Origin of the sequence: Zhengella sp. (assembly GCF_041397485.1) — a bacterium.
Classification (GTDB): Bacteria; Pseudomonadota; Alphaproteobacteria; order Rhizobiales; family Rhizobiaceae; genus Zhengella.
The window spans coordinates 394891-452561 of sequence record NZ_JAWKWO010000005.1 but is presented as its reverse complement, the minus strand read 5'-3'; the positions used below and the strand labels follow the sequence as shown (position 1 = coordinate 452561).

Genomic DNA, 57671 nt, shown 5'->3' with positions numbered 1-57671 from the left:
CCTTTTCGTGCTCGATGGCAACACGCTGAAACTCGCGCCCGGCGCTGTGATCGACTACGAGGCGGCGACCAGCCACACGGTGCGCATCGCCGCCACCGATGCCACCGGCCCAGCCTACGAGGAAGACTTCGTCATTCAGGTGACGAACATGCCGGTTTCGGATATCGAAATGGTCGCTGGCGGGTCGGTGCGTGAGGATGCCGCCGCTGGCTCGGTGGTCGCCACCTTTGAGGCATTGGAAAACGTGGTCGAGCCCAATGTCAGCTTCGCGATCGTCTCCGGCGCCGATGGCAATTTCATCATCGACGGCAACCAGTTGAAGGTGAGCGCGAATGCCGACATCGAATACAACACGCAGAGCAACTACCTGGTCACCATCCAGGCCAGTGATGCCACCGGCCCGGCCTATCAGGAGACGTTCAACATCGATGTGGTCAGTGTCGGCCCGATCATGGGCACGCCCGAACCGGACAATCTCATCGGTACACCCAATGATGACGAAATGTTCGCGCTGGAAGAAGATGACCGGCTCAACTGGAGCGCGGGCAACGACACGCTCGACGGAGGGCCCGGCACCGATAGGGCAGTCTACACCCTGAACAGGTCCGAAATCACGCAGGACCTTTTGGTTGACGGAACCGTTACCGTGAACAAGCCGGACGGCTCCACTGACACGCTGATCTCCATCGAGCGCATCGACCTGCTGGACGGCGACTATGTCTATGACATCGGCTCGGACAACCTGGGCTTCGGCTACCGCATCTACCAGGCGTCTTTCGGCCGCACGCCGGACGAGGGCGGGGTGCGGTTCTGGATCGGTGTTCTCGACGCGCTCGACAACCAGGGCTTCACAGAGCTTGGCAAGCAGCAATATGTGGCCTCGGAGTTCATCGGTTCGGACGAGTTCCAGGGCCTTTACGGCGCCAATCCGACCAATTTCGAATATATCGACGCGATGTATCAGAATGTGCTGTTTCGCCTTCCGGACCAGGAAGGCTATGACTTCTGGGTCGGCGGCATGGAGGCCGGTCTGAGCCGCGAAGACATCCTGATCGCCTTCACCCAGAGCCAGGAGAACATCTCCAACAACATCGCCAATCTCGACGACGGTGTCTGGGTGGTGTGACTGATTCTTAGGGTCTGTGCTGAATTCGACCGGAGATGATAGCCAAATGTGGTGATATCTTTGATTTCTGCCGCAATGGCCGGATCATGGAAATGGATTGCTGCAAGTCACTAAATGGTTGCGCGGAATGCAATCGTGCCTGCCAGACAAGCAGATTTCTAGTGCGAACCCGAATGTGTACCAACGGCGGAGCAAAAGTCGGCCACTGGGCGGCGCAAAAACTAGGCCGTTTCCCGGTTGCGGGGTCGGCTTTTCTCATGAGGGGTTTCAGCCTCCCTTTCGGGCGCGGCTTTGAGCGAGGTGGCGGCCGGTAGCCCGCCCGCCATCAGTTGCGCTGCGGCGGTCCGAAACTCTGCGCCATGTAGGCGACCACCGCGTCGAATTCCTGCTTGCGGGCGGGCGGATAGCTGATCTCGAAGACATGCAGCAGGCCGTCCGGCTCTTCCTCGACGCGCCGGTAATAGATGTCGCCGCCGGTGATGCCCGAGATCACGTACCAGCCGTCGCCCGATGCGCGATAGCTCGCCTCGCCGTGGGCGGCGATGTCGCGGGCCATGCGCTGCGCCTGGCTCAACCCTTCGGCTTCATATTGGGCAAAGACATAGAACCGCGCCCAGCCATCCACCGCGGTGAAGTTCCGGCCATCGCCGCTGTCCGGTGGCGGATCGGGCAGGAAATAGGTGGCGGGGTAGGAAATATGCGTCCCGTAACGCCCGTTCCGGTAAAGCGCATAACCCCCTTCCTCGGGCAGGAACAGGTCGGGGTCTTCGGCAGTCCCCTCAGGGGCCGGCGGCGACAACGGGGCAGGGCGGGGCACAGGCTGAACCTGCATTGTGCGGGCGGGGGCGGATTGCGCGGGGGCCGCCTGGCCCGGTGCGGTTTGCGGAGGCGCGGATTGCGATTGTGCCGCCGCGTGCTTCTCTTGCGGCGCGGGCCCGGGTTCCGGTGCGGACTGCGCAGGGCGGCTGCCCTGCGCCTTCTCGACCAGGGCATTGAGATACCCGTCGGGGCAGGGGATTACGCCGTCAGGCATGGCCAGATCGATCATGCGGCGCAGGTCGGACCCGGCACGGTCGTCCCAGATCCCCTTGGGCAGAGAAAAACCAATGCCGAAGGGCGTCCCGTCGGCGAAGCAATGCTGGTAGAGATGGACCCGTGCCTCGAGCGTTCCCATGTCCACGATCCACCGCAGGACGGGCCAGCCCAGAACAAGATCCGGCTTCATGGGCGTGTCCGCGGGCACGGTCCCGACAAGTCCGCCCGGCCCGGCAATTGCTTTTTCGCCGCGCGCCATGACGATCCGCTCTCCCTCCGGCCCACTGAACGCCATGAGGTCGGCACTGTCGCCAGGTAGCTCGGTCCAGCCCGGCGCCATATCGTATTCAAACAAGCCGTCCAGCGCGGTCCCTTGCAGGCGCGGCAGGACTGCGCTCTTTTCCGGCACGTCGAAAGGCGGCAGCACGGCGGGGCGCGGCTGTCCCGCGGGCACGATCTGCGCGCCCTCCGGCAGGGTTTCGGGCGGGCAGGGGCGGGACCCCTCCGGCAACACCAGGGCCCTCCGCGAAAGCGCGGATCAGCGATCCTGCGTGAAAGAAGGCGGGCATGCCCGAGAATTGCAGCGATATCGCGCGTCCGTCGGGTAGACAGGTCTCCAGCAGCACGATGCGCGCCTGGCCTTTCTGCCCCTCGCCATCTTTCACGGTGGCAGAGCCGTCCTCGAAGGCGAAAAGCTGCGCCGGCTGCCCCATGAAGGTCACGGCCTGGCCGCGCGTTGCCCGTGGCATGGGCCCGGTGTCATACTCGCCCCGCGTGATGCCGAGGCGGCCGGGCGTGTCCTTCATCGACATGTGGATACGGTCGGGATGACTGCCACGCAGCCCCGACCAGGTGACATCGAAAGGCAACCGCAGGACGCCCTCCAGCAGGTCGAGTGCCATCGGCTTACCCGGCGCGGGTATCGAAATGCCGCTGAGGAAAATGTCGAATTTGGCGCGGTGCGCCTCGAACGGGGTGTTCATTGCCATCAACATCAGGACAAGCTTGTCCTTGCCGCGCACGGGCCGCTCCGAGATCAGTATCTCGGCCTTGCCTGGCACGTCCGCATTCTCCGGCAGGGGTGCGCGCCAGCGGTGAAAGATGTGACCGTCGGGAAAGACCACGAGGCCCGCGTCCTCGGGCGGGATCTTTCCCCGGCGCAGGTCGCGTTCGGGATTGTCGTCATAACGTATACTGAAAGCGATCCCGGTCCGGGAGTCCATGTCGGCCAGCGCCCAGAGCTTTTCGTCGCGGCTTTCGTGCACGGTCATCGCACCGGGCGGCAGGCGCAGGGTGAGCCCCTCGATTCGCTGGCTGTCCCAGTCCGCGGGCACCTCGACGGGCTCGAAGGGAATGGGCACGAATAAATCCTGTGCCAGGGCAGGCAAGGGGCCGAGACCGAGGGTCCGGGCCAAGGCCAGAGCCAGGGCCAGGGTCAGGCACAGCGCGGCCAGCGGCGAGCGGAACCGGGTGTGTGTCATGTGGGCATCTCCTCGCTGACGGGCGGTTGCCAAAACTGCAGAACCGCTACGCGCCGTAGGTCAACCTGTTTCGCATGCAAACTGCCGCATCCTTTTCGCACCGCCCTTGACCCGGATCAAACCGCTTGGGCGCGGATCGCCCTTAAGCTGACCGGGTCGGAAGATCGACTGGGAACCAGCGAAAGGTGCGACGATGACGCATGCGTTTGCAGCATGTCCGGGCCGTGTCCGGTTCTGGCTTTCCAGCGTCCTGATCGCTCTGGCGTTGCTGGCGGGATCCGTGACGCGGGCGTACTCCTCAGGCCCGTATGATCTGCGCGGGGCGGCATTCACACTGCCCGAAGGATGGGCCGTCACCTGGACGAAGCGAGACCAGGAATACGATTTCGCCAGTCCCGACGGGCGTTTCCAGCTTTGGGCGCGGTGGTGGTTCCCGGACGAGCCGCTACTGGGGTTCGGTGACATCGAGCGGCACGAGACGCGCGCACTGGCCGGGCAGGAGGCGCTGGTGATCCAGACAGAGACTGCCCAGGAGCGCAAGCTGACTGCCGCCTTTCCCCGCCGCGACGCCCAGGGCGAACAGTTCCTGTGGCAACTGATCGCCGCGCCCTCGGTCCCGCTGGCCGAACAGAAAGCGCTGTTCGAGACGCTTCTGGCGGGGCTGACGCTCGACGGGCAACCGGCGCTTGGCGCGCCCGCCGCGCCGGCCGGGCAGGCGCCGGTGCCGCCGCCTGCGATGGTGCCCGTTCCGCCCCCGCCGGGCACGCACGGGCAGGGCGCGGCCGCGCCGCCCGGCGCTTTCGTTCCCGTGCCGCCCCCTCCCACCGCGCAAGGCGGCGCGCGCCCGGCCAGCCCGGTGCAGCCGGGCTTTGGCATGTTGCCCTTGCCGCAACCCGCTGAAAATGCCGCGGCGAGCGGATCGGAACCCGCGCCAGGGAGCGAACCGGTGGCGCCCACTCTCGTGCTGTTCGACGGACAGAGCCTGAACGGGCTCGAGTCCTTCGGCTTCGAGGGAGGAGATTTCGAGACCCATGCCACGTTGACCGGTGAGGGCCTGCAATTCTCGGTTCCCAGGGGAGCGGCCTGGGCACGGCTGGGCGTGGCGGCGACGGCCAGCCCGGTTACGCTTCCGGCCGGAGACAGCGCGCGCCGCGTGCGCGTCGCGTTCGACGGTACGCAGAGCAATGGGTTCGTCCTCGCCTTCAGTCCGGCCGAGGCCGCAACCGACGATCCCGACCGTTACCATGTCCTGCGCCTCCAGCTCTTCACCGAGAAGGACGGGCTTGCCCGCGCGAAACTCTCGGTCCCCGGGGAGCGGGAAATTGTCTCGCGCCAGTTTCCCTGGCCTGAGAGCCGGACCGTGTTCGACATCGTGATCCGCGGCGACGGCGTGCTGACGCTACATGATGAAAACCGTACCGAATTGCTGCACTTGCGTCATGACGCGATCTTTCCCGACACGCCGGTGGTGACCCAGATCTATGGCCGTCCCTCCTATCGGAACGGGCCGGTGGAGCTGGTGTTGTATCGCGCCGTCACGGAAGAACACCGCTTTGCCCTGCCCGAGAGCGTTGATGCCCCGGTCACGGCGCCGGTCGAGGACGAAACGCTGTTCACCGGCTGGGCGCTGGGCGGTCTCTGGCGGCCGAACGAGCGGCGCGAGGGACATTTCGCGGCATTCGCCCGGCTGCAGGACGGCGCGCTGCGCATCGCCTGGGACAAGGCGCAGCGCGGCGATTACACGGGGATCGTCTCGACGGGCGCGCTGTTCTGGCTGGATGATTTTCGCGGTCTCGCCGAGGCGCGGCTGACAGTTGAGATCGATGCCGCCGCCACCGGGGATTTCGAGATCAGCCTCGGCAACCGCCATGCCAAGGAAGGCAACCTGAGCCCACCGGAAAGCTACGTCGTGCGGTTCCGGCGCGAGGCAGACGGCCGCTTTTCCGCGCTCAGCCAGTTGCGCAACAAGGACAAGCCCTTGGTACTGACAGAAGGTCTGGACCGCCTGCCGGATCGGGTGGTGCTGGTCCTGCGGCCGGGCCGCATCTTCGTCGAGGCCGAGGGCATCTCGACCGAACCGCTGGACTGGCCTGCACTGATGGATGGCGCGGCACTGACGGTGTCGGTCCATGCGATGCCGGATCGGGATGGGGCGGGCGCGCTGTCGCTGTGGCGGATCGCGCGCGATGTCCATCCCGCCCAGCCCGAACCGCAGCCGCAACCCGCGCCGGGTGTCGCGCTCCTGCCCGAACGGGTGTTCTTCGAGCCGCCGATGGGCCCCGGATGGCAGGGACATTCCTGGGGCAAGGCGGAATTCGACACTTTGGCGATGGCGACAGCAGACGGGCTTCGCTTGACCCGGCGCGAACCTTTGCCGGACTACCGGCGAATCTCGGCGTCCGGTCCGGCGCCGATCGTCGCGCTGGACGAACGCATCGACCGCGCCGCCTATGGCCTGACCCTGCGCGTCGATCCAGCGGGCGACCTGGGGATGACCCTGCTGCTGGCCGAAAGCGCCCCCTTTGCGCCCAAGGACGCGCCCGTTGCACTGAGCCTGCGGACGGTCGAGACCGGGCCGGATGCCGGCGGACTGGAGGTCCTGCTGACAGCCGATGGGACGGCAGGCAACGCCTTTGCCCGTGTGCTGCCCGCCGACTGGTGGCACCCTCGGTGGGACGGCACGGCTCGGCTGGAATTCGGCGCGGGATGGATTGCGGTTCGCCTCGCGGGGCAAGTCGTCATGCGCCTGCCCAGCGGAGCCAGCGGACGGCGCACCCAATTCCTGCCCACGGTTCTGCCCGGTGGCTTCGACGAGCATTCGCGCGGCGCGGTCAACCTGCGCCGGATCGCCGGAGGCTGGATCGGTCCCGACGGCATGACCGAGTCCGATCGCTGGAGCCTCGTGGACATCGAAGAGTTCGACGCGGATGCCTTTATCGACATGCTGGCCCGAGACCTTGCGGAGGGTGCAAGATGACCCGTTTCCCCAATCCTGGAATCCGTGCCGCGCGCGTGGCACTGGCGCTGGCTTTTGGCCTCATGCTGTCGCCCGCCCAGGCGCAGGAGACCAAAACGGAGTCGCCGCTTCGCAACGAACACGACGCCCACGCGCTGGACCGCTGGGTGGGCCTCGCGCATGACCGGCAATTGCTGATCCTGCAAAGCCTCGGCGTGTCGGTGCCGCAGGATTTCTTCACCTGCGTCTGCGTGGCGGGGGGCTATGGCCAGGCCGGCACGCGGCAATACTACCACCCCGGCGTGATCGGCGTTCCTGACGACCGCTATGCCTGCCAGCGCGCCGGCCCGCCCTGCGTCGTCCAGGGTAACGGCTGCACCCGCCACGACCTTCCCGCCGACCGCGCGGATTTCGAGACTTGTGCCGCCTCCCTCGCCAGGCAGGAAGGGCAGGGAAACATGATGGACAACATCCTGTCGGCACTGGCCGACCGGGCCAACCGCGTCGTGCTGACCGGAAACCCGGTCATCATGAACGAGGACCCGTTCGGCCGCCCGCCCGCCGATTGCGACAAGGCCCGCACGGAGGCGGGACTTGCGCCGCTGGAGACCGTACCCAGGGCGGTCCCGCTCGACAGGGTGATCTGGACTCTTTCGCCCGATACCCGTCTGAAACTGTCCGAGTTGATGCGCACCGATCGGGCACAGATCGTCGCCGTCGAAAGCAAGCTGATGGAAGCGATCGCACTTGCGATCGAAAACTCTCCCGAAATTGCGAAAGCCTTCACGGAATCGGCCAGGTCGAGTGCCGACGAAATCGATTTCCGCTTCGACGCCGGACAATTCGAGCTGGCCTTCAGCGTGGATCGGCACAATCGGATCCATCTCTCGGAAATCGTTGTGAAGCCCGGCACGCAGGACGGGAAACCCGGTTTCGAGATGGCCGTGAAACTGGCCTTGCCGGATGAGGAACCCGAAGGGCCGACGCAGCGGCCTGCGAACGCCCCGTTTACCCTCGCCGAGGCACAGGGCGTTCCCGGCGGCGCTCCGCGGGTCGTAGGCCGGAAGGTCGGAGTCGTGATCGAGACGCCTGCCGGGGAGCTCAAATACGGCATCGAAACAGAGGACGCTCGGGATGCGGACGACCTGTATGACGGCAAATACCAGACCCGCGCCGAACAGGGATTTCTGGACGCCCTGACTCAGATTTGGGACTATCCGGACTACCGAATCTTCGACGTGGACCACGGGCGTTTCGGCGAACTCGACGACTTGCTGGCAAAGTTGGATTTCTACGTTGGCGGAGCGGTGAACATCCCCTTCTCCGACAGGCTTCTGGGGGGCGACGTCGACGCGGGGTTTGAAGCCTCGTGGAAACTCAAGGACCGCTACACGAGATGGATTTTCTCCGACATGCACGCCGCACTGGACAACCTGCTGGAAAACCAGAAGCAGTGGGAGGATCAGCGCCACGACTACATCGGCCGCGAGGCGGAACGATTTGGCATCGATCCACGCTGCTTCAGCGTGAACGAGCAGTTGAAGCTGACGAAGGCCGCCTATGCCCGTCGCAAGGAGACCGATCCCTCTCTTCCGCCGCCCTTCCGGTCCATCACAGAGCACGCGGCAGAGCTTAGGGCCAAGGCAGCCGCGCGGGTGTCGAACTCGGCCCCACCAAAGCCCCGGCCCGCACCACCGCCGCCGCCGCCCGCATTCGAGACGCCCAAGCCCATGCGCGTCTATCAGCGGTAACAACCGCGAAAGCCTCGCCTCGCTTCAGGCATGATGCTATGCGACAGCCTCATCCGGCACAGTCTGGACTTCGTGTACTGGAAACACCGCAAGCCGGTCCTTTCCGCGTTGCGCCAGATTTTCCGCGCGAGCGATGCCGAGGCGGGCTTGCGTGCGCTTCTGGCCTTCGAGGCCGGGCGGTGCAAAAATATACGGCCATCGCTCAGTAGCGTGCCACGGGTAATTTCCTCCATTTGGTATTAGAGTCCGTCAGGTCGATTGGGTTTCTGGTCGTGATTGCGTTCAGACTTATCGGGTTCCAGAGACCCGACACGAAAGAAGCTTCTGCATCAAATGCGGGTCTGCTCTTCCGACCGTTCAGTCTGAGGGTGCTTTGGTAGTTATTCCGGCCAGTATTGATAGCGCGATCCAAGTCCGCCCAATTGCGAATATCTGCTTTGCAAACCGGGCCGAATGGGATGTGTTCTTGGAAGACATTCGGAAAGTTGATGGTCTTCCAGATTAGATTTGAGATCGTCAATTTACGGGAGATCGGATCGGTAATTTCGTTGGCGGTGCGATGTTGATATGGTCTGTCTGTCTGAACCACAGATCAACCGAACCGTTGCATTCGACAGATCGCTTTAGCTGCCCGCCGTCCCATGGTTCCCGACCGCATGGGGACAACAGGTTCCCGCCGTGGGTGGAAATTCTTCCCACCTATCAAATACCGACCGTGCTTCCGTCTTCCTCGCACCGCGCCAGAACATTGCGGACATTGGACACCTGCCACCGGCCGCCGCGGGCGGTACGGATGCCGCGATCGTTCAGGGCGGTCGCGATGCCGCGTAGGCTGGTGATGCCTGAGCGCCGGATGGAGGCGATGATTGGCTGAATGCCCGCTGCGAAACGGTCGGCCTCCTCGACACATGAGTGCCGGCCGATGGCGGCTGCCTTCGCCGGATTGGTCCGGTTGCCCAGCGTGGTACCTGTTGCCTTGCGCGAGGCGAGGGCGGCTTTCGTACGTTCCGAGATCAGACGGCGTTCCTTCTCGGCCAAGGCCGCATAGAGATGCAGCATGAAGGGATCGGCGTCGGCACCGAGTTCGGCCACGATGAACGGGATGCGCCGGGCCATCAGGCCGGAGATGAACGCGACGTCGCGGGACAACCGATCCAGCTTGGCAACGATGACCGGACAGCCCATCTTGCGGGCCATGTCGAGGGCTTCTGACAGGCGAGGGCGCCTGTCGAGCGCATCGCAGCCCTTGCCGGTTTCGACTTCCACGAATTCGGCTGTGATGACCAAGCCTTCCGCCTCAGCGAAACGGTGGACCGTTGCTCTCTGCGCATCGATACCGAGACCGCTTCGACCCTGGCGCTGGGTGGAGACGCGAAGATAGGCGATTGCGCTCTGCACCATGATCGGCTCCCGGGTGTTCAAACTGCAAACCACCGTTTGCAGTGTGCTCACAAGCAGCGAGAAGCCAAGGAATATTATTAAGTTGTGTCAGATAATTCGATCAAGATGTGAGCTGTGACCGATATCCAGGTTTCTATCAACGCCACTACGCTCCTGGGCAAGGCCGTTGACCGTCCCAGCCGGCCTCACTGCTTCGAAGGACCATCCTGTGCAAACCGCTGGATGGTCACGATCACCGGTTCACCGGACTGGTCGCCACTGCGGGTTTCTTCCTTCCAACGGGCACGGGTCTTCAGCCAGAAGATGGCAGCCGTGACGGCACCGCGTCCGTCGCCAAGCGCCATGCGGTAGAGGCTTTCGGCCACCCGGGCGTTGGCCTTGGCCTGACCGCCTGCCAGTTCCCGGGCATAGATCGAGTTGATGGTTTCCGGCGCGATGTCGAAGACACGACCGATATCTTCCGCCGAGAGCCCGAAGCCAGCCAGTGCCTCGACCCGCCTGGCATCGGGCAGTGTGGTGTCGATCTCGCCGGTATCAGCCATGCCCGGTTCTCCCTCGTTCCCTCTGGTCATGTTCGATGATCCCCGGCTCGTCGTCTTCATCGTCGAGCGCCGCGTCATCTGTCCCATGGGGCATGGACGCCGGCCCGTGGATCATCTGCCGGATGCGCTCGACAGGATCGCTGTCATGGTCGCTGCGATGGACCGGGTGATGCGGACAGGGCTCGATCCAGTCGGCGCGGGTCTTCAGCCAGAAGATCGCGGCGGTGACGGCCTCGTAACCGTCCCCCGTGGCAATCCGGAACAGGTTCTCGGCAACCTTCGCATTGGCCCTCGTATGACCGTGGTCGAGTTCCGACCGGTAATGCTTGCGCAGCGTCTTCGGATCGATGCCGATCAGCCCGGCGATCTGGACCTCGCGCACGCCGGAGCCGGCAAGCATCTCGACCTGACGGCGGTCGGCGAGCGTCGGGCGATGGGCGGGCCGGCCCATGTCAGGTCTCCATCTCGAATGGCAGGCGAACAGCAATCCGTTTCAGGTCTGCGATGTCCACCGCTGTCTTCGCCGAGTTGCTCATTGTCGCATCATTCCCATGGCTTGGGACCCAGATGCCTGACGGTCTCGACCCGGCTGCGCGCTACCGGTGACAGGCCCAGTTCGCTCATGTAGCGGTGCATGAGCTCCAGGTTCTTGTTGGCAATGGCGAGCCAGGGCGAGGGCTGGACATAGCCGGCCGGGGTGCGCAGCAGGGGCGGGGACTTCTTCAGGGCCCGTTCCGCTTCCACCCAGCGTCCGTAGGCCTGGCAGTATGCGGCGAGCGCCGCGCGGTCGAGTTCGGTGACGATGCCGAGAGCATGCATGGAATGCACCAGCCGTTTCCACTCCGTCCGGGCCGGTGCGGACAGATGCGACGGGCAGGTCGGCATGGCGACAACTGGCTTCGGCTCGTTACGGTTCAACGGCCGCTTGCCGGGATTGCCATTGACCAGCCTGAGAGCAGTCGGGACAGGCTTGCGTCCACGCATGGTGTCATCCCTCGTTTCGCGGGTTCGCGCTGGCCAACCCTGCAGTTTGTCGTCTGATCCGCACCATTTCCAGAAGGGCGAAGGAGCCTCGACCTCCACCGTTTGCGGGCTTTATCCGCATCATTGCGTGTCTGACACCCCCTTGGGAATTTCGCGGTTGTGCAAGATCGACGAAGCGGCCGGTCTGGTGCGTTCAGGTCCTCAGACATTCATGCCCCCCCGGTCATCAAGGAAGCTGCATCGTCTGTTTTCCGAACGCCGTGCCTGGCCAACCGATCCTCGAAGGTCTCGTCGGTGCTCTCGAGGACAGCCGGCTTGCCGGTGAAGTCCTGCCAGCGCTTGATGGCAACATCCACGTAAGCAGGGTTCAGTTCGATGGCATGGCAGGTCCGGCCTGTCATCTCGGCCGCGATGATCGTGGTGCCTGAGCCGCAGAAGGGTTCGTAGATCGCCTGTCCTGGCGAGGAGTTGTTCTCGATCGGGCGCTTCATGCATTCCACGGGCTTCTGCGTGCCATGGCCGGACTCCGACCGCCTGTGCTCGATGGCCCAGATGGTCGACTGTTTCCGGTCGCCCGACCAGTGACCGGTCTTGCCCTTGCGCACGGCGTACCAGGCCGGTTCGTGGCCCCAGTGATAATCACCACGACCGATCACGAGGCGGGTCTTGTCCCAAATGATCTGCGAGCGGATGGCGAAGCCCGAGGCCTCGAGGCTGGTGGCAACGAGGCTTGCATGCAGGGCGCCATGCCAGACATAGGCGACGTCGCCCGGAAACAGCGCCCAGGCCTCCCGCCAGTCGGCCCGGTCGTCGTTCAGCACCCTGCCGCGGGCAAGCTTCGATCCGTCGGCCAGCATTCCCCGCCAGCCGGGATCGTAGTCGACACCATAGGGCGGGTCGGTGACCATGAGGTGAGGCGTCACGTCATCGAGAACCCGGGCCACATCGTCAGCCACGGTCGCGTCACCGCAGAGTAGCCGATGCTTGCCGAGCAGCCAGACATCGCCCGGACTGGTGACCGGGTCGTCGGGAACCACGGGTACGTCATCGGGATCGGTCAGGCCGTCATGGCTAGGGCTTGTCAGCGCCAGCACTTCCATGTCGCCAAAGCCGGTCAGGGCAAGGTCGAAGCCGAGGTCACGCAGCTCGCCGAGTTCGAGCCCAAGCAGGTCCTCGTCCCAGCCGGCATTGAGCGCCAGCTTGTTGTCGGCGATGACGAGGGCCCGCTTCTGGGCCTCGGTGAGCCCCTTCAGTTCGATCACCGGAACGTCGGCCATTCCGAGCTTGCGTGCGGCCATGAGCCTGCCGTGGCCGGCGATGATGCCATTCTCGCCATCGACAAGAACCGGGTTGGTCCAGCCGAATTCCCGGATGGAAGCCGCGATCTCGTCGACCTGCCGGTCGGAATGGGTGCGGGCATTCTTCGCGTAAGGCACCAGGGCATCGACCGGCCGGTAGTCGACCGCAAGTACCGTGCCATCGGAGCGAGATGAAAGTCCGGACATGCGCAATTTCCCGTGCTTCAAGACTGAACGGGATTATACGACAGATGCCAAGCCATTGATAGAATGACAGAAAATGACAATTTCCGACATTCTGCGACAAGCCGCGACGGCTGCTGAGAGCTTTCTAGCAGCATGACACATCGTGACGGATCAGAACGTAATCTTCTCACGCGCGCGCGAAGAGCAATTACGTTTTCAAGCGTCATGATCCGTCATGGTCCGGAGCTGCACCTGACCATGACGGCAAAACCACGCCGGGTCTGAGACGCGCCACGGTTGACAACAGTCGATGTCGGGCTTCAACTTTCCGAGACATTCACCGGATGGGAGAAGACCGGTGGGACACATTCATCTCGGCGTCCTGCCCAATACACGCAAGTGGCAACATGTTGTGGCCTTGCTGGAAGATGGTGCTCGTGAGGCTGCGGTCTTCTCGGCGGCCGCGGATGCCGCCGAGCGAGATCTGAAGAATGCGCCCAACGATCCGGTGTTCGTGGAAGCGGTCCGGCTGTTGGCCATGATCCCGCAGGCTGCACGACAGCCGGAATTCGGCGCGGAGCTTCGTGCTCTGGGTCTCAACGTCGGCGACGATCCGTCATTGATCGACATCGTCAATGCAGCGGGCAACTGCCTGGACCAGGTCGCCAGCGCCTCTGGGCGGCGGTCGGATTTCGGGGAACTGGCGCGTCGCAGCCTGCTCGGTACGCTTTCACTGCAGCTTGGCGACAGGCTTCCGGGACTTATTTCGGCAAGCGCAGCCGATGTTCAGCAGTCTGCAGCTAGTTTTGCCAATTCGGCGGCGTTCTCTGGCCTGGCAAGGTCATTCTACACGCGGCTGTTGTCGGACACGCTCAATTCCTGGCTGTCACGCGTTCTCTCATCCAGGGTGGGGGAAGCGAGGCGATTTGCCGACATCAGCGAACGCAGCGCGTTCGGTCAGTCGCTCACGCAATACTCGATGGAAGCAACCCGGATCATCAAGGAGTTCGCAGGCGGCTGGTACGGAGCCACGTTGCACCGGGATGGCACGATCAGTTCGCAACGCGCAGCCGCGTTCGGTGCCGTCGCCTTCAAGAAGATAACGGAGGAGCTGAAGCGCAAGAGAGGGCTCGATGCGTGATGCACTCCTCGAAATCCTGGAAGGCAACGGCCGGGTGCAAAACCGCGAACCGATCCGCGTGAATGGCCACAATCCGACGTTCAACCTTGGGACGGAAAAGATCGAGGCGAGGGCGCTGAGGTCCCTCGATGAACGCACGGAAGACCTGGTCGAGATTTCCGCCTGCATCTTTGCCGCTGATACGGGGATCAAACGCGGTGGAGATACCCGCCCGGATTTTGGAGAACGATGGCGCCGCCGCTTCCGGCTCACCATTCCCGTTCACGACCCCGATTTCTGGTCCCATCCGGATGTGATGGAGGCCGTTGTCAGTACAGCATCGTTCGTGTCTGACGATTACTTCCAGTTCGCCTTTGAACAGAGGATCGATCCGCAGGGACGACAGGGGTTTCTCCAGTTTGACCCGGTTTCGGACGCCGCCCGCCAGATCGATGAGGTCATCCTGTTCTCTGGCGGTCTCGATTCCCTGACCGGGGCGCTTGAGACGCTGGCGACCACCAACAAGCGCGTGGCACTGGTTACACGTCGGTCGGCAAACAAACTTCATGCTCAGCAGGACCGGCTTGTTTCGGCGCTGGCGGAGCGTTTTCCCGATCGCCTGGTCCATGTCCCGGTCACCGCGCAGCGTGTCGGCAGCGATTCGAAGGAACGCACCCAGCGAACACGCTCGTTCCTGTTCACCGCCATCGCCTATGCCATCGCCAGCTCCTTGGGGGCGAAGATCATCCGGTTTTTCGAGAATGGTGTCGTCAGCCACCAGTTGCCGATTTCCGAGCAGGTCATCGGAACCATGGCGACACGAACCACTCATCCCTTGTCGATGCGCCTGCTCGATCATCTCCTGAAGACGATCGACGCGGACGTCGATCTGTCTAATCCCTACCAGTGGATGACCAAGGCGCAGGTTCTGGATCGGCTTCGTTCTCACGGAGGTGCCGACCTGCTGAAGAATACAATCAGCTGCAGCAGTGTCTATACGGCCACCAAGCTTCACACCCATTGCGGTCGCTGCTCACAATGCCTTGACCGGCGCTTCGCTGTCCTCGCCAGTGATCTGGCAGACCATGAACCGCCGGAAATCTACGAAACGGATGTCCTCACCGGCGAGCGCCATGATATCAAGTCCATGACAATGGCTCTTGACTGGACGGAGCATGCACGACGGCTCTCCGTCATGACCGATGTCGAGTTCATGGAGCGGTTTGGCGGCGAAGTGGCCAGAATCTGTGAAGGATTCCCGGGGGAATCCGTATCTGTCACAGCCAAACGTGTCCTGGACCTGCAGAGGCTCCACGGTCAGGCCGTGCGTAACGTTCTGAATAAGGCGATTGCTGGCAGCGCCGCGCTGGTTGAACAAGGTCGTTTGCGGCCGGATTCGTTGCTGGGCGCGTTCATATCGAAGCAGACAAGTGGAGCAGGCCTGGAGCCGCGGCCGGCAGCAATTCAAGTTCCGGGTGTTCCGCCGCTGGATGTCGTTGGTACCCATCCGGTCGGGGAAGAACCCCCAGCCTTCGACAGCGTTGCGTTTCCCTTGCGCGTTCGCTTCTCATCGTCAGGAGATGACAGACCATGGGTCGAGGTGGTTGACCTTGGTTGTGTCCATGGCGCGCCATCCCTTGTCGCCCACAAGCTCAGGCCGGCATGGGAAGAGGACGTCATGGAAGGGCGTTCACCTGATGAGCACCAGTTCGTAACGGCAGGCAACCTTGCTGACCTGACGGGATCGTCAAAATCGGTCGTTACCCAGAACGTGAAACGCTGCCGGGCGGAACTGGCCGACTTCTACCAGGCAATTCACGGGGTCAGTCCTGCCCGGGACATCCTGATCGAGAACCGTCGCCAGTATGGCTATCGACTGGACCCCGCAGCTCAAATCCTGCCCTGATTCGTTTCGCCGTCTGGCGGCATCCAAGTGCTTTGTCATGAAGCGGGCGGTTTTGTCATGAAGCCGCGCTTGACCGGCGAACCAACGGTCCCCGAAGCGCCATCTTGTCACGAAGCGCGTCATATCCTGTCATGATAACCGCCCCCTAAGGCACGGGGAAATCGATATTTTTCCTTCCATCGACTTCACCAGGAGGTGACCAATGGAAGAAAGAACGAGATTTCCAACACCTGCTCTGCCGGCGCTCATCAGAGAGCGGGATCTGGCCCGGCGATGGGACAAATCTCGACGCACCCTGCAGCGCATGCGCGCGGCCGGAAAGACGCCAGCCTGGCTCCGGATTGGCGCAGCTGTGCACTACCGCATCGAGGATGTCCTGGACCATGAGCGCCGCCTTCTCGGTGAGGGTGGATCATGAACATCTCAACGTCATCAGCGGCTGCCGCGTTCATTGACCCGGAAGCAATCAGGACATTCTGCGACGTCGTCTATGGCGGGCTTGAAGGTTTTGTGCCGGTACGCCGCTTGCCGGAGAAGGGCGGTCGGCCGGTTTCTGCAAGATCGGATTTCCTGAACTGTGGGCCTGACGTCGCTGATCGCCTCAGCGGTCTCGGCGTATCCGCATGTTCGAGCGGGGCAGGTCTGTTCGCCGTCCCTGGCACCGTCGGCAAGCCGGGCAGGGCGAAGGCTGACGACATTGTGCAGATGGCTGTCATCCTCGTCGATATCGATGCAGGCGACATCGCGTCCAAACGCGATCACCTGGTTCAGCACATCGGCAAGCCGACACTAGTCGTCGCCTCAGGCGGACGGACAGTTGATGGACAAGCCAAGCTCCATCTCCACTGGCGTCTTCGAGACATCGCATCGGGTGATGACCTCAAGGTTGTTTGCGCCATTCGCAAGACGATTGCCGAAAAGGTCGGAGGGGACATGGCCTTCGCCAGCGCCCATCAGCCGATCCGCGTGGCGGGATCGGTTCATGCCAAACACGGGCGGCAGACATCGGTTCGAATTCTCGAACACAACGACTTTGTCCATGACCTGAAGGCGCTACGCCGGCAGATTGACGCAATGCCATGGATGGAAGGCTTGCCGGTCCGGCCCATGGCGACTGGGATGAATACGAACAAACCTGTCGGTGGAATTTTTCTTCATCCTGTCCGCGAACATGGCGTTGACGGCATCACGCGTTTCGAAGCGTTGAGCAAGGTCATCGGCCACTGGATACGCCAGGCGCGACAGGGCAAGGTCACCATGGAGGAAGCATGGCAGGCAGTCTGCGAGCACAATGCCGCGCTGATTCGACCGCCGTGGGATGAAGCGGAATTGCGCCGGGAGTTTGAAGCGCTTCTCGATGTGGACGCGATCAATCACCCCCCGATGCCTTCGGTTGAACCGCCAGACCGGAGTGAGGACGCGATTGCCGCATCGTTTGTCGGCGAAGTCGGCAACGCCTGGCGCTATGTACCCGCTTCCGGGATCTGGCGCCATTGGAATGGGCACCAATGGGTCCACGACCGGGTTGGTGCCATTCGCGAGGAAATCCGCATTGCTTGCCGGAAAGCTGCGATTGGCCTGGAATCCGGCCCCGCGAGGCGCATCGCCAGCAACCGGACGATCACCGCGGTCCAATCGATCGTCTCTGCCGATCCGGCGATCGCAACAGCACCGGAGGCCTGGGATCGCGACGAGATGCTGCTCAACACACGCGACGGCATTCTCGACCTGACCAGCGGAAACCTTCAGGACCCGGACCCGGATGCCCTGATGAGCCGGTGCGCAGCGGCATCGGTCGGGTCGGCCTACCCATTGTGGCTGTCATTCCTCGACCAGGTGTGTGGCCGCGACCATAGCCTTGTTGCTTATCTCGCCCGTGTCTGCGGCTACTGCCTGACCGGATCGACCAGGGAGCAGGTCTTCTTCTTTCTCCACGGCGACGGTGCGAACGGCAAGTCCGTCTTCCTGTCAACGATTTCCACGGTGCTTGGAAGCTACGCGACCACGGCACCGTCGGACGCGTTCATGTCGTCACGTTCGGATCGCCATCCGACAGACATGGCCGGCCTTGCGGGTGCGCGCCTGGTGACGATCACGGAGACAGAGGCGGATCGCAATTGGGCTGAATCCCGCATCAAGGCTATCACCGGCGGCGAACTGATCAGCGCGCGCTTCATGCATCGCGATTTCTTCCAATACAGACCGAACTGCAAGCTGATCATTGCGGGCAATCACCTGCCCAATCTGAGCACGACCGGAGAAGCGATGCGCCGCCGTCTGCATATCGTACCCTTCGCGGTGACGATCCCGGCAGACAAGCGCGACAAGGATCTGGCCAATCGGCTCCTTCAGGAACGGGACGGCATCCTGCGGTGGATGGTTGACGGATGTGCCGACTGGCAGCGTATCGGCCTGTCACCACCGGACGCCGTGACCGATGCTCGCGATGCCTATTTCCGTGAAGAGGACATCATCGGCCAATGGATCGAAGCGTGCTGCGAGACCAACCACGCGTTCGAGACCCTGTCGTCCGATCTCTATGGAAGCTGGAAAGCATGGGCTGAACGCGAAGGGCACGAAGCCCGCTCCCCAAAGTCCTTAGGGGAAGCCTTGCGGCTTAACGGCTTCAGGGCCGCGCGGACGAACCGGGGCAGGATATGGCAGGGCATCCGCCTGCGGTCCAGGGGAGGTGCCGCCCAATGAACCCGCTCGCCCCGAACCGCATGACGACCAGCGAACGCCTCGGCGAAGTGGCTCGCATCCTTTCCGCCGGCATGGTTCGTCTTCATGCCCGCCAGTCAAGCGTCGAATTCGGTGAGGATCGCGAATGTCGAGTGGACTTCCGCTCCGGACAGAGCGTCAGTCGGACCAACCGAAAGGCAGGTACACTTTGACAAATGCGTCTCTCCCCAACAAGCCAGATCAGCGTCATCGTTACGACGACCCGACCGTGCTCGCCCGCGTGGCGGCTCTGAAGTCCATGACCACGGCAGAGCTGAAGCAGCAATGGCGCCACATCATAGGAAACGAACCGCCCCCGTGGAACCGGTCATTCCTGGAAAGCCGGCTGGCCTGGCGCATCCAGGAACTGGTATTCGGCGGTTTGAAGCCCGAAACGGTCAAGCGCCTGCAGGCCCTCGGCGAACAGGTCGATGGCGGTAACATCGCCACCCGTCGCCTGCGCCATGACCGCAAGCCGATTGCGGGAACGAAGCTCATCCGGGAATGGAAAGGCGTGGAGCACACTGTCACCGTCCTAACGGATGGTTTCGAATGGCAGGGCAGGGCGTACCAGTCGCTGTCGGCCATTGCGCGGGCGATCACCGGCACGCGCTGGAACGGATGGACATTTTTCGGACTGAACGGCGGAAGGAGGGGTGTATGAATCCGTCTCCGGTCATCAAGCGCCGCGCGGCGATCTACACGCGCAAATCCTCCGAAGAGGGGCTCGAGCAGGAATTCAACAGCCTCCATGCCCAGCGCGAAGCCTGCGAGGCGTTCATCGCCAGCCAGAAGGCGGAAGGCTGGGTTCGCGTCCGCGATCACTATGACGACGGCGGGCATTCCGGCGGCACGCTGGAGCGGCCGGGCCTGAAGCGCCTGATGGACGACATCGAGGCCGGGCTCGTCGATGTGGTTGTGGTCTACAAGATTGACAGGCTCTCGCGCTCATTGGCCGACTTTGCCCGGCTGGTCGACCTGTTCGATCGAAACGGCGTGACCTTCGTCTCCGTCACCCAGGCCTTCAATACCACCAATTCCATGGGCCGGCTGACGCTCAACATCCTGTTGTCCTTCGCCCAGTTCGAGCGCGAGGTCACCGCTGAACGCATCCGCGACAAGGTCGCAGCCTCCAAGGCCAAGGGCATGTGGATGGGAGGCGTCCCACCCTTCGGCTACAAGGCGCAGGAGCGCAAGCTGGTCGTGGTGCCGGACGATGCGAAACAGGTTCGCGCCATCTTTGAACGCTTCGTGGAACTCGGATCGGCAACCCTGCTGGCCCGCGAACTGCGAAAGCAGGCCGTCCAAACCCGCCAGGGCGGCCTGATCTCCAAGGGCTATCTCTATCGTCTGCTGAACAACCCGATCCTTGTCGGGGATATCCGTCACAAGGGCAGGATCTATCCCGGCCAGCACGATGCGATCATCTCCCGCGATCTGTGGGACAAGGTCCAGTCCATCCTCAAACAAAGCCCACGCTCGCGGGCCGCCAATACGCGGTCCCAGACACCGGCCCTGCTGAAAGGCCTGCTCTTCGGACCGGATGGCGCCGCCTTCTCGCCCACCCACACCCGCAAGGATGGAAAGCTTTATCGGTACTACGTGAGCCAGTCCGTCCTGAAGCACGGGGCAGGGGCCTGTTCCATCGGTCGGGTACCGGCAGCCCGGATCGAGGAAGCCGTCATCGACCAGCTCCGCACCGTGTTTCGCCAGCCGGAAGTCGTTGCGGGGACCTGGCGGGCCGTGCGGCGGGAAGAGACAGGAATGAGCGAGGCTGACGTTCGCGATGCCCTGATGCAACTCGATCCGTTGTGGGATGAACTCTTCCCGGCCGAGCAGGCACGCATCGTCCACCTGCTGGTCGAGCGCGTCACCATCCTCGAGAATGAACTCGACATCCGCCTTCGTGCCGACGGCCTGCCCGGCCTTGCCCGCGAACTCACATCAGCGGGGAGCGTGGCCGCGTGAATACAGGTCAACACATTGCGGTCCGAGTCCCCTTTGCCACGACCCGGCATGGCAGCGGCAAGCGGATCATCGGGCCGGACGGTGCGACAGGATACAACAGCCCTCGCATTGACAGCACGCTCGTCAAGGCAATCGCCCGCGCCCACCGCTGGAACCGGATGCTCGAATCCGGCGAGGTCACCACGATCAAGGACATCGCTCGCGCCGAGAAGATCAACCCATCCTACATCAGCCGCATCCTGCGCCTGACCCTGCTGGCGCCCGACATCGTCGAGGCGATCCTGGACGGTGGGCAGGGGCCGGAGGTGACGTTGGCGCGGCTGTTGGAGCCGTTTCCGGTGGAGTGGGCAGAGCAGGAGCCACAATTTCATGGAAAAATACTTTGAGCCGTCTATCCGCCGATCCGCCTCGGTTTTCTGCTCAGTTCTGGTTCAACCCGTGCGCCCGGGCCCTAAGTTTCTCCTTCCATAGCGTTTCGCGGGCAAGGATGTCATCGCGGGACATATCGGGTGAGGCGACCTCAAGGATGGAAACCGTGTAATCACGGTGTCCGCGCTGGCGCAGCATGACGTTTCCACCATGGCCATTGGCAGCGTAGATCAGCCAACGCCCGAGCAAGCCGTCCTGTCCTGTTGCCGAACCCACGTATTGCTCGCCATTTTCCGAAACGAGAAGGTATACGCTGCGCACGGACGAGAGTGCGGATTTCCATGCCTGCGGAAGCAGGGGCACATCCACGATAGCGCTCATGAAACGCGAAAACCCAGGAAAGGGTGGCTCACGGCGATCAAGCCTGAGTTCGAGGATTTCCTTGGTTTGCCTGCCAGCCCACTGCGACCAGGCACGGGCCGATGATGGCAGTCCCCATCGGATGAGGATGCGCTCGGAATATTCCTGGCCAGCCTGCAACCATTCCAGGTCGAACGCATGCAGGTCGTCCCGTTCGCGCTCCGTTTCGATGATCTCTGGGTCCTGCAATACCGGCAGACGCAAACCGTCCCAATCCCATCGGTCATTGATCCTGGTGATGCCAAGGAATAGTGCCGTTGCATCGCCATCAGCCAGAACCGGTCCGGGGATGAAGTGACAGGCCAATTGGGCTTCGGAATACGGTGAGGGGCTGCGCTTCTGGAAACTCGCGAAGCATCCGAATTTCTGGAAACCACCGCTTCGCCATGCTGCCATACTGCGGTTGTCATGTCGCACGAGTCGCGTGCGCTTAAGGTCGAAACCTAGTTTTGACAGAAATTCATTGAACGAAAACAAGCAGGGTCTCTCCATTGAACGGATCGTGTGGAATCATGGCCCTGTCGTCAATGCCGGCACGAGGCGCCGCGGTCGAAAGGAGATACACCGGCCACGCGCGCCGCAGAGGCGAGCAAGTCCAATGGAAAGCCGGACAAGGCGCTGGGCCTGCACTTTCCGCCCACATGACTCACTTGATGCGCTTCACGCTGCTTGCACCCGACATCGTTGAAGCTATCCTCGATGGCAGCTACTGGCAGAAGGTGACACTCGCGCGCGTGCTGAACCCAGATCGAGTGGGCAGAAAAGTCACGCTGACGGGCCTCCGTGTCTTAAATCAGACAAGGGGTGGACGACCGCTTTGCGCCCTTATTTCGGACGTTCGTGAGCTAGATCAAACTCCCCGATAACCGCCATTCAATAGAAAAGATCAAAGGTCCAATTAGGGCGGGAAGCGTTCGTTTGCTGCGGTGCAAACGAACGGCCAACAGGGTCGAAAGGTGACTTTCGGCTTATTTTGGCACATCGAAAGGCTGCGAAGGGCTGTTTCCTTCGGAGTTCGTCAGCGGCGCTTCTACTGGATCGCTGACAGCCGCGGGAAAGATGGTTCGTTTGCTGAGTTCGTCGAGTGAGAGTTAACAGGCGAACTGCCAATCGGACATTGTCCAAGCGAGTTGAAAGATAAATCGACGATCAGGGATTGTGCCGTGCGAGCAAAGATGGATAGCTTGTACTTTGAAGGGAAGCGCATCAACCCATGTCCATCAAGGCTCAGCTTTATCATCTTACCCACTACAAATATGACCGTCCGGTCACGCTTCAGCCGCAGATCATCCGGCTGAGACCGGCACCGCATGGCCGGACCAGGGTCATTTCGCATTCGCTCAAGATCTCGCCCTCTGGATATTTCGTCAATCACCAGCAAGACCCGTACGGAAACTGGCTTGCCCGCTTCGTCTTTCCCGATCCCGTCACGGAACTGAAGATCGAAGTCGACCTTGTTGCCGACATGACGGTCTACAATCCTTTCGATTTCTTTGTCGAGGAAGCCGCGCAGGAATGGCCTTTCGCATATTCGGATGAAATGCTGCAGGATCTCTCGATCTATCGAACTCCTGCATCGTTGACGCCACAGCTTTCTGCGCTTTTGGAAACCATTGATCGCTCACCGAAGGGAACGGTCGATTTCATCGTCGATCTCAATCGGAGGATTTCGGAGAAGGTCGAGTATCTCATTCGCATGGAGCCGGGAGTCCAGACACCTGAAGAAACGCTGGAAAAAGGTTCAGGCTCCTGCCGTGACTCGTCGTGGCTCCTGGTCGAGGTACTAAGAAACCTTGGCTTCGCTACGCGTTTTGTGTCCGGTTATCTCATACAACTGAAACCGGATCTGGTTGCGCTCGATGGTCCGCCGGGCACGGACCACGATTTCACCGATCTGCACGCCTGGGCGGAAGTCTACCTGCCGGGTGCAGGCTGGATTGGTCTTGATCCGACATCCGGCCTGCTGACCGGCGAAAGCCACATACCTCTTGCTGCCACGCCACATTTTGCCAATGCTGCACCCATATCGGGCGGCTACTCCTCGGCCGGAGCGCCGCAGGTCGAATTCTCCTTCGACATGCATGTAACGCGGGTCTCAGAGCATCCCCGCATCACCAAACCATTCCCTGAAGATTCCTGGAAGGCACTCGATGCACTTGGCGACAAGATTGACAAGGCGTTGGAAGAGGGCGATGTGCGCCTAACCATGGGTGGCGAGCCGACCTTCGTCTCGATCGACGATTTCGAATCCGAAGAATGGAACACTGCAGCAGTCGGTCCGCAGAAGCGCGGTCTTGCCGATACGCTGATCCGTCGCCTGCGCGGACGTTTCGCGCCGGGTGGTTTGCTGCATTACGGCCAGGGGAAATGGTATCCCGGCGAAACCCTGCCGCGCTGGACCTTCTCTCTGTTCTGGCGCCGCGACGGTAAACCGGTCTGGAAGAATGCCTCCTTGATTGCCGGTGAGCACGAAGATGGAAAGGTCGACGCCGCCGATGCCGCGCGGCTTCTAACGACTATTGCAGAAACGCTCGCGGTCAATACGCAAAACGTGGTTCCGGCATTCGAAGATCCTGCGGAGTGGATTCTCAAGGAAGCAAACCTGCCGGAAAACGTGACACCCGCAAACTCGAAACTGAAAGATCGCGAAGAGCGACATCGCATCGCGAAGGTGTTCGAACGCGGCCTGACAACGCCTTCGGGCTATGTCTTGCCGGTTCAGCGCTGGCAGTCGAAATCCGTCGAAAGCAGGCGCTGGCGCTCCGAGCACTGGAAACCAAAGCGAGGCCATGTCTTTCTGGTGCCGGGAGACAGCCCGGTCGGTTACCGCCTTCCATTGGGATCGTTACCCTATATTCCGCCGTCGCAATACCCTTACGTGAACATCGCCGATCCAACGGAAGAGAAGGGCGAACTCCCGGATACCGAGATAGAGGAAGGCAAGGAAGAATCCGCATCGGATGACAAGCCGCATCCACAGGAACGCGCGAGTTTCACGCCAGGTGGCGATGTACAGAATGTCATCGAGCAGGAATTGGGCAACGTCAACGATCAGGTACGAACGGCCATTGCCGTGGAGCCACGCGATGGTCGCCTTTGCGTTTTCATTCCGCCGGTTGAGCGGGTCGAAGACTATCTGGAACTGCTTGCCGCCGTTGAGCACGCTGCAGAGAAAGAGAAACTGCGCGTTCATATTGAAGGTTATGCGCCGCCGCATGACCCTCGCATGAACGTTATCCGTGTCGCACCTGATCCGGGCGTGATCGAGGTGAATATCCATCCAGCTTCGAGTTGGCAGGAATGCGTCTCGATCACAGAGGGCGTGTATGAAGAAGCACGCCAGTCGCGGCTCGGCGCAGACAAGTTCATGATCGATGGCAGGCACACCGGTACCGGCGGTGGCAACCATGTCGTGGTCGGCGGTGCCACGCCGATGGATTCGCCCTTTCTGCGCCGGCCCGATCTACTGCGCTCGCTTATCCTGCACTGGCAGCGTCATCCTAGCCTTTCCTATCTTTTCTCCGGCCTGTTCATCGGCCCGACCAGTCAGGCGCCGCGTATCGACGAAGCGCGTCATGACAGTCTTTACGAACTCGAAATCGCGTTGGCACAAATTCCGCACCCCTCCGAGGGCGAACCTCCGCTGCCCTGGCTAACCGACAGGCTGCTGCGAAACCTTCTGACCGACGTGACTGGCAACACGCACCGCTCCGAGATTTGTATCGACAAGCTTTATTCTCCGGATGGACCAACCGGGCGTCTTGGCCTTGTCGAGTTTCGCGGTTTCGAAATGCCGCCCGATCCGCTGATGAGCCTTGCCCAGCAATTGATGCTCCGCGCGTTGATAGCCCGCTTCTGGAAGTCGCCTGCAACCGGTAACTTTACGCGCTGGGGCACCACGCTGCTCGACCGGTTCATGCTGCCGCATTACGTCTGGGAAGACTTCATGGACGTTCTCGACGATCTCAAGACGCATGGTTTCGCCATGCGGCCGGAATGGTACGAGGCGCAGGCGGAGTTTCGCTTTCCCTTCTGCGGCGAAGTTGACTATGAGGGTGTCCACCTTGAACTGCACCAGGCTTTGGAACCTTGGCACGTGCTGGGCGAAACGGGGGCTATCGGCGGTACGGCACGCTACACTGACAGTTCGACCGAACGATTGCAGGTAAAGCTGACAGCTGCTGATACTGAGCGGTATGTCGTGACCTGCAACAACCGCACCGTACCGCTAACGAAAACTGGCACGAATTCGGTTTCAGTCGGTGGCGTTCGATACAAGGCATGGCAGCCTGCCATGGCATTGCACCCGGTCATTCCCGTTCAGGCACCGCTGACCTTCGACATTTTCGATAGCTGGACGAAGCACGTGATTGGCGGTTGTGTTTATCACGTCGCGCACCCCGGTGGCCGCAATTATGAGACTTTTCCGGTCAATGCTAACGAGGCAGAGGCTAGGCGTCTCGCCCGTTTTGAGCATTCCGGCCACACGCCGGATGCCGACATGCCCACAAGCGAGCGCATGCATCCGGAGTTTCCGTTGACCCTTGATCTGCGGCGCATGGCGGGCATTTGATGATGCAGGCAAGCGAAGCCTTGTCCGATCTGGATCTTGCACATCTCCTGGGAAACTACCGGCTTTTGCCGGGCATAGCGGATGAGCTACTGGATGCGAACGGAAATGTGCGTCCGGTCTGGACGTCCTTGCTCCGCCATCTTGCATCGCTGGATAAGGAAAGTCTCGATCTCGCGCTCGCACGTGCGAACCAATATCTCAAGGATGGCGGGGTCTATTTCCGGCACTATGACCGCAAGACATCGGTCGAGAAGGAATGGCCGCTCAGCCATATACCGCTCTTGATCGAGAAAACGGAATGGGACTGGATTGCTACGGCACTATATGCGCGGGCCGATCTGCTTGAGCAGATGATGGCGGATATCTACGGACCAAACCACCTGGTCGATGAGGGGTACCTGCCAGCAGAAATCCTGACTGCCAATCCGGAATGGTTGCGCCCGGCAGTCGGTATCGAGCCGCGTGGCGGATATTTTCTCCATCACATCGCCTTCGATATCGGTCGAGGGCCGGATGGCAAATGGTGGGTTCTTGGTGATCGTACGCAGGCGCCCTCAGGCGCCGGGTTCGCTCTTGAAACCCGCATGGCTACCAGCCGCGGCTTCTCGCAATTCATGAACGAGACCAATGTTATGCGACTAGCGGGATTCTTCCGTCAATTCCGCGACGCCATGCAAAACTTGTGCGGTGGTGATGCACGTGTCGGCATTCTGACACCGGGTCCGCTGAACGACACCTATTTCGAACACGCCTATGTTGCGCGGTACCTTGGTCTTCCGCTGCTGCAGGGCAGCGATTTGACAGTTAGAGATGGCCAGCTGCTTATGCGTACGGTGAGCGGTCTGATGCCCGTCGATGTGCTGTGGCGCCGGTTGGATTCAGAATGGCTCGATCCTCTCGAACTGCAAGCGAATTCCTTCATCGGCACGCCGGGCCTGCTGGAGGCGTTACGAGCAAAGTCAGTCACCCTGATAAACGCGCCGGGGACGGGCGTTCTGGAAAGCCGGGCAATGATGGCATTCACGCCACGCATAGCAGAGTTTTTGACCGGCAATCAGCTAGCCATGCCGAACATTGCAACTTGGTGGAGCGGCACTGACGAAGCGCGTGAATATGTAATTGGAAACCACGAGCGCATGACGATCGACGATGCGATGTCCACGCGCTTGCCGTTCGATCATGGTGACAGCGTTGTCATCGCAGGAAAGACAGTAGATGGCTCCCCAGTGAACCCGGATTGGATACGCCAGAATGGCGCAGGTCTGGCGGCACAGGAAATCCTGTCGCTTTCTACCACGCCTGCACTGATTGAAGGCAAGCTGGTCGCCCGCCCGATGAGCCTGCGGGTTTTCATGGTGCGCACGCCAGATGGATGGAGTGTCATGCCGGGCGGGTTTGCGCGTATCGGCGGGTCTGGAGTTAGCACAGACATAGCAATGCAGCGTGGCGGCTCTGTCTGTGATGTCTGGGTCGTTTCCGATCAGGTCGAGCAACAGGATACACTGTTGACAAGATCGGAAACCGGTTACCGGCGTTCCGAACTCGGCGCCTTGCCTTCGACCGCTGCCGACAATCTTCTCTGGCTTGGTCGTTACGTCGAGCGGGCAGAAGACCAGATACGCCTGCTGCGGGCCTATCACCTCCGTATTGCAGAGACCGGTTCAGAGGACTATCCGTTGGCCAGCAGCATAGCCAGCCAGCTTGAATTCATCGGCGTTGAACCGGAAGAGCCCATCCCTGCGGGCTTGATCGCCGATCTTGAAGCGACGTTGAAAAGCGCGGGCAACGTGCGCGACCGCTTTTCGATAGATGGCTGGAATGCATTGGTCGACCTGATGCACACGGCTCGGGAGTTTCAGACACGGGTCACTGCAGGAGACGATGCTGGCCGGGCCTACAGTGTGTTGTTGCGCAAGATTTCGGGCTTCACAGGTCTTGTTCACGAGAACATGTACCACTTTCTCGGCTGGCGTTTTCTTTCCATTGGCAGGGCAATCGAGCGAGCGCTTGCTATGCTGAGATTGCTGGGCGATTGCACTCAGGATGACGCGCCAATTGGTTCGCTCGAATTGGCAATCGAGGTCGGAGACTCGGTTATGACACATCGCCGCCGCTACACGGTGTCGACAGACCGCGACACTGTGGTCGACCTGCTCCTATTGGACGAGATGAATCCGCGTTCCGTGCATTACCAGTTCCGGGCGTTGCACGAGCACGCATCATACTTGCCGCATCTCGACAGCCGCCGTATGACAGAGTTTCAGGTCCGCACGACCGAACTCGTCACGTCGCTCTCCACAGTCACCGCAGAAGACATATCCCTGGAACGGATTCTGGATTTGGGCACCGAGACCGGAGAGCTGAACGAACTTATTTCGCAAACCTACCTGCGTTGACTATGCTTTACGACATCAAGCTGACCATCGGATACCAATACGAAACCGCAGCAAATGGCGGACGTCATCTGCTGCGCATGGTGCCGCGTACGATTGATGGCGTCCAGCGCGTCGTGCTGTCCAATCTCGATTGCGAGCCAACACCAGCAGAGCGCATCGACCGGACAGATTTTTTCGGCAATGCAACGATCGCGCTTCGCTTTGATGATCCTATGGAGATGGAAAACTTTCACATGCGCGCGCGTGTCGAGCGCTTTCCAGCTACTGTAAAGGCGGACAATTCACCAGTGCTCTCGCAGCTCAAAGACGAGTTGCATGAATTAAACTCCGTAGCACACGACAGCCCGCATCACTTTCTTGCATCTTCAACACTCGTAAAACCAGATACTGCGGTGACAGAATGGGCGCTCGCATTCTGCGAAGATACTGCTTCGGTGCGCTCTACTGCATGGCGGATTTGCAGTGGTTTGCACGAATGGATGAAATTCGATCCGGGAGCGACTTTCGTGGACACACCTCTCGCTGAAGCCTTTAAGGCGCGGCATGGGGTCTGTCAGGATTTCACCCACATCATGATCGCGGCACTGAGGGCATTGGGCATCCCGGCCGGCTATATTTCAGGTTTCCTCCGCACCATTCCACCTGAAGGTACCGAACGCCTGGAAGGCGCAGATGCCATGCATGCCTGGGTCAGGGTCTGGTGCGGCTTGCAAATCGGATGGGTGGAATTCGATCCGACCAACAACATGGAGGCAGGCGAAGATCACGTTATAGTCGCCTATGGCCGCGACTATTTCGATGTCGCACCAGTTATAGGCAATTTCCGGCTTTCGGGCAGTCAGCGCAGCAGCCAGTCGGTGGACATGATACCTTTGTAAACTAGCATCGAATTCTGTGGCGATTTGCACGTGCGGCGTATTGGGGCGACGCATGATTGAACACGAACTGCTTGACGTGAGGAACTTCCGGATTAGCCTAACGGCAGCAGGCCAAGGTGGTTGTTTCATCCCAAATGGAGATGGTGTCCCAGGACGTGGTGAAGCTGGCGACGTTTTGCCGATGGTGCGCCTCAACGGATTGGCTCTGCCGGGGCCCAGCACATGCCGCGCGATGAAGCCTCGCTGGTGGGAGAGCATCGCTCGAATAGCGAGCGTAAATACTATCTCTCCAATCTGCCCGGCGACACCCCGATCAAGGCTCTCGCCGGCGCGATCAAGGCGCGCTGGGTCTGCGAACAAGCGCATCAGCAACTCAAGGAAGAACTGGGCCTCGATCACTTCGAAGGACGATCCTGGACCGGACTGCACCGCCATGCCTTGATGTCGATGATGGCCTACGCCTTCCTGCAGTCACGAAGGATCGCTCAGGCGGGGCGAAAAAAAGTATCATCGGTCCGCCTCCCCAACCCACCTTGCCGGCAGTGCGCCAGGCCATCCTTGACCGCCTGTCTCGATCACCGCCGGGGCATTGCCCTCACTGCGGATGTTGCCTCATCAGACATCCCAGTAAACTTCTGCCAAAGTAGTGCTAGGCTCAGTGTCCGCGATCAGGTGCTTGGGCGCACAACTTCTTAGATAGAGCCGGGTCAGGCGATCATTGTCATGGACGGCTTGCACGTCGTCCAAGGTCTGATCCGTGTCGACCGCGCCTTTGAACCATTGCGCCAGAGTGGGCGCGTCCGTGGTGTCGCGCCAGTGCTCGGGTGACCACAGTTGCGAGCGGACAACCGATTTTGAGCAGTGCATGAAGACCTGCTCCACGGTCGCGACCAATACCAGCTCCGGCAACCGGCCGTTCACCGCGAAAGCCGTCCGCAGACTTTGGTCGCGGGCGATCCGCCCGGTCCCCGCGATGCGCAATGTCTCGGTGTGGTCGGGGATGAGGAAGAACAGCCCAAGCCGCGGGTCGGCGATCAGGTTCTCGAACGTATCGAGCCGGTGGTCGCCCAGCCGGTCCGGAATGATGAGTGTCTTGTCGTCATGGACTTGCACAAATCCCCGGGCGTCACCCTTCGGCGAAATGTCGTGGCGTCCATCGGCCCCGACACTCGAGATCACGAGATAGGGTGTCCGAGCGATGAACGCGCGGGCAACGTCGTTCAGCCGGTCGAGATCCTTCCTGCTGGCATTGCCAGGCCACCTCGGCAGTATGGCGCGAAGGTCCTCCTCAGTGGCGATGGGCTCCTCGATATCCAGGGCCATGGCATCTCCTCGTTTCGCCGCGATGGTGAAAATGTGAACCGGCGGGACGATCATCAACCGGACCACGCGGCCAGACAGGACCGCGGGCACATCCGGCACCGCGTCATCGACCCGGGCCGGACGCGCCATTGGTATCAGGCTGTGGTCACTGCACAACCCGGAATACCTGCCAATGAGTCGAGCCCGAGACGATCACCTCGCTCATCTTCTTGCCCCAATCGGCGTGCATCTTCACCTGGGCGATCTTGCTGAAGAAGTCGTCGAGTTCCTTGAGGTCCTCGATTTCGAACTCGTCCTGGATCAGCGCTTCCTTGGCGCCGACCGACCCGGTGACCGTGCGCAGCCGTGTCGCCTCCATCCCGATCTGGGCACCGATCTGCTCCTGCCATTCCTTCAAAAGCGCGAGGGCCTCGGCCTTCATCCCGAACTTCGCTTCGCAGCTCCATCTCGCAATCATCATGGTTCTTCTCCTGGGTAGTGATGACCGTTATGCGGATCGCCCGCTGGATCAGCGGCCGATGGCGGATGCCGGGTCCATAACGCGATCAACCGGATGGATTGCGGTTATCGGGATGCCGCTGATTTCGGAGTGTTTCCGGATCGCGGCCTCGTCATCCGCTAGGTAGACGCAGAATATCTTGTCGCCGGCGACGTGGCTTTGCTGCCATTGCACGGTCGGGGCGAGTTGGGCCAGGGCAGCGTTCGAATTCTGCGCCGCCGCCATGGCTTCGGCATCCGTCATGTCCCCGGCACCGGGGATGTCCCGTTCGATCACGTATTTCTTCATGGTATCCTCCACGTCTGCCGCCGACCGTCGGCGGCATCTGTGGCTATCATCGGGAATCGCACCGCACCCCATCCAGTCCAGATATCGAACTGGTTAGGTCATCCCGGCCTGCTAGGCTGCGGTGGAACCAGATAGGAGACATGCGATGGACCGTCGCCCCCGATACGGACAATATTGCCCGCTTTCCATGGCGGCGGAGATCCTCGGGACCCGCTGGACGCTGTTGCTGTTGCGGGAACTACTGGAAGGCTCGACGCAGTTCAACGACATCTCGCGGGGGGTTCCGCTCATGTCGCGCAGCATGCTCTCGCAGCGCCTGAAAGAGCTAGAGACCGCGGGGCTCGTGACACGTCAGGCCGAAGGGCGCGGCAAGCCCACCCACTACCGGCTGACCGAGGCGGGGCGGTCCCTCGGGCCCATCGTGCGCGGCGTAGCGGAGTGGGGCCAGGAATGGATCGACACCGAGCCGTCGCTCGAAGATGTCGATACCGATTTCCTGATGTGGGACGTGCGCCGCAACTTGCGTCTACCGGGCGACCTGCCTGACCGCTTCGTCCTGCACTTTCACTTCCCCGACGGTCCCGACGGCAAGACAGATCACTGGCTGGTCGTCGAAGGCGGCGACATCGACGTGTGCTACATCGACCCCGGCCACGAGATCGATGTCCGCGTCGAGGCGGGCGTGCGAGACTTTACCCGGGTCTGGATGGGATGGCTTCCGATCAGGCGGGCCCTGGACGAGGGCCGCTTGCACGTGGATGGACCGCCTCGGTTCACCCGGGACGTGGCTCGATGGTTGGGGCTGAGTTCGGTTTCCAAGATCGCAAAACGCCCGCCCGAGGTGCGGGTCATGCGTGTGGATTGAGCCGGGTTCGGCCAAAGGCCTCGGGGTGCATGGCCGAGGGTTCAGAGCACACCGAGTCGCCCCGCGCCTTCCGCTGGAAGCGCAAATTGAAGGCTATCGAGTTCGCCACCATCGCCGAGATGGCGAAACAGGAGGGCATCGCGCCCTCGCACATGACCCGCGTCCTGCGCCTGACCCTGCTCGCGCCCGACATTGTCGAGGCGATCCTCGATGTGAAGCAGGGGCCGAAGGTGCCTCTCGCACAGGTGCTGGAGCGGTTCCTGATGGAATGGGAGCGGCAGGCGGTCCACTTCGAGAGTGTTGGCTGAAGCGGCCGTTCGCGATTGGTGCGGCGATCGGCCGGAGCGAGCCCGCGGGGGACATGACTGCGAATTGCCCACTGGCCCAGCATGACCACAGTCGCGTTCGATCAAGATCACCGCCGCCCGCACACTGTCACAAACTCACCCGGGATGCGGTAGCCGCCATCGCGGGATCTGAACGCCTCGACGGACGCGAGGAACTCATTGCTGACTTCCCGCCACACAGCATGATCGAAACGTTTCACCGCGAGAGCGACAGGACCGCCAAGCAGAACGGCATTCACGACGTCCTTTTCGGACGCAAACATAAGCGTTTCCGAATGCCGATGCTCCTGAACTTCCTCAAGTCCGGCCGTTTCGAAAATCTCCTTCAATGCCCCGGGCGCGCCCGTCCCGAAAAACATTGGACAGACCTCGGAGGCGACACGGGCATCGACGATGGGAAAGACATCAGCCCAGCCGCAGTTCCGGCGCTCACCCCAAACCGTTGCGGCAACGATACCGCCTCGTTTGACGACCCGCGCCATCTCGCGGACCGCCTTGGCCGGGTCAGGCGTGTACATCAGCCCAAGCGCGGCTACGGCGACGTCGTATGAATTGTCGGGCACATCCAGTTCTTCTGCCGCCATTCGTACAGCTTCGACATTCGAGAACGGCAGCCGCTTTAGGCGCACTTCGAGGCTATCAATCATACCCTGCGAGATGTCGGTCGCCAGTACGCGACCTTGGGGACCGAGCATTTCGGCGAGGCGCAGGGTGATGAGACCGCTTCCGCAGGCCGTCTCAATGACCCGCTGGCCGGCGACGATGCCCACGATTTGTATAAGTCGATCATGAGCGGGTCGCAGCTGGGCTTCCCAACCCGTATGATAGTGGACGGCCGCTGCGTCCCAACCATAACGCTGGACGCGAAGTTGCAGGCGGGCGTCCATCACGCAACCGCCTGAGAGACCGAGATCTTCGTCCGCACCGGCTGTGCGTCCCTGAATGCCAGGAACCACGGGTCTCCGGAGAGAGCACGATCAAGCATCTCTTCCAGGAGGTGTTCGGGTTCGGAGCTCGTGACTTGGATGGCAATGCGGGTCTCGCTTGGGACAGGCCTTGCCCCGTCCATCGCGAGCACCCCGCGATTGTCCCAGTCCTGTTCAATCCCTACCTGCACGGTCTCGATATGAATGTCTTCTCGAGCGGCGGTCATCTTGATCCCGATCGCGAGGCAGCCGCAAATCGCAGCGCGACCATAGAATCCGGGCGGCAAACCTTCTTCACTGCCACCGATCGCCCGTGGCATGTCGATTGCCAGGCGATGGTCATCCTGCTCGTAGAAGCAGGTCAGACCATCGCGGACCTCGGCAATGCCCCGGTTGACGACTTGCGCACTCTCGGGCCGTTTTGAGAATACTTCGATGGCGCGCAACTGCCCATCTCGTGCATGAGTGTTCTTGTCCATCGCCGGTCCCTTCGCTGAAGTTGGCAATCCAGAGTGTCGGGCGGGCCGCCTGATGAAACGGCCCGACCAGATCGCGGCGACTAGCCCGCGGCCATCGCCTTTATGTCGTCGGCGCTTGGCGTGTTCCCGCCAATTCCCCACTGCCCGCTGCGAACTTCCTTCACGCGAACCCAGGTCACACCCCTCATGTTCTCACCCTCGACCTCCACCATCGCGTCGGTCACCTTCTCGATCATCAGCGCCTTTTGAGCGTCGTCGAACACGCCTTCGATCACTTCGATATCCACCAGTGGCATGTCTTGCCTCCTTTCTATGAAACTGTAGTGCGAGGAGGTTGGCATCGACGGCCTTGGCCGAACCAGTTCAGCAAATGGAGTAAACTCACTTCACTTTCTGAAGTAGACGGCTGCGAGGTCGGAGTGCTTATCTATCGGGGGAGGTCACATCATGCCAGATAGCAACTACCCAAGGTTCTGCCCGGTCGCTATGGCCGCCAGCCTTTTGGAGCCGCGCTGGACTATGCTCCTGCTTTGCGAAATGTGGTCCGGGTCGACCCGATTCAACGAAATCCAGAGGGGCGTGCCTGGCATGTCACCGGGATTACTCTCCAAGCGGCTGAAAGAGATGGAGGCAAACGGTCTGGTCGCGCGTCACGATGCGGGTGCAGGTGCACACACCGAATACCTCACCACTGTATTGGCCGACGAACTGAAGCCCCTGATCTTCGCACTTGGCGAATGGGCCCACCGGAATATCGACTGCGACGTGTCTCTCCAAGATCTCGATGCCCGCCTATTGATGTGGAAGATCCGCGGCAAGATAGATCAATTGCAGCTGCCCAAGCGCCGAAGCACGATCCAGTTCATTCTCAAGGAGCCGTCCAACGAGACAGTAAACTACTGGATCGTGGCAAAGCCGGGAGAGGAAACGGACCTTTGCTATACGGACCCGAAGTACGAAGTCGATCTTTTTGTCGTTTGCGGGCTTCGAGATCTGACGTCCGCATGGATGGGTCATTCAACCTTCGAGGCCGAGATCGAGGCCGGGAGGATAACCCTGACAGGTCACGACCTAATGGGGCGGACACTGACCAAGTGGCTCATGCGAAGCAGCTTTGCGCCGGTCGCGAAAGGCGCGGTAGCCGACACGGATCGCATGATTGGTTAGAACCCTGATGCGGTGGCTGGTGTGCCTGTAGCGGTGCGCGACGCCATCTTCTCTTGCCCGACGTACGAAGAAACGCGCGTCTTGCGGTGGCCTCTTCGGGCGGAGTAGGCGGTTCTGCATGACAGATTCTTCTACCCGAGAAGGTCCGCATCGTCCGGGCCTGGTCGTTCGCGCGGCCCGCAGCGAACGACCGCAATGGTGAAATAGCGAGACAATGCGGGGGCAAAATGCCGGCCGCAGCAGACGCACGAGCGCCAGCGAACGTTCGATTTCTGTTCCATCTCGCCGAGTGCGACCGGCGTCAAAGTGTTCAGGTTTTCGATCTGAAAAGCAGCATAATCTCAACGCCTTGCGAAAAATTCACCAAATCTGCGCAGTCATGAGGTCTGGAGAATATCGGCCTAAGAGACCGTTTCCGTGCCTCCTCACGCCGGGAGCAGTGCAAAGCCACGCCCGCATAACCCTCGAATACAATGGAAAAATCCGGCCGCGCCCGGATCGGGAGAACGCTTTCGCTGGGGCAAGTGGCGGATGGGGTGGGATTCGAACCCACGGTACGCTCTCGCGCACGCCGGTTTTCAAGACCGGTGCCTTAAACCGCTCGGCCACCCATCCACGCGCTTCCCTATGAGCCAAGCCGCCGGCTATTTCAAGGGCTGGCGCGCGGTCATCTCATGATCTGCCCGGCCGCCGGTTGCGTAACCGACGTGACAAAGCTCCTGGAGGAAACGATGCACCATGTCATCCTGGCCGCCGCCGCTGTCTTCATCCTGTCCGTGCCGGTCTCCGCCAAACAGCTGTCCGGCCCCGAAATGCGCGATTTCGTGACCGGCGGAAAGGTGATGCTGGAAACCGGATTCGGCGACTTTCCGCTGCGCTACGATCCGGCAGGGCAGGTAACCGGCGATGGTTCGGCGCTCGGTCTTGCCCGCTTCTTTTCTCCGCGCGAAACAGGGCGCTGGTGGGTGGAGGAAAACCGCCTGTGCCAGAAATGGCCGAGCTGGTATCGCGGGAGGACATTCTGTTTTTCCATAGAGTTGACCGGAAACAATTCGTTCCGCTGGATCCGCGATGACGGGGATTCGGGGCAGGGCCGGCTGGTCCGGTAAGCGAATCGTCCCTGCCGCCATAATCTTGCCCCTATGCCGACACAATTGATTAATAGGCTACTAAATCTTTTCCGCTAGTATTCCGGATTGACGAGACCGGGAAAACCGGCGGAAAAGGGGCGAGGGTCAGGAGAGGGCAGTCACATGGTATCGGGCTTCAAGCGCTCACTTGCAATCTGCGCCGCAGGGACGGCGTTGATCGCGCTGGCTTCCTGTGGCGCACCGGGTGCGAAATTTTCCTACAAGTCCGCCCGTGCGCCGGAAGCTTCGGGGAAGGAATATTTTCCGGAAGGCAAATATGGCGTCAAAGCCAGTCCGCGCATCACCGAAAAGCGCTCGCGGCTCAAGCGGGGCGGTGGCCGCTCACAGGTCGGCAAGCCATACAAGGTGGCCGGCAAGTGGTATCATCCCAAAAAAGATCCGAACTACAGCAAGGTTGGCAAGGCAAGCTGGTACGGCGATGCCTTCCACGGCCGGCTGACGGCCAATGGCGAAATCTACGACATGACGCACCTGTCGGCGGCGCATCCGACAATGCCGCTGCCCAGCTATGCCCGCGTCACCAACATGGCGAATGGAGCGTCCGTCATCGTCCGGGTGAATGACCGCGGTCCATTCGCGCATAACCGCATCATCGACCTTTCGAGCAAGGCGGCCGATTTGCTCGACTACAAGAGCGACGGCGTGGCCACGGTGAAGGTCGACTATGTCGGACCGGCGCCGATCGATGGCGAGCGAACCGAAACGCTGATGGCTTCCTACAACCCGGGCAGGGCTACGCCTGCGACCGGCTTGTCAGGTGTCATGCTGGCCATGGCGGAGAGCGGGCGGACGCCGTCCGTCGTCGGCATCCGCCGTCCGGAAGGTGGCCTGCCGGGCGTCGCTTCGGTCAATGCCTATGCCGGCCAGGCATCCATGCCGGTGGGCTCTGTCGTTCCCGCTGCCTATGCACCGGCTGGAGGGCCGGTCTTTGTTCTTCCCGATACCGTGCCCGTGCCTACCGCGCGGCCGGGGACGACGCTGGCCGCCGGCGAGCCGGTAATGGCGCTCTCCTATGCCTCGCAGCGTGTCGCCGCGGCTGCCGATGCGTTTTCCCTGCACGACCTGAGCCGGGCATCCGAGGTCCAGTCGGTCAAGGCGGCACTGCAGCGTTCGGGCACGTCCGATGCCGGTCCCTCCATCTATGTCGGCACGTTCGGCAACCGCGCGGCGGCGCTGGCGGTCGCGAATGCCCTGAAGGCCCATGGGCGTGCGCAATTGCAGTCGTTCAGCGCAGCCGATGGCGGCTCGCATGTGCTCACCCTGCGGGTCGGGGAAGGTCAGGACCCGGATGCGGTGTTGCATGCGGCATGGGATGCGGGGGCAAGCGAGGCCTTTTTCATTCGCGACTGAAATTTCATTGTGATCGCCGGCCGATACGGTTGATTGTCTGCGCCACATCTTGCTAGCCTTTCGAGGGGCGCAATGAACCAGGGCGGACAAGACACAACCGATGAACATGCTAAAGGCGATCCATCGCACCATCCTGCTGGGATGGGCGGTTTTCTTTGTGAGCCTTGCGCCGGCCAATGCGCAGCTTTTCGAAACATCGGCCGATACGGCCTACATGATCGATGCCGGAACCGGGTCGATTCTCTTCGCGAAAAACGAGGAAAAGCCGGTTCCCCCGGCTTCGCTGGCCAAGCTTATGACCATGGAAGTGGTGTTTCATGCGCTCAGCATCGGCCGGCTGTCCATGGACGACACGTTCTATGTCTCCGAGAATGCCTGGCGAACCGGCGGGGCCGTTTCGGGCGGTTCGACCATGTTCGCGGAGGTGAAGTCCGAGATCCGGTTGGAGGATCTCATCCAGGCGGTCATCGTGCAGTCGGCCAATGACGGCTGCATCATCATCGCGGAAGGCATGGCGGGATCGGAGGAGAATTTCGCGCGGCTGATGACCGAGCGGGCCCGCAAGATCGGGCTGGAAAACTCGGTTTTCCGGAATTCGACGGGCCTGCCTGCCGAGGGGCAGGTTGTCACGATGAAGGATCTTGCCCGGCTGGCGCTCCATATCTGGAAAACCTATCCCCAATACTACCACTATTACAGCCAGACCGAGTTCACCTGGAACAAGATCCTCCAGCGCAACCGCAACCCGTTGCTGCGCATGGATATTGGCGCCGACGGCATGAAGACCGGCTTCACCGAGGAAAGCGGATACGCCATCGTCGGCTCGGTGAACCGCGAGGGGCGGCGGATCTTCGTCGCCATGTCGGGCATGAAGACCGACCGGCAGCGCGCGGAGGAGGCCCGCAAGATCCTTGATTGGGGCATCCGCGCCTTCGAGAGCAAGGAGATCTTCAAGGCCGGTGAGATCATCGGCGAGGCCGATCTGTATGGCGGCGCCAAGTCCGGCGTGGCCCTGCGGGCGGAAGGCGCGGTCTCCATCCTCGTTCCGATTACCAATCGCGACCGGCTGATCGCGCGCATCGTCTATGATGGTCCGGTTGACGTGCCGGTCGAGGAGGGCGCGCCCATCGGTGCCCTGAAGGTGTGGATCGGCGATACGCTGAGTCAGGAAACGCCACTCTTTGCCGCAGAAAGCGTTGGCAAGGGCACGCTTCAGCAGCGCGCCGTGGATGCCATCGAGGAATTGATGATCGGCTGGTTGCGCGGATAGCGGGCGGTTCGCATGGGTCTGATCCGCCGCGGGCCGGCGCGCGGGCGCGAGGTTTGCCGGAACAGCCGGCGGCTATGGACGCTGGCGGCCACGCGCACTAAGACAAGGTTCGCGAGGCAAACGCAGAGAGGCCGACACAGGTGCCAGACGGGCTTTTCATCACGTTTGAAGGCGGCGAGGGGGGCGGCAAGACCACCCAGATCGAGCGTCTGGCCGAATGGCTTCGCTCGGCCGGCCATCGCGTTCTGGTCACCCGCGAACCAGGCGGTTCGCCGGGAGCCGAGGCGGTGCGCCATGTGCTGCTGTCCGGCGCGGCGGAGCATTTCGGCCCGGCTATGGAGGCCATCCTGTTTTCAACGGCGCGCTCCGACCATGTCGAACAGGTGATCCGCCCGGCCGTGGACGCCGGCATGATCGTCCTGTGCGACCGGTTCATGGATTCCTCGCGGGTCTATCAGGGCGTGACGGGCAAGCTCGATCCGGATTTCATGCGGCGGCTGGAAGAGGTGGCGATCAACGGCATGATCCCCGACCTGACGCTGATCCTCGATCTGCCCGCCGAACTCGGCCTTGAGCGTGCGCATGCCCGTCGCGCCGCCGGAGATCGTGCCGACCGCTACGAGAAGGAGGAGGCGAGGGTCCATGAGGAGCGCCGGGAGGCCTTCCTGGCAATCGCGCGCGCCGAGCCGGAGCGCTGCCGGATCGTCGATGCCAGCCGCGATGCCGATGCCGTGGCAGAAGACATTCGCGCCGCCGTCGCCAGCCTGCTGGAAGCGGCGCGGGCCGAAATTTCCGCCGATGCCGATGCGTGACAGGCCATGAGCGAGCGTCTGGCGCCGGAGCAGGCCGACAGCCTGCCCGATATTCCCGAGCCGGCAGAAAATCCCCATCTCGTGGGGCATGACGAGGCGGCTGCCTGGTTTGCGGGCGCCTGGCGGACCGGCAAGATGCATCACGCCGCATTGCTCACCGGGCCGCAGGGGATCGGCAAGGCAACATTCGCCTACCATCTCGCTTTCCACATGCTGACCGAACGTGACCGGCCCAATGCACCGGAAACGCTGGTCCGCCCGAACCCCGCGCATCCCGTCTGGCGCCAGATTGCCAGCGGTGCGCACCCCGCCGTGCTGCATCTCACGCGACCGCCTCGCGACACCGGCACCGGTTACAAGAACTTCATCACAGTCGATGAAATCCGCCGGCTCGGCCACTTCCTGTCGATGACGACCCATGACCGAAGCTGGCGCGTCGTGATCGTCGATCCTGCCGAGCAGATGAACACGTCGGCCGCCAATGCGCTTCTCAAGAGCCTCGAAGAGCCGCCGCGCGACACGCTGTTCATGCTTGTCAGCCATGCGCCGGGACGCCTTCTGCCGACCATCCGTTCACGCTGCCAGGTGCACCGGCTGCGGCCGCTGGAGGAAACGGACCTCTTGCAGGCGCTTTCCGTCCTTCATGAGGATGCCCCGGAGGAGCCGCAAGCACGCCAGCGGCTCATCGACCTGGCGGAAGGCAGCGTGCGCAATGCCTTGCTGCTCACCCGTCATGGCGGGCTGGATGTGGCCGAGGCGGTCGACCGGCTGCTCGACCAGCCGCGCTTTGACACGGGGGAAGCGATTCGCATTGCCCAGGCGCTGGCCGGCCGCGATGCGGAGATCGCGCTCGACCTGTTCAACCGCCATGTCGGCGACCGCCTCGGGCGCGATGCGGTTCAGGCGGCCAGGGCCGGGGACACGATCGCGGCAAACGGTCTTGCCCGCCTCTGGGAGGAAACACGCCAGACCATCATCGAGCGGGAAACCTACAATCTCGACAAGCGCCAGCATGTCAGCGGCCTTCTCCACCGGCTGCATGCGGCCATCCATCGCTGAATGCAAAACCGGGCCCTGCGCACTGGCAATCGCGGCGCAATTGCGTTATCCCGCGCCTGACAATCAATCCCCCAGTGCGGGAGCGTTTCGGGTATCATGTCCACGTCCAGCTATTACATCACCACGCCGATCTTCTACCCCAACGGTGTGCCGCATATTGGCCATGCCTACACGGCCATCGCCACCGATGTGCTTGCGCGCTTCGCCCGACAGGACGGCAAGGATGTCTTTTTTCTGACCGGTACCGACGAGCATGGCCAGAAGATGCAGCAGACGGCGGCGAAGGAAGGTATCGCGCCGATCGAACTGGCTGATCGCAACTCCGCGGTCTTCCGCCGGATGGTCGAGGTGCTGGGCTGTTCCAATGACGATTTCATCCGCACAACCGAGGAGCGCCACCGCATTTCCTGCCAGGAACTCTGGCGGCGGATGGAGGCCAATGGCGACATCTATCTGGACACCTATGGCGGCTGGTATTCGGTGCGCCAGGAGGCCTTTTTCGACGAGGGCGAAACCACCGTCGGGGAGGATGGCGTGCGCCGGGAACCGCTGGGCTCGCCGGTGGAATGGGTGGAGGAGGAAAGCTACTATTTCCGCCTCTCCGCCTATGAGGAAAAGCTGCTGAAGCTTTACACCGACGATCCGGAATTCGTGGCGCCTTCGGAGCGACGCAACGAGGTGATGAGCTTCGTCAAGGGCGGGCTGAAAGACCTTTCCATCTCAAGGACCAGTTTCGATTGGGGCATTCCCGTGCCAGGCAATGACAAGCATGTCATGTATGTCTGGGTCGACGCCCTGACCAACTACATTACCGCCGCCGGCTTTCCCGATGCCGACGCCGCGCGCTGGAATTACTGGCCGGCACTCCATATCATCGGCAAGGATATCGTTCGCTTTCATGCCGTCTACTGGCCGGCCTTCCTGATGAGCGCCGGCGTACCGTTGCCAAAGCGTGTCTATGCCCACGGCTTCCTGTTCAACAAGGGCGAGAAGATGTCCAAGTCGGTCGGCAATGTGGTCGACCCGTTCGCCCTGGTGGAGGAATACGGCCTCGACCAGGTGCGCTACTTCTTCATGCGGGAAGTGCCCTTCGGCAATGACGGCTCCTACAGCCACGAGGCCATCGTCCAGCGCACCAATGCCGACCTTGCCAACGGACTGGGCAACCTGGCGCAGCGCTCACTGTCCATGATCGCCAAGAATTGCGGTGGTGCGGTTCCGGCCAATGACGATCTGAAGGCGGAAGACGAGGCGCTGATCGCTTCCGCCGCGAAGGCCCTGGAGACTGCGCGCGAGGCGATGGACCGTCAGGCCATTCACAAGGCGGTGGAAGCCATCTTCGCCATCGTCACCGAGGCCGACAAGTATATCGACACCCAGGCGCCCTGGGTTCTGCGAAAGACCGATCCGGCGCGCATGGCGACGGTTCTCTACACGGTGGCCGAGACGGTGCGCCGCATTGCCATCCTGGCGCAGCCCGTCATGCCGGCGGCCTGTGCGCGACTGCTGGATCTCGTCGCGGTGCCGGAAGATGCACGCGCCTTCGCCAATCTCGAGGACCGTCTCGTGCCGGGAACCGAACTTCCCGCGCCGCAAGGCGTTTTCCCGCGCTACGTGGACAAGGAGCAGGCCTGACATGGCGGAAACGCCGGTACTCATCGACAGCCATTGTCATCTCGACTTCCCGGATTTCGAGCCGGAACGGGCAGAGGTCGTGCAACGCGCGCTGGACGCCGGCGTGAAGCGCATGGTGACCATATCCACGCGCGTGCGCCGCTTCGACGCCATCAGGGCGATTGCCGAGGCCCATGAACCGGTCTTCTGCTCGGTCGGCACCCATCCGCACAATGCGGGGGAAGAAACCGATGTGACGGCCGCCGATCTCGTCGCTCTGGCGGACCATCCCAAATGCGTCGCCATTGGTGAGGCCGGCCTTGACTATTTCTATGACAAGTCGCCGCGTGATGCACAGGCTGCCGGCTTCCGCCAGCACATCGCCGCGTCGCGGGAAACGGGACTGCCGCTGGTCATCCATTCACGCGACGCGGACGACGACATGGCCGCGATCCTTCGCGAGGAAACAGGGAAGGGCGCCTTTCCCTTCATTCTGCACTGTTTTTCGTCGGGCCGCGCACTGGCCGAAACGGGGATCGAACTGGGCGGCCATGTGTCGTTCTCCGGAATCCTGACGTTCAGGAACAGCCAGGAAATCCGTAACATTGCCCGCGACCTGCCGCTGGAGCGGCTTCTGGTGGAGACCGATGCGCCCTATCTGGCGCCGCCGCCGCACCGGGGCAAGCGCAACGAGCCGTCCTTTGTCGTCAACACGGCGCGTGTCCTGGCTGAATGCAAGGGTGTGAGCGAAATGGAGCTGGCCGAGGCCACGACCGCGAACTGCCTTCGCCTGTTCTCCAAGATGCCGGCCCTCTGAGGACGACCATGGCCGATACGCTGCGCTTCACGATCCTGGGCTGCGGTTCGTCGCCTGGGGTACCGCGGATCTCTGGTGACTGGGGTGCTTGCGATCCGCACAATCCGCGCAATCGGCGGACCCGGGCTTCGGCGCTGGTCGAGCGAATCGGGGCCAATGGCATCACCCGTGTGGTGATCGACACGGGTCCGGATTTCCGCGAGCAGATGGTTCGCGCCGGCGCCGATACACTGGATGGCGCAGTCTATACCCATCCCCATGCCGACCATATCCATGGCATCGATGACCTGCGCGGCTATGTCATCACCCAGCGGCGGCTGATGGATATCTGGGCCGACGATGCAACGACGGATCGCTTGCTGGAAGCCTTCGGCTACTGTTTCCATACGCCGGCCGGTTCCTCCTATCCGCCGATCCTGCGGCGCCATCCCATACGCCACTATGACGCTTTCACGATCAACGGCGCCGGCGGTTCGATCACGTTCGAACCCCTGGTCCAGAAGCATGGCGACATACATTCGCTGGCGTTCCGGATCGGACCCTTGGCCTATTGTTCCGACGTATCAGCTTTTCCGGAAAAGACGTTGGAGCGATTGCAAAATCTCGATCTCCTGATCGTGGATGCGCTGCAATACAAGCGCCATCCCAGCCATTTTTCACTGGGCGAGGCACTGGACTGGATTGATCATCTGAAGCCCCTTCATGCGGTGCTGACGCATATGCATGTGCCGCTGGATTATGCGACCGTGATGGCCGAGACGCCGCACAATGTCGAGCCGGCCCATGACGGTCTCGTGCTGGAATTTCCCGTTGCGGATGATGCGGATAGCGGAGGACTTGAATGAGCAAGAGCATTGCACGGGTGGAAGCGGCGGCGAAAGATGCCGGCCTGGACATACAGGTGCGGCGCATGGGCGAGAGCACGCGCACGGCGGGCGAAGCCGCGCAGCAATGCGGCTGCGATGTGGCGCAAATCGTCAAATCGTTGATCTTCCAGGGACAGACGAGCGAGCGGCTCTATCTGTTCCTGGTGGCTGGCGACAATACTCTGGACCTTGCGAAAGCGGCTGCGCTGGCAGGCGAAGAGCTTGGCCGCGCCGATCCGCGATTGATCCGTGATCAGACCGGCTTTGCCATCGGCGGCGTTTCGCCGATCGGCCACAAGATCGAAATTCCGTGCTTTGCCGACGCGACGCTGCAACGGTTTGAAACGGTCTGGGCTGCCGCGGGTGCCCATGATGCTGTGTTCGAAGCGGGAACGGCTGCGTTGATCAGCGCGGCGAATGCGACCGTGGCCGAACTCAAGGCGTGAGCTTGCCGCGTGCGTTTTCGACTGTTTCACATACCTAATAGTTCCATAATCCATCTTATGCGACAATTGCATTTCAATCGGCCGAGCGAATTTTGGCGCCGGAAGCTATGCCGGCGGTCTCCGCCTGCCGTTACTGCATGTCCCCGAAGGAAAACCGGTCGATGATGTAGTCCGGTCGCACAGCGTGCTGGCGCAGAAGTCCGTCCAGCGCATGATCGGTCATTTCAGCCAGGATGCCGGAGCGTACCAGTGCCGTTGAAAGCCCTATTCCGGCGCCGCCGGCAATATCGTGCTCCACGCTGTCACCAATGCAGCAGACGGCCGGTGTTGGTTCGGCCTGAACCACTTCAAGGGCGTAGTGATACATTTCAGGGTAAGGCTTGCCGATCCATCGCACCGCACCGCCCATGGCCTCGTAGGCGTCAGCGATGGCGCCTGCACCGAAATGCGGCCCGGTGGGCGTCAGCATGATCTTGTCAGGATTGGTGCAAAGGCATGGCACACCACGCCGGGCCGCCGGTTCGAGAATGGCCCGGTATTCGTCCATGGCCATGCGGTCGCCCTGGCTGCCCGACAGCAGGATCACGTCGGCGTCGGCGCCTGTCGCCGCCTCCGAAAAGCCGAGCCCTTCGATGGCCGACCGGTCGTCGTCGCGTGCAAGCAGCAGGCAGCGTGCACCAGTGGTCATGGTGCCGCTGTCGAGATCGCGCCTGAGCAGATGCCAGGCCACCTCGCCGGAGCTTACGAAGGCACTGAACAGGTCAGGCGTGAAGCCGAGCCGGTTCAGGCGCTTGATATTGGCTGCGGCGCGCTTGCCGGAATTGGAAAGCAGAACCACTGTCTTGCCGGCCGCCATGATGCGTCCGAGCGCGTCTATGGCGCCCGGATAGGCCGTGGTGCCGTCATGCAGCACGCCGAACTGGTCAACGAAAAACAGCTCATGCCGCCGGACGATCTCGGCGAGGCTTGCCGGGTTGGCCGCGCTGCTCATCGCGAGGCGCCCTTCATGGCCAGCAAGGCCGTGCCGTAGGCGGCTTCGAGCGAAAGGACAGGCTTTGAGCCGACGCCAAGCATGCGGGTCCGCATCGCCGTCCACACGGGGTTTGATGCGCCGCCGCCGACAGTCCGGATCGAGGTCAGCCTTGGCGCACCCAGTTCCGCCAGCCTGGCATAGGCCAGCGCTTCCACTTTCGCGATGCCTTCCAGCATGGCCTTCAGGAACAGGGCATCGTCTGCCGGGCGCGGCTCCATGCGCGGCGCCATGGCGGGATCGTTGACCGGGAACCGTTCGCCCGGTCTTGCCAGCGGATAATAATCCATCCCGGTCGGCGTTTCAGGGTCGATGCCGGCCGACAGCGCTGCAATCCGGTCGCCAGTGAAATGGGATGCCAGCACGTTGCCGCCGGTATTGGATGCACCGCCGGCCAGCCAGCCGCCGGCAAGCCGATGACTGTATATGCCGTATTGCGGGGCAAAAACCGGCGTGTCGCTGAAAAGCTTGATGGTCAGCGTGGTGCCGAGCGCCGTCACCCCGTCGCCCGGCTCGCTTGCGCCGGTGGCCAGAAAGGACGCGCAGCCATCGGTCGTTCCCGCGACCACGGCCGCGTCCTCACGTAATCCGAATTTGCGCGCCAGTTCGCCCCCTGCCCGTGCCGTGGCTGTTCCGGGTTCACGCACGTGCGGCAGCTTTTCCGGCGCGATGCCGCTTCCGTCCATCCATTCGGGCCATCGCCTTGCCACCGGGTCATAGCCGGTCTTGAGCGCGTTGTTTTCGTCGCTTGTATCGAAGCGACCGGAAAACAGGCCGGCAATCCAGTCGGCCTGATGGATGACGCGCACGGCTCCCTGTGTGTCCTGCAGCACGATGGCGCGCGCCAGCGCCGAATTGGCTCCGCGGGCCGCGCTCGTTTCGGGTGCGATGCGCCCGATGGTCTCGACCACGCCCCGGTCTTCAACCGGGTCGTTGTACATCATCGGCTGGCCCACAGGCCTGCCCTCGCCATCCACCGGGACCATCGTGCCGGATGTGCCGTCGACGCTGAGCGCTGCAATCGCGGCAGGATCGATCGATTGCAAAAGGCCTTCCATTGCGGTTTCGAGCGCTGCCCGCCAGATCGCGGGAGACCTGTGATCCGTTCCAAAGGCATCCATGCGCGCCGCGCCCTGCGCGACAACCGCCCGGGCCGCATCGATGGCGATGGCGCGAACGCCGGAGGTTCCGACATCGATCCCGACGAAAAGAGCCGTATCGCTCATCGTCAGGCCCCTGCCCGGTCGCGGTTCAGCGCCTGGCGGTACTTCTCCGCATCCCAGTCGAGCAATTCCGCATTCTGCGCATCGCTGAGACAGGTCAGCGCGGTTCCTGCCGGGATGCGCGTGGTGACCTCGGCCAGGCAACGCGCCAGCGCCTGTGCGCCGGCATTGGCCGAAGCATGCATGAGCACGCCCTTGCCCGGAAACAGGATGGAAACCGGATCCGGCAGACCGGCATCGGCAAAGCGCCTTGCCACATCCGCTGCCGTCTCGTCATCGTTCGCCACGACCGAACCGACGCCCAGAAAGATCACGTGGTCGGGGTAAAGGCTCCCCTGCCCGGCCATGGCCAGCGCGTCGGCATCGCTTGCCACGCCATGCGCCCGTTCGTCGGCCGCAATGGCGTAGGAACTGCCCTGCGCAAGTGCCTGCAATGCAATGAAATCCGGCGCTGGCTGCGGGCGCGGCGCGTCTGTCAGGCGCCGATGCACCTCGTCAAGCAGAGCCTCGGTTTCGGCCACCGTATCGCCACAGACCACAAGACCGTGATTGCCCAGGATGATGACCCGCGTTTCCGGCGTGAGGACGGCTTCGATGGAACGTGACAGCGTCAGTCCCGGCTTGACATAGGGCACGAAGGCCCAGTCCAGTCCGGCAAGCCTCTGACCGAGCACGGCTTGCGCATCCGCACGCACGGCATGCGCGATGGTGCCGACGCAATGAACATGGATCACCACATCCTGCGGCAGGACCGAATGGACCGTGGTTTCGATGGAAGGACGCAGGCCGGAAGGATTGAGTTCAGTAACAACGAAATCCTGCGCCTTCTCCGCCGAGCCGTCATCGCGGCGCACAGCCTCCTCCAGTCGCGCGAGATCGACAGGAACGAAGATGTCATCCCGCAGCGCGTTCATCAGCCATGTCCCGGACGCCTTGATCCACAGGATGCCATCCCGCTTGATCGACGTATTGCCCCCGGCGGCCTGGACCAGAAGCGGATCGGCGCCGGCGCGCGCGGACACGGCGCGCAGCGCCTGGAATTCGGGGTCGTTGGCAAGTGTGCTCATCAGTTGTCCAGTCCGGAAATCTTGTACGATTGGCTCAGCAGCGGTTCAGCGGGCCTTCGCCGGCGATATAGCGGCGCACTTCCTCGGCGGCCTGTTCGGCGGCGAATGTGACCGTGCGCACCGATGCGCCCGCGATATGCGGCGTCAGCGTCACATTCGGCAATTGCAGCAGCGGCCAGTCTTCCGGCACAGGCTCAACGGCAAAAGTCTCCAGCATGGCGCCGGCCAGATGGCCGGATTCGAGCGCGTCATGGAGTGCGTCGTAATCGACCAGCGGCCCGCGCGCGGTGTTCACGAAGATGGTGCCAGGGCGCATCAGCTTCAGCGTTTCGGCATTGATCATCTGCCGGGTTTCCTCGGTCACGCGCGGATGCATGGAAACCACGTCGGAGCGCTCCAGCAATTCGTGCAAACCGACATGCTCCACGCCACCAATCCGGTCTTCCTGGGAAAGCTGGACATAGGGATCGCAGACCAGCACGCGGGTGCCGAAGGCCCGCAGCAGCTTCACCACCTTGGTGCCGATATTGCCGTAGCCGATGACGCCGACGGTCAGTTCGTTCAACTCGCGTCCGGTCACGTCGGCGCGGTAGAGGTCGCCGCGCCAGACGCCCTTGCGCAAGGCTTCGTGGCCCTCGCGGATCTTGCGCGTCTCGGCCAGGATGGCGCCGATGGTGAATTCCGCCACGGCCGTGGAATTGCGCCCCGGCGTGTTGACCACGGTGATGCCGCGTTCGCGCGCGGCGCCCATGTCGATGTTCACCGGCCCGCCGCGCGACACTGCAACAAGCTTGAGACCCGGCATCCGGTCCATCATGCCGGCAGAAAGCGGCGCAAGCTGGGTCACCATGATCTCGGCATCGCCGACGAAATCGACGACCCCGTCAGCACTGCCGAAATACTCCTTCAGTCCGTCCATGCCCTCGACGGCATAGCCGTGTTCCATCGGCTCGTCCGGCCAGTTGTCCTTGCGTGTGCGGATGGCAACCTTGTCGCCGCAGGCGGCAAGGATCTTTTCCTCGAACACTTCCGGAAGCATGAAATGGTCGCCGATGATTGCGACGTTGCGTGGCATGTCACTCGTCTCCTGTCTCGGAAAGTTGCGCCCAGACAGGCGCGAGCGCCTCGCGGGAGGCGCGATAGGCGGGATATGTTCGTGCGTAGACGCCTGCCAGCGCGGCGTCGGGCGCTTCTGCCTCGCCCAGCAGGGGCGTCACCCATTCGGCGATGCAAGCGTCCATGCTGTCGTAGACGCCATTGGCCACGGCGGCCATCATGGCAGCGCCGGCAGCGCCCGCTTCCTCACGCGCCGATGTGCGCACGGATGCGTTCACGGAGGCCGAGAAGATGGACCGCAGCGCCTTCGAGCGCGCAGCGCCGCCGGTCAGGCGGATCTCGCCGGGCATGTCGCCCATGGCGTCGTAGCAGTCGCGCGCGGCCAGTCCGAGGCCTTCGATCACGGCCCGCACGAGATCGGGAAAGCGATGGGATGACGACAGGCCGATGAAACTGGCACGCGCCGCATTGTCGACGAACGGCCCGCGCTCGCCGGCTTCCGAGATATAGGGGTGGTAAAGCCCCCTGCCCGGTTCGGCCGCGCCAATCCAGGTATCGATATGGCCGATCAACTCGCGGTGATCCACCGGCTTGCCCATGTCTGCCATCAGGTCGGAGACCAGCTTGAGAAGCCAGTCGATATTCAATGTGGCCGCCATGTTGGACTGGATTTGCGCCACGACGCCGGGGATCGGCAGGCACATGACATAGCCCGTCCGCTCCTCGTTGAGATGCACGCCTTCGGGTGTTGTCGCGCGCATGTGCATTCCGGTGGAGCCGATGATGGTGCAGCCGGCCTGCGCGCCGCCGGTGTATATGCCGCCGCCCAGCGCCGTGCAGGCGACATCGACATAGCCAAGCGATACCGGCGTTCCGGCCTTCAGCCCGGTCGCCCTCGCGGCCGCCTCGTTGAGCGGATGGGTTCGTTGCGAGCCGTCCACGATTTCCGGCAACAGGCGGCGTTCGTCGGTCAGGCCCAGCGCTGCGATCACGCTGTCATCGTAGGACCGGGTGCGGAAATCGCCGAAGGTGAAATTGGCTTCGGAGGGGTCGCAGGCGCGCACGCCGGTAAAGTTCAGATAGAGCCAGTCCTTGCAATGCAGGGCCACTTCAGCCTTTTCGACGGCTTCGGGCATGATCTCCTTCATGCGGACAAGCTGCGTGCCCATCTGGCAGGCGTTCAGCCCGCTGCCTGTCTTGGCGAAGCGCCCGATGTCAGCCGCCGATTGGCGCAGACGCCTGACCACCGGCGCAGCCCGCGCGTCCAGCCAGAGCCATCCGTCGGCGACCGGTTCATTGTCCTTGCCGACGAGCCATGTTCCGTCGCCCTGGGCGGTGACGGCCAGGCCCACCGTGCGTGTGGCCAGGCCCGGTACCTTTTCGCCCAGTTCGCGCAGCGTCCTGGCGCAATCGTCCCAGGTGTCGGCCAGCGGTTGGAAGGCGGCGCCGTCCGGCTGTACCGTGTAGCGGTTCGGCGTCGATGCCACCGCAATCTGCCGCCCCGACAGGTCGAATGCGATCGACTTGATGACGGACGTGCCGGCATCGATGCCGATGATGAGATCGCCGCCGCCCGCCATCACGCAAGATCCTGCCCATGGCTGATCGCCTTGCCGCTTTCGGGGTCGAAAACATGCAGGTCGGCCGGATCGAGCGCCACATGGATACTGGCGCCTATCTCGACATTGGCCCGGTCATGCTCGACGAGCACGAGCGTGCCATTGGCGAAGGCGGCGGCGATATGGCTCTGGTCGCCGAGCCACTGGTTGGTCAGCACCTGCGCCTCCGGCCCTTCCTGCGCGCGGCGCACAGCATAGGGGCGGACCCCGAGGATGACCCGCCCACGCTTCAGGATGGCGTCGCGAACCTCAGGCGCAAAGGCCGATTGCGGGTAGACGAGATCGAGTCCGCCCTCCAGGTCGAGGTGCAGCCTGTCGCCGACCGCCGACCCGGTGACCGGAAAGACGTTCATGGGCGGTTCGCCGACAAAGGTGCCGGTGAACAGGTTGGCCGGCCGCTCCTTGATTTCCGCCGGGCTGCCATATTGCTGCAGAACGCCGCCTTCCATCACTGCGATGCGGTCGGCCAGCGCATTGGCCTCGGTCTGGTCATGGGTCACGAGGATGGCGGTCAGGCCGCGCTCCTTGATATAGTGCTTGATGCGCCCGCGCAGAAGCGTGCGCAATTGCGGTTCGAGCTGCCCCATCGGCTCGTCGAGCAGGTGAAGATCGGCATCGCGGATCAGCGCCCGCGCCAGCGAGGCTCTTTGCTGCTGCCCGCCCGAAATGGAACCCGGCATCCGGCCGAGGATGTCGCCGATCTCCAGCATGCCGGCCACGTCGCGCACGCGCTTTTCGACCTCCGCCTCGGGGAGTTTCGCGGCCTTGAGGGCAAAGGCGATATTGTCGCGCACGTTCACGGTCGGATAGAGCGAGTAGCCTTCGAAGGCCATGGCAACATGGCGCTTGACCGGCGGCAACTTGTGCACTTCGCGGCCGGCCAGGTGAATCTTTCCGCGGCTGGTCTCCTCGAAACCGGCGATCATGCGCAGCGTGGAGGTCTTGCCGCACCCGGACGATCCGAGCAGCGCGATGATGTCGCCCCTGGCGACATCCATGTTGATGTTCCTGACTGCATGGACGCCCTTGCCGACCGGCCCGTAGAACTTGTCCACATTCTCAAGACGGAGCATGGTCTCGCTCATGCCGGCTCTCCTTTCACGGCGTGCGTAGCCGACGGTTCGATGCGCTTGCCGGTTGCCCGGTCGAAAAGCAGTGCGGCGCCGGCATCGATGGCGATATGGGCCTGCCCTCGATCCGGGCCGGGCGTACCGCTGGGACGCGAAATCAGGATCTCGCGCTTCTTCTCCGTCACGGCCAGCGTTACCGTCTTCTCGTTCAGCGGGGTTTCCGCCTCGATCATGACCGGGAAAGCGCCCGGCGTGCCGGCTTCGACGAAACGGATCGCTTCGGGCCGGATGCCAAGGATGCAGTCATGGCCGATGGAGGCGGCATGGCCCTGGTTCAGCGGCACCGGCGTTCCGGAAAGCCTGACCTGCACACCCGCGTCGCCACGCTCCGGCACGACATCAAGCAGGTTGATGACCGGATCGCCGAACAGGCGCGCAATCTCTGTGGATGCCGGGGAAAGATAGATATCCTCCGGCGTGCCGATCTGCGCGATCCCGTGCCCGCTCATCACCGCGATGCGATGGCCGAGCGCCATGGCTTCCTTGTAGTCCTGGGTCACGTAGATCACGGTCGCCTGCTGGTCCTTCAGGAGGCGCGGCAGTTCCAGCCGCATCTCGAAGCGCAGCTTGGCGTCCACGTTGCGCAGCGGATCGTCGAGCAGCAGGATTTTCGGTTCGCCGGCCAGGGCGCGGCCAAGCGCGGTTCGCTGCTTCTGCCCGTTCGACAGTTCCTTTGGCTTGTGGTGCAGCACATGGTCGATCTTGAGCAGCTTCGCCACCTCTTCGACGCGGCGCTTGATGCCGGTCTGGCTTTCGCGCCGCGCGGTAAGCGGGCTGGCAATGTTGGCGTGCGCGTCCATGTGCGGGAACAGGGCGAAGTTCTGGAACGCCATGCCGATGCCGCGATCTTCGGGCTCGACGCCGGCCATGTCCGCTCCGTCGATGAGGATCGTGCCCTCGTCGGGTTCGATCACGCCGGCGATGAGACGCAGCAATACGGTCTTGCCCGCGCCCGAAGGCCCGAAAAGAACAAGCGTTTCTCCGGTCGCGACGTCGAGCGAGACACCGTCAAGGACCACGTCGTCCTTGAAGGCCTTGACGATGTCGGTGAGTTGAAGCGACATGATTTATCCTTTCACCGCGCCGAGGGACAGGCCTTCGACGAGATAGCGCTGTGCGTAGAGGGCCAGGGCGAAGGTCGGCAGGATCGAAAGAACGATTCCGGCAGCCACCTGGCCATACTGGATGCCCGAGGCGGTGACGAAGGCCAGCGCGCCGACAGTCACCGGCTGCTTGTCGGCGGAGGCCAGCACCAGGGCAAAAATGAAGTTGTTCCAGGCGAAGATGAAGGCCAGCAGGCCCGCCGCCGCGATGCCGGGCCCCGCCAGCGGCAGCGCGATCTTGCGGAAGGTCGCACCCCAGCTATGGCCCGCGATGCGGTAGGCATATTCGACGTCCGCCGGGATGTCCTCAAAATAGCCGCGCACGATCCACAGGATCAGCGGCAGCACGATGAGCTGGTAAACCCAGATCAGGCCGAGATAGGTATCCGCCAGCCCGATCTGCTGGAAATATATGGTCAGCGGCAGCAGGACAAGCAGAGGTGGCGCGAAGCGGAAGCTGAGCAGCGTGAAGGCGATGTCCTCCGAGCCGCGGAATTTCAGCCGCGCGAAGGCATAGGCGGCCGGAACGCCGAGCACCAGGCCGACCGCCACGGAGGCCGTGGACAGGAACAGCGAGTTCCACAGGTTCTTCATGAAGCTGATTTCCAGCGTACCTGCGGCCGTGTCCAGCTTGCCCGTGATGAGCGCGGTATAATTGGACAGCGTCGGATCGAAGACGATCGACGGCGGCACGCGCAGGATGGTCTCGTTCGTCTGGAAGCTCATCAAGAAGATCCAGAAGATCGGGAACATGAAGAACAGGATGACGAGCGTGATGGCGGTGCCACGCAGGATTTTTTCCAGGGTGCTGGTATGTTCCATGGTTGTGTCCTCACGCCTCGCCGCGCTGGCGTTCGCGCAGCCGCAGCCAGTTCTTGATGAAAATGTTCGACAGGATGTAGGTGATCGCCCAGAGGATCATCAGGAGCGCGGCCGAGCGGCCCACATTGGTCGACTGGAAGAAGTTCAGATAGGCCTCGACCTGGAAGACGGTGAGCTTGTCGCCGGGGCCGCCCTGGGTCATGGCATAGATGATGTCGAATTGCTGGATGCTCTCGATCACGCGGAAGAGCGTCGCGGTCAAAAGGAACGGGGTCAGCATCGGCAGCGTGATGCGCCAGAAGACGAACAGGCGCGGCACGCCGTCGAGCGCGGCTGCCTCGAAGGGCTGTTGCGGCAGCGAGCGCAGGCCGGCCAGCAGCAGGATCATGATGAAGGGCGTATAGACCCAGATGTCGACGAGAACCACCGTCAGCATGGCCGTGGACGGATCGGAGGCCCAGCGGAAATCCTCAAGCCCGATCAGCGAGGCGAAATAGCTCAGGATGCCGAAACCGGGATTGGTCATCAGCTTCCACATCAGCGATGCCAGCGCGGGGGCCGTCATCAGCGGCATCAGCAGCATGATCGAGACGAAATTGTTGAAACGCGTGCGTTTCTGCAGGAGCAGAGCGATGCCCAGTCCCAGCAGAAGCTCCAGTCCCACGGTCAGGAACGCATAGGTCATCGAGACCTTGAGCGTGTTCCAGAACGCCGGATCGGACAGGAAATTCAGATAGTTCTCGCCCCAGTTCCATTTGCGCGCCCAGGGCTGTGACAGCCGGTAGCGCTGCAGCGAATAGGCAACCGCGGTGAAGAACGGAATGAGTATCCCGATACAGGTCAGCAGGGCGGGAAGGCTCAGCAGGTAGGGCAAGGCACCCCGGCTGACGCGAAAGCCGCGCCTTGGTTTCTGGTTCATCGTGGCGTCGCTCATTACAAATTCCTTCTGCCGGCAGCACTGGGTGTACTGCCGTCGCACGGGGTCGCCAATGGGAAAAGAGGGGGTGCGGGGCGCCCTTCGGTCAGGGCGCCCCAGGTCCCGGCGGGCTTAGCCCAGGCCGGCATCCTTGAGCTGACGGTTCACGCTTTCGGCCAGCTGGTCCAGACCTTCGTCGACCGGCACTTCGTTGGCGACCATCTTCTGCAGCATGGCGGCCCATTCGGTGGTCAGGTCGAAGAACAGCGGCTGCGCCGTGAACTTGATCGAGGCGCCCGGCGCGGAAATGTCGTGCATCTCGACATAGCCCGGATAGGAGGCCGACAGCTTGTCGCGGAACATCTCGTCGGCCCAGACGCTGGCGCGCGCCGGGTTGACGAGGTCCATCTTGCGGGCACCGAACAGGTCATGCTCGGGGCCGGTGACCCACTGCAGGAAGTACCAGGTGGCGTCCTTCTTGCCGGAGAACGTGGACATGGCCATGGCCCAAATCCAGATGTTCGGGGTCGGCGCGGTGGCTTCCGGATTGGCAGCAAAGGCCGAGAAGGCAAGGTTGCCGGCCTCGGCATTGTCGCCGCCGTTCATGAAGTAGCCGAGAATGTCGGCGTCGAACATCATGGCCGACTTGCCGGCGCCCAGATCCGTTCCGACCTGATACCAGGTGTGGGTCGACCAGTCCGGCGCGCCGGAATCCTGGATCATCTTGACCCACTTGGTGTGGAACTGCTTGGACACGTCCGTGTTCATGGCAGCCGACAGCATGCCGTCGTCAGCGACATTCAGATCCTTCTGGCCGAAGTTCGCATAGCCGGACAGGAAGCCCGGATGAATCGTCGCCCAGGAGCGCGAACCGCGCACGCCGATGCCGTATCCGCCATCCATCGCAGCCTTGCCCTTGGCCGCGGCGTCGAGCAGTTCGTCGATATTGGTCGGGACGGCAATGCCGGCGGAATCGAACACGCGCTTGTTGTAGGTGAGGTTGTTCTGCTCATAGGCGAGCGGAATGCACCACTGCTTGGCATCCTCGGAGCCCAGCGCACCGCCCGGCTTGCCGTTCCAGGCGCAGGACTTGACCACGCCCGGCAGCATGTCGCCCCAGTTGTAGTCAGGATTGGTCTTGGTGTCGTCCTTGATCCACTGGTTGAGATCCTCGATCCAGCCGGCCGGACCGTAGGTCCAGGTCATGTAGGCGCCGCTCATGAAGGCGTCATACTCGGTCGAGCCGGAGGAAAGGGCCGCGGTGACCTTGTCGAAATAGACGTCTTCAGGGAAGACGTCGTATTCGACTTCCATCCCGGTGAGTTCCTTGAAGTTCTCGATGTTGGCCAGCATCGCATCGGTGTAGGGGTGCTTGTTCAGGAGAAGCTTGATCGTGGTGCCGGCGTGCTTCTTCCAGTCGAAGCCGTTCTGGGCCAGAGCCTTGGTCGCGGCGGCATTCACCATGAAGCTGGCGGTGGCGGCCGTGACGCCGAGCGCGCCGAGCCCGCGAAGCAGGTCGCGGCGGCTGACAGAGCCGCGCACGAAGGCGTCGACAAGCTGCTTTTCCTTTTCATGCATTTGGGTCTTCCTCCCGTTGGTGTCCTGATCAGGACGGTTCCAGGTTGACGAGAGCACGGGCTGTGCGCTCATCGGTTATGAGGCCGCTGAGCAGGCGGCTCTCAAGCACGGAGTGGATGGCGTGGACCTTTATGGTGCCGCCAGCCAGGGCAATGATCCTGCGGTCGCGCAGTTCGTCGAGACGCAGCGCGAGCGTCCGTTCCGTCAGCGTGGTGTCGACCGGATTGCCCTTGTTGTCGAAGAAATGGCCGAGTATTTCGCCGGTCCCGCCCCTGGCGCTGACCTCGGCGATTTCGCCGGGCTCGATCATGCCGGTGGCCACCAGCGATGCGCCGGGTTCCGCTGTGCCGATGCCGACGAACAGCAGGCTGGCCGAGCGCGCCAGATCGAGAACATCGGATATGCCACGCTGGGACAGGAGCACGTCGCGATCCTCGACCGTGTTGGCAAAGAATGGCACGGGCATGACATAGGCATCCGCGCCGGTGCGCTCGGCGAGGCGGTGGATCACGTCATGGGGGTTGGCGGAAAACTTGCGCGTCAAACCGCCAAGCAGCGAGACGAAGCGCGTCTTGCCCGCGCTCATGCGCGGCAGGAATTCCACGCTGGCAGCCAGCGTGCGGCCGTGGCCGATGCCGATGAGGAGGTTTTCCTCGCGCTCGATCTCGCGGCGGAGGAACTGTGCCCCTGCCCGGCCGAGCGAACGCAGCGGCAACTCGTCGGAATCGATATCTGGCACGACCTCGCAATAATCGAGGCCGTGGCGTTCGCTCAGCTTCGCCTCCAGGGCGACGCATTCGGCGACTTCGCCATCGATGAAAACCTTCACGAGTCCGGCCTGGTTGGCCCTGGTGATCAGGCGATGTGCCTTCATGGACGTCAGGCCCAGGCGTTTGGCCACCTCCGCCTGGGTCAGCCCCCCGGCATAGTGAAGCCAGGCTGCGCGTGCAGCCATGGACGCCTCGTTGTCCGGCGTGGTGATCGAACCGTTGACCGCCATTGGAATGCCTCCCTGATGATAAAAATATCATCGTTTGAAATTTTTTTCACGACACGTAAATTTTGTCAAGGGGATGACATGGTGTTTCCCCTTGCGGCACAGGCGCAGGATTCGGCGCCATCGACAAGCCTGCCGGCGGTGCGGGCGGTCTCGCTATCTGGAAATGATGGTTCGGGGAAGCCGGGTGCGCGTGGCCTACAGGTCGATCCGGCGCAATTCTTCCAGGAGATCGAGAAGCTGCTTCATGTTGCTGGCGCCGAAGCGGGCTTCGAGGCGGGCGAAGATGGCGGCATTGTCCGGCAGGTGATCAAGAATCAGGGCGCGGCCCTTGCCGGTGATCGAAACCAGGGTGCGGCGGCGATCCGCGTGGTCCGTGCGCCGCTCGATCAGCCCCTCGCCTTCCATTGTGCGCAACATGCGCGTCAGGCTGGGCAATTGCAGGCATGCGGCGGCGGCAATCGCACTCTGTTCAACCTCGCCCATCTCGTCGAGCACGCGCAATACCCGCCATTGCTGCTCGGAAATGCCGCTTTTCTGCAACATGTCGCGAATCGGCCCCATGACCGTTTCGCGGGCACGCAACAGCGCGATGGGGAGCGACCGCGACGTGGGCGCGAAGCGGTTCGGTTGCTGCTTGTCGGATTCCTCAGCCATCGCTTCTCTATCTTCCGTTTTTCCGGACATGCCAAGCGGGCAGACTTGACAGGTTCCGAATTATTACTTAACATGATAACTAA

The 57671-nt window shown here is 62.3% G+C and carries 52 protein-coding genes, 1 tRNA gene and 2 pseudogenes (1 of these 55 running past the window's edge); 27 read left to right on the top strand and 28 right to left on the bottom strand.

Annotated elements, in window-relative coordinates; all coding sequences use genetic code 11:
• Window positions 1–1126 carry the end of a DUF4214 domain-containing protein gene (locus R3D65_RS17045; RefSeq protein ID WP_371276459.1) on the top strand. The gene continues 2045 nt to the left of window position 1, outside the view, so only the last 1126 of its 3171 coding nucleotides appear in the window; its start codon lies beyond the left edge, outside the window; it ends in the stop codon at window positions 1124–1126.
• Window positions 1127–1451: 325 nt separating this feature from the next.
• On the opposite strand, the gene R3D65_RS17040 is transcribed toward R3D65_RS17045, so the two are convergent.
• Both R3D65_RS17040 and R3D65_RS17035 read right to left on the bottom strand, forming a co-directional pair.
• Window positions 1452–2516, bottom strand: a complete 1065-nt coding sequence (locus tag R3D65_RS17040; protein WP_371276458.1) for a hypothetical protein — start codon at window positions 2514–2516, stop codon at window positions 1452–1454.
• Window positions 2509–3642 (bottom strand): hypothetical protein, encoded by a 1134-nt coding sequence (locus tag R3D65_RS17035; RefSeq protein ID WP_371276457.1) that lies wholly within the window; start codon window positions 3640–3642, stop codon window positions 2509–2511. The genes R3D65_RS17040 and R3D65_RS17035 overlap by 8 nt, the downstream gene beginning before the upstream one ends.
• A gap of 193 nt (window positions 3643–3835) precedes the next feature.
• Here R3D65_RS17035 and R3D65_RS17030 point away from each other — a divergent pair, with 193 nt between their 5' ends.
• The 3 genes and pseudogenes from R3D65_RS17030 to R3D65_RS17020 all read left to right on the top strand — a co-directional run.
• A complete protein-coding gene (locus R3D65_RS17030; protein WP_371276456.1) occupies window positions 3836–6619 on the top strand; it encodes a hypothetical protein in 2784 nt (927 codons plus the stop codon).
• Window positions 6616–8349: a hypothetical protein gene (locus R3D65_RS17025; RefSeq protein ID WP_371276455.1), complete on the top strand. Its 1734-nt coding sequence runs from the start codon at window positions 6616–6618 to the stop codon at window positions 8347–8349. Before R3D65_RS17030 ends, R3D65_RS17025 begins: the two co-directional genes overlap by 4 nt.
• Before the next feature lie 48 nt (window positions 8350–8397).
• A pseudogene (locus R3D65_RS17020) lies at window positions 8398–8526 on the top strand (transposase); the annotation flags it as partial.
• A 525-nt stretch (window positions 8527–9051) separates the two neighbouring features.
• Here R3D65_RS17020 and R3D65_RS17015 read toward each other — a convergent pair.
• The 5 genes from R3D65_RS17015 to R3D65_RS16995 form a co-directional block, all read right to left on the bottom strand.
• Entirely contained in the window at window positions 9052–9750 is a 699-nt protein-coding gene (locus R3D65_RS17015; RefSeq protein WP_371276454.1) for a recombinase family protein, read from the bottom strand.
• 185 nt (window positions 9751–9935) lie between these two features.
• Window positions 9936–10292 (bottom strand): hypothetical protein, encoded by a 357-nt coding sequence (locus R3D65_RS17010; protein ID WP_371276453.1) that lies wholly within the window; start codon window positions 10290–10292, stop codon window positions 9936–9938.
• A complete protein-coding gene (locus tag R3D65_RS17005) occupies window positions 10285–10743 on the bottom strand; it encodes a hypothetical protein (RefSeq protein ID WP_371276452.1) in 459 nt (152 codons plus the stop codon). Before R3D65_RS17005 ends, R3D65_RS17010 begins: the two co-directional genes overlap by 8 nt.
• 92 nt (window positions 10744–10835) lie before the next feature.
• The gene (locus tag R3D65_RS17000) at window positions 10836–11276 is read right to left on the bottom strand and encodes a phage terminase small subunit P27 family (protein WP_371276451.1); all 441 of its coding nucleotides are present in this window, start codon (window positions 11274–11276) and stop codon (window positions 10836–10838) included.
• 209 nt (window positions 11277–11485) lie between these two features.
• Window positions 11486–12781 carry a site-specific DNA-methyltransferase gene (locus R3D65_RS16995; RefSeq protein WP_371276450.1) on the bottom strand — a complete coding sequence of 432 codons (1296 nt, stop codon included), beginning with the start codon at window positions 12779–12781 and terminating at the stop codon, window positions 11486–11488.
• A gap of 337 nt (window positions 12782–13118) precedes the next feature.
• On the opposite strand from R3D65_RS16995, the gene R3D65_RS16990 reads away from it, so the two are divergent.
• The 7 genes from R3D65_RS16990 (at window position 13119) to R3D65_RS16960 (ending at window position 20861) form a co-directional block, all read left to right on the top strand.
• Complete coding sequence (locus R3D65_RS16990; RefSeq protein WP_371276449.1) at window positions 13119–13901, top strand: hypothetical protein; 783 nt, start codon at window positions 13119–13121, stop codon at window positions 13899–13901.
• A complete protein-coding gene (locus tag R3D65_RS16985; RefSeq protein ID WP_371276448.1) occupies window positions 13894–15786 on the top strand; it encodes a 7-cyano-7-deazaguanine synthase in 1893 nt (630 codons plus the stop codon). The genes R3D65_RS16990 and R3D65_RS16985 overlap by 8 nt, the downstream gene beginning before the upstream one ends.
• 414 nt (window positions 15787–16200) lie before the next feature.
• Entirely contained in the window at window positions 16201–18489 is a 2289-nt protein-coding gene (locus R3D65_RS16980; protein ID WP_371276447.1) for a phage/plasmid primase, P4 family, read from the top strand.
• On the top strand, window positions 18486–18680 hold the full coding sequence (locus tag R3D65_RS16975; protein WP_371276446.1) for a hypothetical protein: 195 nt from the start codon (window positions 18486–18488) through the stop codon (window positions 18678–18680). Before R3D65_RS16980 ends, R3D65_RS16975 begins: the two co-directional genes overlap by 4 nt.
• A gap of 56 nt (window positions 18681–18736) precedes the next feature.
• Entirely contained in the window at window positions 18737–19171 is a 435-nt protein-coding gene (locus tag R3D65_RS16970; RefSeq protein ID WP_371276487.1) for a DUF2924 domain-containing protein, read from the top strand.
• Window positions 19168–20475, top strand: a complete 1308-nt coding sequence (locus R3D65_RS16965) for a recombinase family protein (protein ID WP_371276445.1) — start codon at window positions 19168–19170, stop codon at window positions 20473–20475. Before R3D65_RS16970 ends, R3D65_RS16965 begins: the two co-directional genes overlap by 4 nt.
• Window positions 20472–20861, top strand: a complete 390-nt coding sequence (locus R3D65_RS16960) for a hypothetical protein (protein WP_371276444.1) — start codon at window positions 20472–20474, stop codon at window positions 20859–20861. The genes R3D65_RS16965 and R3D65_RS16960 overlap by 4 nt, the downstream gene beginning before the upstream one ends.
• A gap of 34 nt (window positions 20862–20895) precedes the next feature.
• Here R3D65_RS16960 and R3D65_RS16955 read toward each other — a convergent pair whose 3' ends face one another.
• Entirely contained in the window at window positions 20896–21741 is an 846-nt protein-coding gene (locus R3D65_RS16955; RefSeq protein WP_371276443.1) for a GIY-YIG nuclease family protein, read from the bottom strand.
• A 736-nt stretch (window positions 21742–22477) separates the two neighbouring features.
• Between R3D65_RS16955 and R3D65_RS16950 the strand changes: the two genes are divergently transcribed.
• From R3D65_RS16950 to R3D65_RS16935, 4 genes and pseudogenes are all read left to right on the top strand, one after another.
• A complete protein-coding gene (locus R3D65_RS16950) occupies window positions 22478–25837 on the top strand; it encodes a DUF2126 domain-containing protein (RefSeq protein ID WP_371276442.1) in 3360 nt (1119 codons plus the stop codon).
• Window positions 25837–28233, top strand: a complete 2397-nt coding sequence (locus R3D65_RS16945) for a circularly permuted type 2 ATP-grasp protein (protein WP_371276441.1) — start codon at window positions 25837–25839, stop codon at window positions 28231–28233. The genes R3D65_RS16950 and R3D65_RS16945 overlap by 1 nt, the downstream gene beginning before the upstream one ends.
• Window positions 28234–28235: 2 nt before the next feature.
• Window positions 28236–29111: a transglutaminase domain-containing protein gene (locus R3D65_RS16940; protein WP_371276440.1), complete on the top strand. Its 876-nt coding sequence runs from the start codon at window positions 28236–28238 to the stop codon at window positions 29109–29111.
• A 171-nt stretch (window positions 29112–29282) separates the two neighbouring features.
• A pseudogene (locus R3D65_RS16935) lies at window positions 29283–29673 on the top strand (IS701 family transposase); the annotation flags it as partial.
• Between the two features lie 53 nt (window positions 29674–29726).
• On the opposite strand, the gene R3D65_RS16930 reads toward R3D65_RS16935, so the two are convergent.
• From R3D65_RS16930 to R3D65_RS16920, 3 genes are read right to left on the bottom strand one after another with little or no spacing between them, the layout of a single operon-like run.
• Window positions 29727–30563 carry an MSMEG_1061 family FMN-dependent PPOX-type flavoprotein gene (locus R3D65_RS16930; protein WP_371276439.1) on the bottom strand — a complete coding sequence of 279 codons (837 nt, stop codon included), beginning with the start codon at window positions 30561–30563 and terminating at the stop codon, window positions 29727–29729.
• A 16-nt stretch (window positions 30564–30579) separates the two neighbouring features.
• Window positions 30580–30894, bottom strand: a complete 315-nt coding sequence (locus tag R3D65_RS16925; RefSeq protein WP_371276438.1) for a hypothetical protein — start codon at window positions 30892–30894, stop codon at window positions 30580–30582.
• A gap of 48 nt (window positions 30895–30942) precedes the next feature.
• The gene (locus tag R3D65_RS16920; RefSeq protein WP_371276437.1) at window positions 30943–31221 is read right to left on the bottom strand and encodes a DUF4242 domain-containing protein; all 279 of its coding nucleotides are present in this window, start codon (window positions 31219–31221) and stop codon (window positions 30943–30945) included.
• Window positions 31222–31366: 145 nt separating this feature from the next.
• Between R3D65_RS16920 and R3D65_RS16915 the strand changes: the two genes are divergently transcribed.
• A complete protein-coding gene (locus R3D65_RS16915) occupies window positions 31367–32086 on the top strand; it encodes a winged helix-turn-helix transcriptional regulator (protein WP_371276436.1) in 720 nt (239 codons plus the stop codon).
• A gap of 86 nt (window positions 32087–32172) precedes the next feature.
• Window positions 32173–32394, top strand: coding sequence for a hypothetical protein (locus R3D65_RS16910; RefSeq protein WP_371276435.1), 222 nt, complete (start codon window positions 32173–32175; stop codon window positions 32392–32394).
• 107 nt (window positions 32395–32501) lie between these two features.
• Here the strand turns inward: R3D65_RS16910 and R3D65_RS16905 are convergent, their stop codons facing one another.
• The 3 genes from R3D65_RS16905 to R3D65_RS16895 all read right to left on the bottom strand — a co-directional run bounded on the left by R3D65_RS16905 (window position 32502) and on the right by R3D65_RS16895 (window position 34134).
• Complete coding sequence (locus R3D65_RS16905; protein WP_371276434.1) at window positions 32502–33320, bottom strand: class I SAM-dependent methyltransferase; 819 nt, start codon at window positions 33318–33320, stop codon at window positions 32502–32504.
• Window positions 33320–33838 (bottom strand): OsmC family protein, encoded by a 519-nt coding sequence (locus R3D65_RS16900; RefSeq protein ID WP_371276433.1) that lies wholly within the window; start codon window positions 33836–33838, stop codon window positions 33320–33322. The genes R3D65_RS16905 and R3D65_RS16900 overlap by 1 nt, the downstream gene beginning before the upstream one ends.
• 80 nt (window positions 33839–33918) lie before the next feature.
• Window positions 33919–34134 carry a 4-oxalocrotonate tautomerase family protein gene (locus R3D65_RS16895; RefSeq protein ID WP_371276432.1) on the bottom strand — a complete coding sequence of 72 codons (216 nt, stop codon included), beginning with the start codon at window positions 34132–34134 and terminating at the stop codon, window positions 33919–33921.
• A 151-nt stretch (window positions 34135–34285) separates the two neighbouring features.
• Between R3D65_RS16895 and R3D65_RS16890 the strand changes: the two genes are divergently transcribed.
• Window positions 34286–35005 (top strand): winged helix-turn-helix transcriptional regulator, encoded by a 720-nt coding sequence (locus R3D65_RS16890; protein ID WP_371276431.1) that lies wholly within the window; start codon window positions 34286–34288, stop codon window positions 35003–35005.
• 525 nt (window positions 35006–35530) lie between these two features.
• On the opposite strand, the gene R3D65_RS16885 is transcribed toward R3D65_RS16890, so the two are convergent.
• A tRNA-Ser gene (locus R3D65_RS16885) sits at window positions 35531–35620 on the bottom strand.
• A gap of 92 nt (window positions 35621–35712) precedes the next feature.
• On the opposite strand from R3D65_RS16885, the gene R3D65_RS16880 reads away from it, so the two are divergent.
• From R3D65_RS16880 to R3D65_RS16840, 9 genes are all read left to right on the top strand, one after another.
• Window positions 35713–36114, top strand: coding sequence for a hypothetical protein (locus R3D65_RS16880; RefSeq protein ID WP_371276430.1), 402 nt, complete (start codon window positions 35713–35715; stop codon window positions 36112–36114).
• A gap of 144 nt (window positions 36115–36258) precedes the next feature.
• Window positions 36259–37506 carry a septal ring lytic transglycosylase RlpA family protein gene (locus tag R3D65_RS16875; protein WP_371276429.1) on the top strand — a complete coding sequence of 416 codons (1248 nt, stop codon included), beginning with the start codon at window positions 36259–36261 and terminating at the stop codon, window positions 37504–37506.
• Window positions 37507–37612: 106 nt separating this feature from the next.
• On the top strand, window positions 37613–38776 hold the full coding sequence (locus R3D65_RS16870) for a D-alanyl-D-alanine carboxypeptidase family protein (RefSeq protein ID WP_371276486.1): 1164 nt from the start codon (window positions 37613–37615) through the stop codon (window positions 38774–38776).
• Window positions 38777–38916: 140 nt separating this feature from the next.
• A complete protein-coding gene (gene tmk / locus R3D65_RS16865; RefSeq protein ID WP_371276428.1) occupies window positions 38917–39588 on the top strand; it encodes a dTMP kinase in 672 nt (223 codons plus the stop codon).
• A gap of 6 nt (window positions 39589–39594) precedes the next feature.
• A complete protein-coding gene (locus tag R3D65_RS16860) occupies window positions 39595–40647 on the top strand; it encodes a DNA polymerase III subunit delta' (protein ID WP_371276427.1) in 1053 nt (350 codons plus the stop codon).
• Between the two features lie 96 nt (window positions 40648–40743).
• Entirely contained in the window at window positions 40744–42282 is a 1539-nt protein-coding gene (metG, locus tag R3D65_RS16855) for a methionine--tRNA ligase (protein WP_371276426.1), read from the top strand.
• Window position 42283: 1 nt separating this feature from the next.
• Window positions 42284–43078, top strand: coding sequence for a TatD family hydrolase (locus R3D65_RS16850; protein WP_371276425.1), 795 nt, complete (start codon window positions 42284–42286; stop codon window positions 43076–43078).
• An 8-nt stretch (window positions 43079–43086) separates the two neighbouring features.
• Window positions 43087–43923 (top strand): MBL fold metallo-hydrolase, encoded by an 837-nt coding sequence (locus tag R3D65_RS16845; RefSeq protein ID WP_371276424.1) that lies wholly within the window; start codon window positions 43087–43089, stop codon window positions 43921–43923.
• Window positions 43920–44390, top strand: a complete 471-nt coding sequence (locus tag R3D65_RS16840; protein ID WP_371276423.1) for a YbaK/EbsC family protein — start codon at window positions 43920–43922, stop codon at window positions 44388–44390. Before R3D65_RS16845 ends, R3D65_RS16840 begins: the two co-directional genes overlap by 4 nt.
• Window positions 44391–44520: 130 nt before the next feature.
• Here the strand turns inward: R3D65_RS16840 and R3D65_RS16835 are convergent, their stop codons facing one another.
• From R3D65_RS16835 to hpaR, 13 genes are all read right to left on the bottom strand, one after another.
• Window positions 44521–45381 carry a TIGR01459 family HAD-type hydrolase gene (locus R3D65_RS16835; RefSeq protein ID WP_371276422.1) on the bottom strand — a complete coding sequence of 287 codons (861 nt, stop codon included), beginning with the start codon at window positions 45379–45381 and terminating at the stop codon, window positions 44521–44523.
• On the bottom strand, window positions 45378–46646 hold the full coding sequence (locus R3D65_RS16830; RefSeq protein WP_371276421.1) for an FGGY-family carbohydrate kinase: 1269 nt from the start codon (window positions 46644–46646) through the stop codon (window positions 45378–45380). The genes R3D65_RS16835 and R3D65_RS16830 overlap by 4 nt, the downstream gene beginning before the upstream one ends.
• Before the next feature lie 2 nt (window positions 46647–46648).
• Window positions 46649–47710 (bottom strand): class II aldolase/adducin family protein, encoded by a 1062-nt coding sequence (locus tag R3D65_RS16825; RefSeq protein WP_371276420.1) that lies wholly within the window; start codon window positions 47708–47710, stop codon window positions 46649–46651.
• 34 nt (window positions 47711–47744) lie between these two features.
• The gene (locus R3D65_RS16820) at window positions 47745–48785 is read right to left on the bottom strand and encodes a 2-hydroxyacid dehydrogenase (protein ID WP_371276419.1); all 1041 of its coding nucleotides are present in this window, start codon (window positions 48783–48785) and stop codon (window positions 47745–47747) included.
• Window position 48786: 1 nt separating this feature from the next.
• Window positions 48787–50346, bottom strand: a complete 1560-nt coding sequence (locus R3D65_RS16815; protein WP_371276418.1) for an FGGY family carbohydrate kinase — start codon at window positions 50344–50346, stop codon at window positions 48787–48789.
• Window positions 50346–51470 carry an ABC transporter ATP-binding protein gene (locus tag R3D65_RS16810; RefSeq protein WP_371276417.1) on the bottom strand — a complete coding sequence of 375 codons (1125 nt, stop codon included), beginning with the start codon at window positions 51468–51470 and terminating at the stop codon, window positions 50346–50348. Before R3D65_RS16810 ends, R3D65_RS16815 begins: the two co-directional genes overlap by 1 nt.
• Window positions 51467–52582, bottom strand: a complete 1116-nt coding sequence (locus R3D65_RS16805) for an ABC transporter ATP-binding protein (protein ID WP_371276485.1) — start codon at window positions 52580–52582, stop codon at window positions 51467–51469. Before R3D65_RS16805 ends, R3D65_RS16810 begins: the two co-directional genes overlap by 4 nt.
• The gene (locus R3D65_RS16800) at window positions 52583–53440 is read right to left on the bottom strand and encodes a carbohydrate ABC transporter permease (RefSeq protein WP_371276416.1); all 858 of its coding nucleotides are present in this window, start codon (window positions 53438–53440) and stop codon (window positions 52583–52585) included.
• Between the two features lie 10 nt (window positions 53441–53450).
• On the bottom strand, window positions 53451–54125 hold the full coding sequence (locus R3D65_RS16795; RefSeq protein WP_371276484.1) for a carbohydrate ABC transporter permease: 675 nt from the start codon (window positions 54123–54125) through the stop codon (window positions 53451–53453).
• Window positions 54126–54169: 44 nt separating this feature from the next.
• Window positions 54170–54244 (bottom strand): CxxxxCH/CxxCH domain-containing protein, encoded by a 75-nt coding sequence (locus tag R3D65_RS16790; protein ID WP_371276483.1) that lies wholly within the window; start codon window positions 54242–54244, stop codon window positions 54170–54172.
• Window positions 54245–54488: 244 nt separating this feature from the next.
• A complete protein-coding gene (locus tag R3D65_RS16785) occupies window positions 54489–55934 on the bottom strand; it encodes an extracellular solute-binding protein (RefSeq protein WP_371276415.1) in 1446 nt (481 codons plus the stop codon).
• A 28-nt stretch (window positions 55935–55962) separates the two neighbouring features.
• On the bottom strand, window positions 55963–56934 hold the full coding sequence (locus tag R3D65_RS16780) for a sugar-binding transcriptional regulator (protein ID WP_371276414.1): 972 nt from the start codon (window positions 56932–56934) through the stop codon (window positions 55963–55965).
• A 195-nt stretch (window positions 56935–57129) separates the two neighbouring features.
• Window positions 57130–57588, bottom strand: a complete 459-nt coding sequence (gene hpaR / locus R3D65_RS16775; protein WP_371276413.1) for a homoprotocatechuate degradation operon regulator HpaR — start codon at window positions 57586–57588, stop codon at window positions 57130–57132.
• Between the last annotated feature and the right edge of the window lie 83 nt (window positions 57589–57671).

Coding starts and splice junctions, on each gene's coding strand:
- R3D65_RS16825 (WP_371276420.1), bottom strand. CDS start 47,710: ATGAGCACACTTGCCAACGACCCCGAATTCCAGGCGCTGCGCGCCGTG.
- R3D65_RS16795 (WP_371276484.1), bottom strand. CDS start 54,125: ATGACCTATGCGTTCCTGACCGTGGGACTGGAGCTTCTGCTGGGACTG.
- R3D65_RS16925 (WP_371276438.1), bottom strand. CDS start 30,894: ATGATGATTGCGAGATGGAGCTGCGAAGCGAAGTTCGGGATGAAGGCC.
- R3D65_RS16840 (WP_371276423.1), top strand. CDS start 43,920: ATGAGCAAGAGCATTGCACGGGTGGAAGCGGCGGCGAAAGATGCCGGC.
- R3D65_RS16820 (WP_371276419.1), bottom strand. CDS start 48,785: ATGCCACGCAACGTCGCAATCATCGGCGACCATTTCATGCTTCCGGAA.
- R3D65_RS16915 (WP_371276436.1), top strand. CDS start 31,367: ATGGACCGTCGCCCCCGATACGGACAATATTGCCCGCTTTCCATGGCG.
- R3D65_RS16845 (WP_371276424.1), top strand. CDS start 43,087: ATGGCCGATACGCTGCGCTTCACGATCCTGGGCTGCGGTTCGTCGCCT.
- R3D65_RS16785 (WP_371276415.1), bottom strand. CDS start 55,934: ATGCATGAAAAGGAAAAGCAGCTTGTCGACGCCTTCGTGCGCGGCTCT.
- R3D65_RS16810 (WP_371276417.1), bottom strand. CDS start 51,470: ATGAGCGAGACCATGCTCCGTCTTGAGAATGTGGACAAGTTCTACGGG.
- R3D65_RS16940 (WP_371276440.1), top strand. CDS start 28,236: ATGCTTTACGACATCAAGCTGACCATCGGATACCAATACGAAACCGCA.
- R3D65_RS16850 (WP_371276425.1), top strand. CDS start 42,284: ATGGCGGAAACGCCGGTACTCATCGACAGCCATTGTCATCTCGACTTC.
- R3D65_RS16975 (WP_371276446.1), top strand. CDS start 18,486: ATGAACCCGCTCGCCCCGAACCGCATGACGACCAGCGAACGCCTCGGC.
- R3D65_RS17010 (WP_371276453.1), bottom strand. CDS start 10,292: ATGGCTGATACCGGCGAGATCGACACCACACTGCCCGATGCCAGGCGG.
- R3D65_RS16800 (WP_371276416.1), bottom strand. CDS start 53,440: ATGGAACATACCAGCACCCTGGAAAAAATCCTGCGTGGCACCGCCATC.
- hpaR (WP_371276413.1), bottom strand. CDS start 57,588: ATGGCTGAGGAATCCGACAAGCAGCAACCGAACCGCTTCGCGCCCACG.
- R3D65_RS16835 (WP_371276422.1), bottom strand. CDS start 45,381: ATGAGCAGCGCGGCCAACCCGGCAAGCCTCGCCGAGATCGTCCGGCGG.
- R3D65_RS16830 (WP_371276421.1), bottom strand. CDS start 46,646: ATGAGCGATACGGCTCTTTTCGTCGGGATCGATGTCGGAACCTCCGGC.
- R3D65_RS16995 (WP_371276450.1), bottom strand. CDS start 12,781: ATGTCCGGACTTTCATCTCGCTCCGATGGCACGGTACTTGCGGTCGAC.
- R3D65_RS16890 (WP_371276431.1), top strand. CDS start 34,286: ATGCCAGATAGCAACTACCCAAGGTTCTGCCCGGTCGCTATGGCCGCC.
- R3D65_RS16930 (WP_371276439.1), bottom strand. CDS start 30,563: ATGGCGCGTCCGGCCCGGGTCGATGACGCGGTGCCGGATGTGCCCGCG.
- R3D65_RS16905 (WP_371276434.1), bottom strand. CDS start 33,320: ATGGACGCCCGCCTGCAACTTCGCGTCCAGCGTTATGGTTGGGACGCA.
- R3D65_RS16965 (WP_371276445.1), top strand. CDS start 19,168: ATGAATCCGTCTCCGGTCATCAAGCGCCGCGCGGCGATCTACACGCGC.
- R3D65_RS16780 (WP_371276414.1), bottom strand. CDS start 56,934: ATGGCGGTCAACGGTTCGATCACCACGCCGGACAACGAGGCGTCCATG.
- R3D65_RS16985 (WP_371276448.1), top strand. CDS start 13,894: ATGCGTGATGCACTCCTCGAAATCCTGGAAGGCAACGGCCGGGTGCAA.
- R3D65_RS16950 (WP_371276442.1), top strand. CDS start 22,478: ATGTCCATCAAGGCTCAGCTTTATCATCTTACCCACTACAAATATGAC.
- R3D65_RS16980 (WP_371276447.1), top strand. CDS start 16,201: ATGAACATCTCAACGTCATCAGCGGCTGCCGCGTTCATTGACCCGGAA.
- R3D65_RS17035 (WP_371276457.1), bottom strand. CDS start 3,642: ATGACACACACCCGGTTCCGCTCGCCGCTGGCCGCGCTGTGCCTGACC.
- R3D65_RS17000 (WP_371276451.1), bottom strand. CDS start 11,276: ATGCGTGGACGCAAGCCTGTCCCGACTGCTCTCAGGCTGGTCAATGGC.
- R3D65_RS16945 (WP_371276441.1), top strand. CDS start 25,837: ATGATGCAGGCAAGCGAAGCCTTGTCCGATCTGGATCTTGCACATCTC.
- R3D65_RS16815 (WP_371276418.1), bottom strand. CDS start 50,346: ATGGCGGGCGGCGGCGATCTCATCATCGGCATCGATGCCGGCACGTCC.
- R3D65_RS16875 (WP_371276429.1), top strand. CDS start 36,259: ATGGTATCGGGCTTCAAGCGCTCACTTGCAATCTGCGCCGCAGGGACG.
- R3D65_RS16870 (WP_371276486.1), top strand. CDS start 37,613: ATGCTAAAGGCGATCCATCGCACCATCCTGCTGGGATGGGCGGTTTTC.
- metG (WP_371276426.1), top strand. CDS start 40,744: ATGTCCACGTCCAGCTATTACATCACCACGCCGATCTTCTACCCCAAC.
- R3D65_RS17025 (WP_371276455.1), top strand. CDS start 6,616: ATGACCCGTTTCCCCAATCCTGGAATCCGTGCCGCGCGCGTGGCACTG.
- R3D65_RS16895 (WP_371276432.1), bottom strand. CDS start 34,134: ATGCCACTGGTGGATATCGAAGTGATCGAAGGCGTGTTCGACGACGCT.
- R3D65_RS17015 (WP_371276454.1), bottom strand. CDS start 9,750: ATGGTGCAGAGCGCAATCGCCTATCTTCGCGTCTCCACCCAGCGCCAG.
- R3D65_RS17005 (WP_371276452.1), bottom strand. CDS start 10,743: ATGGGCCGGCCCGCCCATCGCCCGACGCTCGCCGACCGCCGTCAGGTC.
- R3D65_RS16900 (WP_371276433.1), bottom strand. CDS start 33,838: ATGGACAAGAACACTCATGCACGAGATGGGCAGTTGCGCGCCATCGAA.
- R3D65_RS16920 (WP_371276437.1), bottom strand. CDS start 31,221: ATGAAGAAATACGTGATCGAACGGGACATCCCCGGTGCCGGGGACATG.
- R3D65_RS17030 (WP_371276456.1), top strand. CDS start 3,836: ATGACGCATGCGTTTGCAGCATGTCCGGGCCGTGTCCGGTTCTGGCTT.
- R3D65_RS16860 (WP_371276427.1), top strand. CDS start 39,595: ATGAGCGAGCGTCTGGCGCCGGAGCAGGCCGACAGCCTGCCCGATATT.